Genomic DNA, 57299 nt, shown 5'->3' with positions numbered 1-57299 from the left:
TGGAGATACGGATCAAGAAGAGCGCCAGGGATATCCGGGAGAAATATCTTGATCCGCCCTATACCACCGATTTTGCAATCATGTTTCTCCCCACGGAGGGGTTGTATGCCGAGGTACTCAATCGTCCCGGTCTTTTTGATACGCTCCAGCGGAAGTACCGGATCACGGTGACCGGTCCCACGACTTTGTCGGCTCTGATCAACAGTCTCCAGATGGGATTCCGTACCCTTGCGATCGAAAAAAGATCCAGTGAGGTTTGGGTACTTCTCGGTGCCGTGAAGACGGAGTTCGGCAAGTTCGGTTATATCCTCGAAAAGACGCAGAAGAAATTGCAGGAGGCAAGCAACACGATCGAGGAGGCGGCACGGAAGACCCGGAATATCGGGCGGAAACTCAACCGCGTGCAGGAGCTGCCGGCCGCGGAGACGGTGGAACAGCTCGGCGAACTTGAAGATGAGCCGGAAGAGGCGGGGTAGGGGGAGCGCCCATCTTCTGACGAGGTTTTAAATGGTTTTTATTCGGTTTCCTCACGATTTGTTCTTCGTGTTTTTGCCTATGCGGATCCTTCGGATCCTTCGGACCTCCTGCCGGATCGAGGCGGCCATGGGGTGATTCGGATAAAGAGAGAGAAATTTCTCCCAGACTTTTACGGCACCGGCCGGATCTTTAAGATCGTAGGCCAGGACCACCCCGAGATTGGCCAGTCCGTTGGGGTGGTCCGGCTGATAGCTCAGGGCTTTGCGGTAGGCCTGCACCGCCTTTTCCGGTTTTCCCATCTTTCGGTAGCAAGTTCCCATGTCGATTCGGACATCGACATCTTCCGGGATGATCTCCAGCGTCCGGGTATAGGCATTGACCGCATCCAGGTAGCGGTGGGCATCCATGTCGCTGTTTCCCTGCCGGATCAGGCTTTGAACATCTTTCGTGCCTTGTTCAAGGTCTCCCACTGTCGGTAGGGTGGATGCGTGCCGTTCCGACGCTGCTTTTGGAGTGTCCGAAGCGGATTCCGAGCCCTTTTTGCTACAGCCGTTCCCGACCAGCAAAAGGCAAAGGATCAATGTAAAAAGAGTTCCTCCAATTTTTCCGTTCATCTTTTCCTCCTTCAGCTCTTACGGTTCTCCTTGCCTGCCGTTCCGGCCAAGGCATTCTCCCTTTTTTTGCAGTGTACTGTAACGAATCACGTCTGGAATATCAAGCGATTCTCCATTCTTGCAGCGCCTCCTCTCCCTGTGTTATGATGCGCCTGTTTGCAGGAGGAAAAATGAACGAAGAGATACATCCTGATGGAATTTTCGGCCCCGGCGGGGTTCTGTCACGAAAGTTGCCGGGGTATGAGTTTCGCTCCCAGCAGTTGAAGATGAGTGAAACGGTGATGGAGGGATTCCGACAGGGACGGCATGTCCTCGTCGAAGCGGGGACCGGGACGGGGAAGACCCTTGCCTATCTGGTCCCGGCTGTCCTTTCCGGCCGGAAGGTGGTGATCTCCACCGGCACCAAGGCATTGCAGGAGCAGCTTTTCTACAAGGATCTTCCTCTCCTCCGGGATCTGCTTGGGAAGCCCTTTCTGGCCGCCTATATGAAAGGGCGCAGTAATTATCTTTGCTGGAATCGTTATCATCAATTCAAGGCGTTTCCTCTTTTGATTGATCCCGGAGACCGGGAACGATTTGCAGCGCTGAAGTCCTGGGTGGACAAGACGACGACCGGTGATGTCGCTGAATTGTCCGGGATGCAGGAGACCTCGTCCCTCTGGAAACAGGTCAATTCACAGCGGGAGGCCTGTCAGGGAGGGCAATGTCCCGATCTGGACCGTTGCTTTATCACGGTGATGCGGCGGCAGGCCGCCCGGGCCGATCTTGTGATTGTCAACCATCATCTCTTTTTTGCCGATCTAAAAATCCGGGAAAAGGGGGCCGGGGAGGTGATCCCCGATTATGAGGGCGTCATCTTTGATGAAGCTCACCTGATCGAGGAGGTGGCGACCCATCATTTAGGTCTTCAGGTCAGCAACTACCGTCTGGAAGAACTGATCCGCGACATCCGGCAGGGATTGAAACGGATGGGACGTGCACGGGGAAAGAAAAAGGTGGAGGCGCTCTGCGAAAAGGTGGAAGCTCTGGCAAAAGAATTCTTTTCCACCTTTCTCAGCGGCGGGGATCGATTCCGTATGGTCCCGGAGAAACGGACGGAAAAGCAGTCCGGCCGGGGAGAAGATCTCCTGCACGGTCTGCATGGACTGCAGAAAGAGCTTCGCCCCTTTGTGGAGAAACAGGAAGAGCTTGCCTCCTGCCGCAGGAGAAGTGAAGAGATCCATGAGGAGTTGAAGTTTATTCTCGATGGCCGGGACTATCAGCAGGTTTACTGGTGCGAGATCCGGGGTAAAGGGGTCTTCCTCCATGCCTCACCTATTGATGTTTCAAAGGAGCTGCAGGAGAAAATCTTCTCTCCCGCCGACTGTGCGGTTCTCACATCGGCCACCTTGACGGCGGGCGGGAGTTTCGACTACATAAAAAGGCGGCTTGGTTTGAGTGACGCGGTGGAGCTTGCACTGCCGTCCCCCTTTGATTATGCCTCTCAGGCTCTTCTTTATCTTCCGCAGATGAAATGTGAGCCGCGGGGGAGTGATTTCGACCGGGAGGCGGCCGGGGAGATTGAAAAAATTCTTGAACGGACGCGGGGGCGCGCCTTTGTCCTCTTTACCAGCAACCGGAACCTCGATGCCGTTTATCAACTTTTGCAAGGGAAAATGAAATACCGGCTGCTCAAACAGGGGGAGGCTTCACGTGAAGAACTGCTTCATGATTTTCGGGAGGACACGGCGTCGGTTCTCTTTGCCACCCGTTCTTTCTGGCAGGGAATCGATGTCCGGGGAGAGGCCCTCTCCTGTGTGATTGTCGACAAACTTCCCTTTGCCGCGCCCCAGGATCCTGTCGTGGCGGCCCGGATCGAAGCCGTGCGAAAAGGAGGCGGAAACCCCTTTTACGACTACCAGCTTCCCGAGGCGGCGATTGCCCTGAAACAGGGGTTCGGCCGGTTGATCCGAAGCGGAAATGACCGGGGCGTCCTCTCCATTCTTGACAGAAGAATCCATACCAAGGCCTATGGGAAGTATTTTCTGAAAAGTCTGGCCCGGATGCCCCTCACCCGGAAAGCCGAAGAGATTCTTCGTTTTATCGAACCTCCCGCCTCCCGGCATGATGACGAACGCGTTTCTTGCAAGGGGCAGGCCTGAGCTCCCTTCCCGGTGTTGCTGAATCCGGCCCCTTTTTCGTCCCTTACTGCTTCCGAATGTGAAAAACCGTCACATGTTCCTGTGCAATCAGCTCGCTGCCCTTTCGCTGTACCCAGTTCGGAAGATCATATTCGGTACAGACATCGGTGGTGAATACCTCCACGACCTCCCCCTGCTTCATCTCGGACATCGTGCCTTTCAGCTTTGCCAGTACCTCAGAGCATGCCATCTCCCTGCAGTCGAGGGTATGTTCGGAACAGATTTTTGTTACCATAACCGATACCTCCTTTCCCTCCGGAAAATGTTTCCCTTTCGCGACACGGGTTCATCCGCATCGTCTTGGGGAAGTTTCTGTATTTCTGGGAAAAGTATATCAGAAGATGAGAGATCCGGCCAGTGACGGGAAACTTTCAGAAAACGGGACCGGTCCCGACTGTGGACATTCTTCGAATTTCTTTTTAAGCGTAACAAAGAATCTGTAGAAATACAGGAGGTTACAGGGTGATTGTTTCTCCCGGCTCAAGTTGGAGTCCTTTTCTGCCGAAAAGGGGAAAGGAACTGTTTTAATCTCCTGACGTTGAAACGAAATCATATAGCTTGTAAAAGGGTCCTGTATGTACAGGTCAGGTCTGAAAAACGATCCGGGCCGGGAGGTCCGTTCCCGCGATGGAGAGCGGACCGCGGAAGCGTTCCGTAAGGATGTTTCGGTCTCTCCTGAAGAGGAGATCAGGGAACTTCGGGAACAGGTACGGATCCGGACGGAGTTCTTTGATACCCTCTCCCATGAACTGCGTACGCCCCTGACTGCGATTAAGGCCTATACCGACCTTCTCCTTCTCTATCGGGAAGAGAAGGAGGAGATCCAGGTCGAGTTCCTCCGGGTGATTGCCGACGAATCGGAGCGGATGAATGCCCTGATCAATGATTATCTCGATCTGAGTAAGATGGAGAACCGCCGGTCTGTTCAGCTCCGGAAGGAGGACGTCGATCCTGTCGAAGTCGTCGATTATTTTCTGACCGTTTTCAGTGGTGCAATGGTGCGGAAAAAAATCGAGGTTCTGAAAAGCTATGCTCCCGATCTTCCTTATGTCTCGGCCGATAAACAACGGCTGGGACAGGTGTTGTCGAACCTGATCGGCAATGCCGTAAAGTTTACTCCGGAAGGGGGAAAGATTCGGGCCGAGGTGAAAACGGATCCGTGCAATAGGTTAGGATGCCGGGAAGAAAAACCGTGGGTGATCGTGTCGATCGAGGACAGTGGGCCGGGCATTCCGGAAGAGGCCCGGGATCGTGTTTTTGAGAAGTTTTATCAGTTATCCTCCGTCACGAAGGAGGGGACCGGACTGGGCCTTCCCATCGCCCGGGAGATTGTTGAACTTCACGGTGGGGAGATCAGTGTAGAAACGGGGAGCCTCGGTGGTTGTGCCATGGTCTTTCGTCTTCCCGCCCTCTCCTGCTCCGGCGTTACTTCCAGACCCCGGCAATGCCTGTCCCGCAGGCAGGACAGAGCCCGTTCTTGATGCTGTTCTGAAGGATCCGGTAGCCGGAACGACGGATCACCTGCTTCCGGCAACCGGGGCACAGTGTTTCTTCCCCATCTTCTCCGGGAAGGTTTCCTACGAAGATATATTGTAGTCCCCGGTTCCTGCCGATGGATCGTGCTTTCCGGATGATCTCTGCTGAGGTCGGGGGGCGATCCATTAATCGGTAGGCCGGATGAAAGGCGCTGAGATGCCAGGGGATAGAGGGATCGATCGCGGCAATAACATCGGCGATGTATCTCAACTCGTCTTCGCCGTCGTTCAGGCCGGGGATGACCAGCGTGGTGACCTCCACCCAGATTCCCCGTTCATACATCCGGCGGATTGAGTCAACCACCGGCTGGAAATGGGCGCCGCAGATTTTCCGGTAGAAGGACTCCCGTCCTTTCAGGTCGATGTTGACTGCGTCCAGGTAGGGAGCGATCAAATCGATGGCCTCTTCCGTCATGTAGCCGTTGCTCACGAAGACATTCCGGATTCCCTGTCTTCGTGCCATACGGGCCGTTTCATACGCGGTTTCAAAGAAGATCGTCGGTTCCGTATAGGTGTAGGCGATGGTGGCACAGCCCATCTCTCCGGCTTGGCGAACGATCTCCTGTGGGGGAATCTCCTCCCCGAAGATTCTGTTCCGATCGTGAGGCATCTGGGCGATCTCCGCGTTCTGGCAATGACGGCAATGAAAATTGCATCCCACCGTGGCGATGGAATAGGAAAGGGAACCGGGGAGGAAATGAAAGAGCGGTTTCTTTTCGATCGGATCGACGGAACGCGCAATGAGCTTCCGGTAGACCATGGACGTGAGCATTCCATCCCGGTTCTCCCGCACAGCGCAGATTCCGCGTTTGCCCGGCTTGATCCTGCAACGGTGTCCGCAAAGATCACACAAGACAACGGAATGGTCCAGCTTCCGATAGAGCATCGCTTCTTTCATGATCGGCATTATAGCACAGCAGCATAATGAAGGTACACTCTGTGACGACACGGATATTTCGTTTGTCTTGACGATCTCCGCCTTCTGTGATAGAAAACAAGTATTATCCATTACAGGTGAAAGTCCCAAACACCATGCAGCCTGCCCACGAAACGAAAAAATCGATCCTGCTTGTGGATGATGAAGTGCATGTCCGTGACGGCTTGTCGGAGATCCTTCAGCAGGAGGGGTTCTATGTGGAAACAGCCGGAGACGGGAGGGAAGCACTCTCCCTCTCGGTAAACAAGAAGTTCGATCTCATGATCACCGATATCAAGATGCCCGAGATGGACGGAATGCAGCTTTTAGATGAAATCCAGAAGGTCAATCCCGGGATACGGGTGATCATGGTGACGGCCTTCGGCGATGTCGAAACCTATCTTAAGTCGATGCAGCTGGGCGCCCACGAATATATCAATAAACCGGTCAAGATTCAGGAGCTGAAACGGGTGATCGCAACGATTATGGATCAGCCCTGATTCTCCGGTTTCTCCACCGGCGTCCCCTTCCCGTCAACAAAAAACCTGATTAAAACTTGACATTTAGTTATTTTTCCTTTAAAATTCAGTTTAACTATCATCTGATAAGATGTCGATTATGAACAGATTCTTCAAAAAATCGCGCAGACATCTTTGTTTTTGTATCCTCTTCCTTTTTTTACTCTCTCTCCATCCCGCCGGGGTTCTTGCAAAAAGCGCCGCCGAGAATTCCTTCCGAAAAGCGCGACGCGATTACCGGCATCTGGTTCACTCCCGGAAAAAGATCAGGTATCGGGACCAGTGGGAACGTGTCATCCGGGAATTTGAATCCGTGGCCGACCGGTATCCCGATTCCCGTCGTGCCGATGATGCCCTCTACAACGCCGGGGTGGTGACGTTGAAGCTGCGAAGACGTTCCCGTGCCATCCGGGATTCGGACCGGGCCCTGCGGATCTTCCGGCGTCTTGCGGAGAACTATCCGAAGAGCCGTTATGCCGATGATGCCCAGTATTTTGTAGGGGAGATCTACCGGAAGATCAAGAAAGACCCGACACGGGCCTATCGGGCCTATGCCAAGATTCCGGCCTGGTTCCCGAAGGGAGACATGGTGTCGAAGGCGAAGGCCCGTCTTGCAGAACTGCCCCGGCCGGCCGGATTCCCCCGAAAGGGCTCCGGTCTTTCCGCTCCGGTTTCTCCGGCCGGCAAATCGAAGGTGGCGGTCAAACCGCCTTCCCCGCATAGGGGGCCGGTTCATCTTGTCGGGGTCCGTCACCGGATCGGCAAAGACTATGTTCGGGTGGTCCTCGACCTTGATGGCCCTGCTGATTTTGTGCAACACCATCTTACCGGGCCGGAAAGGGTTTATCTGAGTCTGCGCAATACACGCCTGGCCCCTGGTCTGAACAAGAATCCGATTGCCGTGGAGGACAAAAATCTCAAGGGAATACGCGTGGGCCAATACAATTCGAAAACGGCTCGTGTCGTCCTTGATTTTACAACCCCCCGAAAGGTGTCCGTCTTCTCTCTGACCTCTCCCGATCGTGTTGTTCTCGATATCGCGGCCGAGGGTTCCGTTCTGACACGATTGAGCAAATTCAAGAAGGAAACACACAATCCGGTGGAAGGCTCTCCCTCGCTGTCCGAACAGTTCGGGATGAAGATCGCCAAGGTAATTATCGATCCGGGGCACGGCGGGAAGGATCCCGGCTGTATCAGCAGGGACGGTCTGAAGGAAAAGGATATCACGCTTGATGTCGGGCTGCGTCTGAAGAAACTGCTTGAGAAGAAGCTCGGTCTGCAGGTGGTCATGACCCGGGATCGGGATGTCTATATTCCCTTGAAAGAACGGACGGCCATCGCCAACAGGGCAAAGGCGGACCTCTTTATATCGATTCATGTCAATGCGGCCCGGAATCGATCCATCAGCGGCGTTGAGACCTGGTTTCTCGATCTGGCCGCGTCGAAGCGCGCCAAGAGGATCGCCGCTCGGGAAAATTTCTATGCATCAAACCGAATGAGTGATCTGGAGAAGATCCTGAATGATCTTCTGCTCAACAACAAGACCCAGGAGTCGAGCCGCCTGGCAGAGACCCTGCAGGGGGCTCTCGTGACCGACCTCAGCCGGGATTACCGGGGGGTGAAGAACCTGGGTGTCAAGGGCGCTCCATTCGTGGTCCTCGTCGGGGCGCACATGCCGAGTGTTTTGAGTGAGATTTCCTTCATCAGCAATCCCACCGAAGAGAAACGCCTGCGGAGAGGTTCCTACCGGGAACAGGTAGCGCAGGGGCTTTTCCGCGGGATCAATCGCTATGTCAACTCCTCGGAGTATGCCTATTCCGCTGAACCGGAGTAGAAAGATCCCGGATCTTTTTCAGTGAACGTTGTTTGATTCTTTCCTGTGTGAATCTCCAATATGTTTTGATCTTTATTACCCCTCGATTATGGAAGCTTGTGCCATGCCACGTAACCTGAAATTGACTCTCGAATATGAGGGGACAGCCTACCACGGCTGGCAGGTTCAGCCGAACGGGTTCACGATCCAGGAAGTTGTGGAGTGCGTCCTCGAACGTCTCACAGGCGTTCGTCCGAAGGTGATTGCTTCGGGACGGACCGACGCCGGGGTTCATGCCGAGGGGCAGGTCGCACACTTCCATGCCGACTGCCCCATCTCATGCGGCAAGTTCCGAAAAGGCTTGAATGCCCTCCTCCCCGATGATATCGTGGTTCGTGAGGTCGAAGAGGTCCCGTTGGAGTTTCATGCACGATTCAGCGCCGTCGGCAAGACATACCGATACGTGATCCTGAACCGTTCCTTTCCGTCCGTCTTCGAGCGTAATCGTTGCTGGCTGATTAACCGGCCCCTGGATACGGCGGCGATGGAAACGGCCGGCAGGTGTCTCGTGGGGAGGCACGATTTCTCTTCGTTCCGGGCTTCCGACTGTTGTGCGAAACACCCCGTGCGTGAGATACATCGGCTGGATGTCGTCCGGGAAGATGATTGGATACGGCTCTTCATCTCCGCCGATGCCTTCCTGCAGCACATGGTGAGGAATATCGTAGGGACCCTGGTGGAAGTGGGGCGGGGGAAGATCCCGCCGGAGAAAGTGAAGGAGATCCTCGATGCGCGGGACAGGAGGAAGGCCGGGCCGACGGCGCCTCCCGGAGGTCTTTTCCTGCAATCGGTGGAATACGGCGAAGGCCTGCGGCGCAGGCGCGGAAAGGGAGAGGATGGAGCCGCGCAGGATTCTCGTTGTCGATGATGAAAAAGACATCCGTGATCTGGTCCGCTATCACCTGGAACGGGCGGGCTTCAGGGTCGACTCCCTTGACCGGGGGGATGAGGTGATCGTCAGGGCCGGGGAGGTCCGTCCGGACCTCGTTGTCCTCGACCTCATGCTTCCCGGCCTCGACGGCCGGGAGGTCTGCCGGCTCCTCCGGGCCGATCCTGAGACCGCCTCTATCCCGATCGTAATGTTGACGGCGAAGGGGAATGAAGAGGAGATCATACACGGTCTTGACCTTGGCGCTGATGATTATGTGACCAAGCCGTTCAGCCCGAAGGTGCTCCTGTCCCGAATCGGGGCGGTACTGCGCCGCGTCCCGTCTGAGTCTTCTCCGGAGGGCCGGATCCTTGCGATCCGGGCGTTGACCATTGATCCGGGACGGCACGAGGTTCGTGTCAACGGAGGCAGGGTTGACCTGACCCTGACGGAGTTCCGGATTCTTTATCTCTTGGCGAAGCGGCCCGGCTGGGTTTACAGCCGCTACCAGATTGTTGATGCCGTGCGGGGAGAAGACTATCCGGTCACCGACCGATCCGTTGATGTCCAGATTGTCGGTTTGCGGAAGAAGCTCGGCCCGGTCGGGAAGGAGATCGAAACCGTCCGGGGAGTAGGGTATCGTCTGAAGGCGGTGGAATAATGGAAAAGCGGCTGATCCGACATCTTTATCCGGCCTATCTGCTGATCCTGGTCCTTGCACTGGGGGCCTTCGGGTGGTATGCCATGTTCACCCTGAAGGATTTTCTGTTCGACCGCACGGCCGGGGAACTCGCCGCCCGGGCCGGTTTCACCGAGGTGCTCATGCAGGGGAGGTGGGGGGAGGATCCCGTTGCCGTGGACCGGACCTGTAAAGAACTCGGCAGGAAGACCGATACGCGGATCACGATTATACTTCCGGATGGAACCGTTGCGGGGGATTCCGATGAAAATCCTGCGAAGATGGAAAACCATGCCGGGCGTCCCGAGGTCGTGGCAGCGTTCGACCGCGGTTCGGGGGAATCGGTCCGGTTCAGCCGGACCCTTCGGAAGCGGATGATGTACCGGGCTGAAGCGGTGCGTAAAGGGGGACGGATTGTCGGGATTGTCCGGACGTCCGTTCCCGTCACGACCCTTGAGGATCTCGCCGCCTCCATGAAGTACCGGATATTCGTCGGGATTGTCCTGATCGCCCTCTTTTCCGCGGGGGTGGGCCTCGTGATCCATCGCCGTCTCAGCCGTCCCCTGATGACGATGCGTGAAGGGGCCGAGCAGTTTGCCAGAGGAAAACTCGACTACCGTCTTCCGGTCCCGGATTCCGGGCACATAGGGAGTCTCGCCGTGGCCATGAACAGTATGGCTGCACAGCTTTCGGAACGGATCGATACAATCGTCCGTCAGCGGAACGAACAGGAGGCCCTCCTTTCGGCGATGGTGGAAGGGGTGATTGCCATCGACATGGAACGGCGGGTCCTTTCCATGAACCGTGCCGCGGCCTCTCTCTTCGGCGTACATGCCGAAATCGCGAGGGGGAAGGCGCTGGCCGAGGTCAGCCGGGACCTCGATCTGCAGGAATTCGTCGGCAAGGTCATTGCTTGCGGAGGACCGGTGGAGGAGGAACTGGTGATCTTTGCAGGAGGGGAACAGTTTCTCCAGGCGCACGGCACGATTCTGCGGGACTCCTCCGGTGCAAAGAATGGTGTGCTTCGTCCTGAACGATATCACCCGGATTAAGCGGCTGGAGCAGGTCCGGCGGGACTTTTTCGACAACGTTTCCCACGAGCTTCGCACGCCGCTCACCTCCATCACCGGGTACGTCGAGACTCTGCGGGAGGGGGCACTCGACCGTCCGGAGGATGCGGGACGGTTCCTCGATGTGATTCATCGGCAGAGTCACCGGCTTCTTGCCATGATCGAGGATCTGCTGGCGCTGTCACGTATCGAACAGGGGGCGGAGCGGGGGGGGGTCAAGCTCGGGGAGACGGATATTGCACCCCTTGCGGAGCGGGTGCTTGCATCATGCGGCAAGACCGCACAGGAAAAGGGGGTCATCCTGGAACATGAGGTGCCCCCTGAACTCTCAGCGCGGATCAACGGCCGCCTGCTGGAACAGGCGCTTCGGAATCTTGTGGAGAATGCCGTCAAGTTCAGCCCGGAGGGGAAGAAAGTACGGGTTGAAGCGGGGATGGAAGGGGATCATCTCCGTCTTTGTGTCACCGATGAAGGTCCCGGGATCCCGCGGGAAGATCTCCCACGGATCTTCGAACGGTTCTACCGTGTCGAGCGGGACCGGAGCCGGGAGCCGGGCGGCACCGGGCTGGGGCTTGCCATCGTCAAGCATATCGCCCTGGCCCACGGCGGGGAGGTTACGGTCGAGAGTACCCCCGGCCGTGGGAGTGCCTTCACAATTTCCCTCCCCCTTGCCTGATCCTCTTTCCCCGTTTTTTCTTTTACTCTTAATTTATATCCTTTCTCCTTTTTAACCCTTTTCAAATCCTTTCTTAATCAAATCCTAATATCGGGCGGCTATCTTCCGGCCATGTTTATGGATGGCAAACAATAATGAGATGAAAGGAGAAAAAAATGAGAAAGACCATCCTGTTGATTTCCACAATCTTTCTGCTTGCGGCAGTCCTGCCTGTCCGAGCCGATTCCGATGGAAAGCTGCTCGACCTTCTGAAGAAGAAGGGGGTGATCACCTCCGAAGAAGCAAAAGGACTCAAAAGGGAGTTGAAAGAGGAGGAAAAGGAGGCGGCGGTGAAACTTCCTTCCGGTCTCAAGGGCGTTTCCGTGGGAATGCTTGGCTATTTCGATTACTCTGCGGGGCGGGCGGCTGCGGCCGGTAACAAGTCGGACAGCTTCAACAAGTTCACCCTGACTCGCGGGTACTTTACGGTCAAGAAAAAAATCCTTCCATGGCTCGGTGCACGGATGACGACGGACATTCATCAGGAGAGCAACGGCGACTGGAAAACCAGGCTGAAATATCTCTATGCCGAACTGAAGCCCCGGGGATTCGGGATGCTGACGAACATGAAGGCGGAACTCGGCCTGGGACACATCCCCTGGCTCGATTTCGAGGAGCATGTGAATCCCTACCGGGCACAGGGGACCATGGCCGTCGAGCGGGCGGGGATATTCAATTCCGCCGATCTCGGTGTCGGCATCCGGGGGAATTTCGGCGGGAAACTGGAGGATGCCGGGGCCAAAACCGGCAACCGCCATTATGACGGCCGTTTCGGGAGCTGGCATGTCGGTCTCTATGACGGTGGCGGTTATCATGCCGGTGAGAAGAACAACAACAAGGTCCTGGAAGGGCGGGTCACGCTCCGGCCCCTCCCTTCGGTACTCCCCGGCCTGCAGTTGAGCTGGTTCGGGGTTTATGGTAAAGGGAACGTTGCGCCCACGGGCGGGGACGTTCCCGATTACCGGGTCAGTCTCGGGATGGTCAGCTACGAGCATCCACTGGGGATCGTGACGGCCCAGTATTTTACGACAAGGGGAAACGCCGCCGGGGACCTTGTGGGTAGAAATAACCAAAGCCTCGATGCGGCCGGGTATTCTATTTTCGGGCGGGTAAAACTTCCCGTCTTCGACCGGCGCCTTGCCCTCTTCGGCCGGTACGACCGTTTGGATCCCGACCGCGATGGTGTGATCTCCACGAAGGGTGGATACGACCTGACCGATGCCGGTCTTTCCTTCGATATTTACAGAGGGAATATGGTCCTTCTGACCTATGAAACGACGGAGTACGGAAAGGATGCCGCGGGACGCGGGAAGGTCCCTGTGCCGGGGACCCGCCTTGGGAATGAGAGGCGGGTGCAGGTGGTGTATCAGCTCGAATACTGACGGCTTTACAAAAAGTTCGTCTGCTAACAAAACTCTAACAATTGAGAAATAAAATGCAAACTGTGAGGAGAAAAAAGATGCAAAAGACTCTGATGAGAATGTTGCGGGTGATCGTCCTTGTGCTGATGGTTGTCTTGCTCTGTCAGCCGACAATCGTTACAGCAGGCACAAAGACCATAAACGGCGCCGGGGCGAGTTTTCCCTATCCCATCTATGCGAAATGGGCTTACCTCTATCATAAAGAGACCGGCGTCCGGATTAATTACCAGTCGATCGGTTCCGGCGGCGGGATCCGCCAGATCAAGGCGAATTCCGTAGATTTCGGCGCATCGGATGCCCCCCTGAAGTCGGAGGAACTCGAGTCATCCGGATTGATCCAGTTCCCGATGGTGGTCGGCGGGGTGGTCCCTGTCGTGCATCTCGACGGTGTCGTCCCGGGCGCCCTGAAACTGACCCCCGGACTTCTGGCCGATATCTTCCTCGGAAAGATCACGCAGTGGAACGATGCCGCCCTGAAGAAGATCAACCCGGGTCTTGATCTCCCGGCAAGGGGAATTACCGTGGTTCACCGTTCGGACGGATCGGGCACGACCTGGATCTTTTCCAACTACCTTGATAAGACGGCGCCGGAATGGCATGCGCGGATCGGCTTCGGCAAGGCGCTCCAGTGGCCCGCCGGGATCGGCGGTAAAGGCAATGAAGGGGTGGCCGCGTACGTAAAAAGAATCCCGGGCGCCATCGGTTACGTGGAATATGCTTATGCCCTGCAGAACCGGATGACTCACGTTGCGCTTGAAAACAGGGCCGGTCGTTTCGTGGAGCCGACCGGGAAGAGCTTCCGGGCCGCGGCCGCGAACGCCGACTGGGCGGGTGCGAAAGGGTACTATCTCGTCCTGACCGACCAGCCGGGGATGGATAGCTGGCCGATTACCGGCGCCTCCTTCATCCTGCTTCACAGGGAACAGCGGGACAAAGAGAAAGCGGTTGCGCTCCTGAAATTCTTCGACTGGTGTTACCGGAAGGGGAGGAATGCAGCGCTTGGACTCTACTATGTCCCGATGCCGGACAATGTCGTATCCCTCATGGAGGAGAGCTGGGGCGAACGCCTGCGCGCAGGGGGGGAGAGTGTCTGGCCGTAGTTGCAGCCCCCTTTGCCGTACGGAAATCCCCCCTCCCTTCCGGGGTTTTCCCCTCTTGAAGGGGGAAAGAGGGGATTGTAAGTAGTGCATAATATGAATTTCAACGAGTGGTGCGGGCCATTTCTTAAGATGTCCCCTCTACAACCCGTTGCTGATATTTTTTACTCTTCATCAGATGATCTCACAGGAGAGAGATTTCAGGTGAGGGAGTGAAGGGTCGCTTATGGCCGGTCTGGATCGGAGAGCAGAAAAAGAAGTAGAAGCCTGGGGTGATCGGCTCTCCCGGCGGGAGGTCTTCTCTGCGGAACCTTCTATCGCATCCGTCGATCGTGGATCCATCCCGGCCGTCCGGGCGGGGAGGCTCGATCCCCTCTTCCGTTTTCTCACGGCCTTCTTCGCCGCCCTGATTCTCCTTCTCATGGCCGGGATTCTCTTTGAACTCTGGCAAAACTCCCGTCTTTCCCTGGAGAAGTTCGGCTGGCACTTTCTGGTTTCCGATGCGTGGAATCCGGTGACCCAGGATTTCGGGGCGCTTGTGCCGATCTTCGGGACCGTGGTTTCCACTCTCCTTGCCATGATGATCGCTCTCCCCTTAAGTCTCGGCATCGCCCTCTTTCTCGTAGAGATGGCGCCCCCCTTTCTGCAGAAGGTCATAGGTACTGCCGTGGAACTCCTTGCTGCGATTCCGAGCATTATCTACGGGATGTGGGGGCTCTTCATCTTCGTCCCGATCATGGCCGATCATGTTGAGCCATGGTTGGGGAGACATGCGGGTTTCCTCCCCTTTTTCAAAGGTCCGCCGATGGGGATCGGGATGCTCACCGCCGCCATCATCCTGGCCTTGATGATCCTTCCCTTTCTGACCTCGGTTGCGCGTGACATATTTCTCATGGTCCCCGATCTTTTGAAGGAGTCGGCCTACGGCATGGGGAGTACCACCTGGGAGGTGACCCGGGATATCGTCATCCCCTACGGGATGCGGGGGCTTGTCGGGGCGCTCTTCTTGGGGTTAGGCCGGGCGCTGGGTGAGACCATGGCGGTGACCTTTGTGATCGGAAACAGCCATACCCTTTCGCTGTCACTCTTCTCCGCAGGGAATACCATTGCCTCCACGCTGGCCAACGAGTTCACCGAGGCATCGGGGCCGGTCTATCTCAGTTCCCTCGTGGAATTAGGGCTGATCCTCTTCCTCATAACTTTCCTGGTTCTGGCGGCATCCCAGCTTTGGCTGAAGCGGATCACCGGGAAGGAGGGGAGCCGATGAGTCTGCGACATGCCCTCCGTGTGCGCCGGTGGGTCAATCGAGCGGTATTTCTTTTTTCAGCCTTCGCGGGGCTGACGGGGCTCGTCGCCCTCGTGTGGATCCTGACGGTGATCCTGCTTCGCGGCCTTCCGGCCATCAACGGGTCCTTCTTCACCGAACTCCCCTCGCCGCCGGGGATCCCGGGCGGCGGACTGGCCAACGCCATTGTCGGGACGCTTATGATCACGGCCCTGGCCACGGTGATCGGTGTTACCGTCGGCATTTTCGCCGGGATCTACTTGGCGGAGTTCGGGCGGACGAACCTCTTCGGGGTCTCCGTTCGTTTCTGTTCCGATATCTTGATGAGTGCACCCTCCATTGTGATCGGTATCTTCGTCTACACCCTTGTGGTCGTCCGGACGGGGTCCTTTTCCGGTTATTCCGGGGCCCTTGCGCTCGCGATCATCATGCTTCCCGTGGTGACCCGGACGACCGAAGAGATGCTCAAGCTCGTCCCGGATGATCTGCGGGAGGCGGCCCTGGCCCTGGGCGCTCCCTACTGGAAGATGACCTTCGATGTAGTCCTGCGGGGCGCCGGGTCCGGGATCATCACCGGCGTGATGCTCGCCGTGGCGCGGGTCTCCGGCGAGACGGCGCCGCTGCTCTTCACGGCGCTGAACAGTCCGTACTGGAGCCATTCGTTAAATGAACCGATGGCGAACCTCACGGTGACGATTTTCAACTATGCCATGTCGCCGTACGAGGACTGGCAGACCATGGCATGGGGCGGTGCGCTTCTCATCACTTTCGGCGTGCTTCTTTTTACGGTAAGCGCACGGTTCATCCTTGGCAGGAGGAAGTAATTTGTCCGCGAAGAATGACAGGATCAAGATCTCCGTGAGGGATCTTCATTTCTACTACGGGGATCACCACGTACTCAGGGGGAACACCCTCGACATCGCCGAAAACCGGGTGACCGCCTTCATCGGTCCCTCCGGGTGCGGGAAGTCGACCCACATCCGGACCTACAACCGGATGTTCGAACTCTACCGGGGACACCGGGCCACGGGGGAGGTCCTCATCGACGGGGTCAATGTCCTCGACCCGTCCGTAGATCCCATCGAACTTCGGATGAAGGTGGGGATGGTCTTTCAGCGGCCCACCCCCTTTCCGATGAAGATCTATGACAACGTCGCCTACGGCCTGAAGCTGAAGGGGATCGGAAACCGGGGAGAACTCGATGGCCGGGTGGAACGGGCGCTGAAACAGTCGGCCCTCTGGGAGGAGGTCAAAGACCAGCTCGGGAAATCAGCGACGGCGCTCTCCGGGGGGCAGCAGCAGCGTCTTTGCATCGCCCGGGCGGTGGCCACGGAACCGGAGGTGATTCTGATGGATGAGCCCTGTTCCGCGCTCGATCCGGTGGCGACGATCCGGATCGAAGAGCTGATCGACGAGCTGAAGGTCAACTACACAATCGTGATTGTGACCCATAACATGCAGCAGGCGGCCCGCGTCTCTGATTATACCGGTTTCTTTTACATGGGAGAACTGGTAGAATTCGGTGAAACGGATGTGATCTTCACCCGGCCGGGGGAGAAGAGGACGGAGGACTATATCACGGGCCGTTTCGGGTAGGGAACCGTTCTTGAGAAACTTGAAAATTCAGAGGAGTTTACATGGATATCCAGCACACCTCCCAGCAGTTCAACCAGGATCTGTCGCAGCTCAAGGAAAAGCTGCTCTACATGGGAGGGCTTGCTGAGGAAATGATCCGGGATTCGATCCGGGCGTTGCGGAAAAGGGACTCGGGCCTTGCGGGGGAGGTGATCGACCGGGACCCGGACTGTGATCGTCTGGAGGTGGAGATCGACGAGCTGGCGATCCGGATCCTGGCACTCCGGCAGCCGGCGGCACGGGATCTCCGGTTCCTGACCACGGCTCTGAAGATCAGCACCGATATCGAGCGGATTGCCGATGAGGCGGTTAATATCGCCGAACGGACTCTGGAGCTGAACCGGGAGTCCCGGTTGAAGCCCTATATCGATATTCCCCGGATGGCCGAGATGGCGCAGCGTATGTTGAAAGATGCCCTTGATGCGTTCGTGCATCACGATACCCGCCTCGCTTATGCCGTCTGCGGCGGGGATGACGCAATTGATGAGTTGAACAAGCAGATTCTTCGCGAGCTGCTGACTTATATGATTGAAGATCCGGCGAGTATTACAAGGGCGACGAATACCATATTCGTTGCCAAGTACCTTGAGCGGATCGCCGATCATGCCACCAATATAGCGGAGATGGTCGTCTACATGGTGGAAGGGAAGATCATTCGTCATACCGACGCCACATAGATTCCTGCATTCTCAAGGAGTCCGTATCCTTATCTTAAATTGATGATTTCTTTGTGATTACATGAGGTTAGGCGTGGTTTTCGGGAGAAATTTCCCCTTGACATTCCTCCGGTGACTCAGTATATTAAATAACTTTAGCAGTGGACAGGGTCTTTCGGGATGCGCCACGACATTATTGAGGGCGGCGGTCCGTCTTCCGAAGGCCCTGTTTTCATGAATATTCCCTGATGTCCAAGGGAAAGATCCACATGAAGGTTTGCATTGGAGAGATCTCTTCGGAGGGATTACGGGTTGAGGTGGAAGAGGACGGGAACCGGCTCTTTGCCAATGATCCGGATCTGCATTTTGAAGAGAAGATTCGCGCCCATCTCGTTTTCAGCCGGGTGGAAGAATCGGTGAACGTTTCGGGGAAGATCCGGACGAAGCTGACCCTGCAATGCGGCCGCTGTCTTGCCCCCTTCGGTTTTACGGAAGATGCGGCCTTTGATGTGGAATATCGTCCGGCCTCCGAAGTGCGGCAGCGGGGCGAGGTGGAGCTTGTTGCCGACGAGATGGATGTCCTGTACTACAGCGGCGGAGAGATCGATATCGATGAGTTGCTCATGGGGCAGGTGGCGGAGATTCTTCCTGCTCAGCCCCTGTGCCGGGAGGCTTGTCGCGGGATCTGCCCGCAATGCGGTGAAAACCGGAATCGCCGCGAGTGCGGTTGTGCGCCGGCGGTTACGGACCCCCGTCTGGCAATATTAAAAGAACTGCTCAACAAGGATCAGGAGAGGTAAAGATTATGGCCGTACCGACACGAAGAAAATCGAAGATGCGTCGTGACCAGCGAAGGACTCATATCAAGGCAAAAACGGCATCCCTGTCGCTCTGCCCGAAATGCCGGGAGCCGAAACTGCCCCATTATGTCTGCCCGAATTGCGGACACTACAAGGGACGAGAGGTCATCGCTGTCGAAGAGGTATAACACTTGCGGTTTTGCAAGAAGTCCGTCTGTGCCTTCACGTTTTATAATATTCTGGGGAACCATTGAAAATTGCCGTCGATGCCATGGGCGGAGATTATGCTCCGCAACGGGTGGTAGAGGGCGCTGTTCTTGCCGCCGGGAAGTTCGGACACGAGATCATCCTGGTGGGTGATGAGGCCAAGATCGGAGAGGAGTTGGAACAGTACCGCATCTCCGGTCTGGGCATCACCATCCATCATGCGGAACAAGTTGTCCGGATGGACGAGTCTCCCGTTGAAGCCCTCCGTAAAAAAAAGAATTCATCGATCCGTCTTGCCGTGAATTTGGTCAAGGAAGGTGCCGCCGATGCTCTTTTGAGTGCAGGCAACACCGGCGCCGTTATGGCAACCTCACAGTTCGTCCTGCGCACGGTCCCCGGTGTGGACCGGCCGGCGATCGCTACCGTGCTGCCGAACGTGAAGGGGGTCTCTCTGATTCTTGATGTCGGCGCCAATGTCGATTCCCGGCCTTACCATCTGATTCAGTTTGCGATTATGGGCGAACTCTACGCCCGGCATATCCTCGGCAAGGAGAACCCGTCGGTAGGTCTTTTGAACATAGGTTCCGAGGAAATGAAGGGGACGGAACTGACCCGGGAGGTGCTGAAGACGTTAAAATCGTTACCGATCCACTTCATCGGGAATGTGGAAGGACGGGATGTCTATAACGGGAACGTGGACGTGATTGTCTGTGACGGCTTTGTCGGGAATATCGCTCTGAAGATCAGCGAGGGGGTTGCATCCGCCATGGGGATCGTTCTGCGGGACGAAATTGAAGCGAGCGGTTGGCGGAAGATCGGCTATTCGTTGCTTGCTCCGGCCTTTGCCCGTTTCAGGAAACGTTTCGACTATTCGGAGTACGGGGGGGCGCCTTTGCTCGGGATCAACGGAAATGTCATAATCAGCCACGGCGGATCGTCTGTCAAGGCCCTCATGAATGGCATTCGGGGTGCCGGCGAGTGTGTGAGGCACGGGATCCCGGAGAAGATCGCCGGCGGCATGCAGCAGTTTGACGGCGTCATTCGGGAGATGCGATCCTCCGGCGCTGTGATCTTTCAATAAGCCCCTTGTAAACCACTTAGGAACGTGATGCTGAGAAGCCGTATCATCGGAACCGGGCGTTATCTCCCCGATCGTGTTCTGACAAATGCCGACCTGGAAAAACGGGTGGATACGACTGATGAATGGATCCGAACCCGGACGGGGATCCGGGAGCGACGGATTGCCGCCACAGAGGAGACGACCTCGGATATGGCCGCTCATGCCGCCCGGTCCGTGGTGGAAAAGACCGGGATTGCGCCTTCGTCGATCGACCTGATCATTCTGGCAACGGCCACACCCGATATGTCCTTTCCCTCCTCCGCCTGTATTGTTCAGCACCGTTTAGGGATCAGCGGAGTCGCGGCCTTCGATATCTCCGCCGCCTGTTCCGGTTTTATCTACGGTCTCGGTATTGCCGACCAGTTTATCCGGGCCGGTTCGGTGAAACGGGCACTTGTCATCGGTGCCGAGAAGTTCTCCAAGATTCTTGACTGGCGGGACCGGACAACCTGTGTTCTCTTCGGAGACGGCGCCGGGGCGGTTCTTCTGCAAGGGGAAGAGGGGGAATCAGGGATCCTCTCGACCCATCTCCATGCCGACGGGACTTATGCCGACATGCTCATGGTGGCGAAGAAGGGATCCAGAAACCCGATTACCGAGGAGCTGATCCAGACCGAGGCCGAGTACCTGATGATGCGGGGGAGCGAGCTTTTCAAGGTGGCCGTAAAAACCCTTGAAGAGGCGGTACTGGAGGCAGTGGAGGCGAACGGGCTTACCTGTGGGGATGTCGATCTTCTTGTCCCCCATCAGGCTAATATCAGGATCATCTCCGCCACGGCCAAACGATTAGGGCTCCCGATGGAGAAGGTCGTGGTAAACCTCGACCGTTATGGGAATACGTCCGCGGCATCTATCCCAATCGCTCTTGATGAAGCCGTCGCAGCGGGCCGGATGCATGAGGGGGACCATATTCTCTTCGAGGCCTTCGGCGGGGGGCTGACCTGGGCTTCCGCCATGGTTCGATGGTAGCCGGCTTTGTAGAAAAGTCCGTCTGCTGCGTTTGTCGGGTTCTGAGATTGCTGTGACGTACAAACGAGTATGCCTCACTCCTCGAAACCTTCGCGCCTTGCATTCGGAGCTTTTTCCTTTGCCGGACCTTTGATGGTCTCGTAAAAAGTCCGCCTGCTGCGTAAAAAGTTTGACTGTACACATGAAAATATGTTACTAACAGCCACAAAAAAACGGGTGTTGATCAGGGGAGACAGTGATGGACTATTTTTTGACGGAAGAACAGTTGATGATCCGGGACCTGGCCGCGCAGATCGCCCGAGAGAAGGTGATCCCCGTCCGGGCGAAACTTGATGAAAAAGAGGAATTCCCCTGGGAAATCGTAAATGTCCTGGCTGATTCCGATCTGTTCGGCCTCTACATCCCTGAAGAATACGGCGGTATGGGAGGCGGGATACTGGAAAACTGTATTGCCATCGAACAGCTCTCCCGGGCCTGTATTGCCGTTTCGGTCTCTTTTGCAGCGAGCGGTCTCGGCTGCTATCCGATCCTCCTCTATGGAAACGAAGAACAGAAAGAAGCCTATCTCCCCCGGATTGCGTCGGGTAAGAGCCTGGCGGCTTTCGGGCTGACCGAGCCGAACGCCGGGTCCGATGCCGGCGGGATTCAGACGACGGCCGTGAAAGACGGAGATTCTTATATCCTGAATGGCACCAAGCAGTGGATTACGAACGGCGGGGAGGCGGATATCTATACGGTGATTGCCATGACCGACCGGTCCCGCGGGGCCCGGGGTGCCTCGGCCTTCATCCTTGAAAAGGGGATGGAGGGGTTCAAGTTCGGAAAGAAAGAAAAAAAGATGGGGATTCGGGCCTCCGCTACTCGGGAGCTGATCTTTGAGGATTGCCGGGTCCCGGCGAAGAATCTTCTTTCCCGGGAGGGGATGGGGTTCATTGTCGCCATGAAGACCCTCGACAAGTCCCGTCCCGGCATTGCCGCCCAGGGAGTGGGACTGGCTCAGGGGGCGATCGACGAGGCGGTCGTTTATGCCAAGACCCGGGTCCAGTTCGGCAAGCCGATTGTGGCCCAGCAGGCGATCCAGCATATGCTGGCCGATATGACGACCCAGACCGAAGCGGCCCGGTCGCTTCTTTATTCTACCTGTAAGTTCATGGACAGCAATCCGAAAAACTTTTCCAAGGAAGCGGCGATGGTGAAGCTCTTTGCTACCGATACGGCCATGCGCGTGACCACGGATGCCGTTCAGGTCATGGGGGGGTACGGCTACATGCGGGAGTATCCGGTGGAAAAGATGATGCGGGATGCCAAGATCCTTCAGATCTACGAAGGGACCAACCAGATTCAGCGTAACGTGATCGGCCTGGAACTGGTGAAGGAATATACGGGGAAGAAAGAAGCGGTCCCCGTCGGGTGAGTGACGGCAATGTAAAAAAACCGTCTGCTACGTTTATCAGGTTTTGTGTTCGTTGGAACGTACGAAAAAGTATGCCTCACTCCACAAAACCTTCGCGCCTTGCATCCGGATTTTTTACATTGCCGTCACAGATTTCGGACGAAGTTCCGGTTGATCGAATGAAAATGAAGAGTTCAAGATGAGAATCGTTGTTTGTATTAAACAGGTGCCTGATGTGGCCGATGTCCGGATCGATCCGGAGACGAACACCCTCGTCCGTGAGGGGGTGCCGAGCATTGTGAACCCCTTTGATATGTACGCCCTTGAAGAGGCGCTCCGGCTCAGGGAACGGTTCGGCGGGGAGGTGACACTCCTGACCATGGGGCCGCCCCAGGCGGAGGCCGCTCTGCGGGAAGGGATCTCTCTGGGGGCCGATGAGGCCGTTCTCGTTTCGGACCGTGCCTTCGCCGGTTCCGATACCCTTGCGACCGCCTATACGCTGGCCATGGCGATCCGAAAGATGGGTGAACCCGATCTTGTCCTTTGCGGCAAACAGGCCATTGATGGCGACACCGCCCAGGTTGGGCCGGGGATCGCCGAGAATCTCCACTGGGGATTTGCCGCCTATGTGCGGAAGATCGAAGAAGTCGCAGAGGGGACCATGCGGCTGGAACGGCTCATGGATGATGGGTATGACCTTTTGCAGACCCGACTCCCTGCCGTGATTACCGTGGTCAAGGAGATCAATGAACCCCGCCTTCCTTCACTGAAAGGAAAGATGAAGGCAAAAAAAATAGAGATTCCGGTCTGGAGCGCCGAAGAGATCGGCGCCAATCCGGCTCGTCTCGGCCTTTCGGGGTCTCCCACCAAGGTTTCAAAGATCTTTATGCCGGAGTTTCGCCGTCAGGGAGAGATTCTCGAAGGGGAACCGGAGGCGCAGGTTGCGCGGCTGGTCTCTGAGATTGAGCGGCTGAATATCGTGTAGGAAACAGGGAATGGCGATTATCGTCTGCAAGGAAAAATGTACGGGTTGCGGCATCTGTGCCGATCAGTGTCCGTTCGGCGCCATCGAGATCATTGACGGCACCGCGGTGATCAGCGAGGAGTGTACCCTCTGCGGCGCCTGCGTTGAGGTCTGTGAGTTTGTCGCCCTTACGATGGAAGAGGAACAGTCCGCCGCCTCTTCGATGGATCTTTCGGCCTACCGGGGGATCTGGGTCTTTGCAGAGCAGCGGAAGGGAAAGATCTCTACGGTGGTCCTGGAACTGCTTAATGAAGGGCGAAAACTGGCCGATCGTCTCGATACTCATCTGAGCGCCGTTCTCCTCGGTCACGAGATCTCACAACAGTCGGAATGGTTGATCGCCCACGGCGCCGACCGGGTCTATCTCGCCGATGACCCCATGTTGGCCGACTTCAACGGCGATGCCTATGCGTCGGTTCTGGCGGACCTGATCGAAAAGGAGAAACCGGAAATCGTGCTCACGGGTGCGACGGCCATCGGCCGTTCCTTTATTCCCCGGGTGGCGGCACGGATCGGAACGGGGTTGACCGCCGATTGCACCGGTCTGGATGTCGATCCGGGGAAACGGGAACTTCTTCAGACCCGCCCCGCCTTCGGCGGCAATATCCTGGCGACGATCCTCTGTCCCAATCACCGGCCCCAGATGGCTACGGTCCGGCACAAGGTCTTCAAACAGGCGCCGGAAGAAGCCGGCCGTAAAGGTGAGGTGATTCCCGTGATGATGAACGGGACCGTAGCGGATCTTCATCGGGAGGTGATTCAGACCGTTGAAGAGATCGAAGATACCGTCAACATTACCGAGGCCGACATCATCGTCAGCGGGGGGCGAGGCGTGGGGAGTAAAGAGAATTTTTCCGTCATCGAGGACTTGGCCAGGGTTTTAGGCGGTGCCGTCGGGGCCTCCAGAGCGGTCGTCGATGCGGAGTGGATCGCCTACTCTCACCAGGTCGGCCAGACCGGGAAGACCGTCTGTCCCAAGCTCTATATTGCCTGCGGGATCTCCGGTGCGGTGCAGCATCTGGCGGGGATGCAATCTTCCGATGTGATTGTTGCGATCAACAAGGATCCCGAGGCTCCGATCTTTAAAGCGGCGACCTACGGGATCGTGGGGGACCTTTTCGAGATCGTTCCGATGATGACCAAGGCCTTCCGGAAATAATCGGATTGCAGAAAATAAAAATTTTACCGCAGAAACGCAAAGGACGCAGAGTAAAACCGGACGTTAGTTAAAACACAAGGCAAATTGATTGCACTGCAGAGAGGCAGTGAAGATTGCGAGGTGTGTCCTGCTGGAAAGGCTCTTCTTCGCGCCCTCTGCGCCTCTGCGGTGAAAAGTTGTTTGGCTCCGGCTCTGCCGGGTTGGAGATTTCTCAGTGGAAAATACAGCTTTTGTCTTTCCGGGTCAGGGTTCTCAGTCGGTCGGGATGGGAGCCGATCTGGTCCAAAATTTTATTGCGGCACGCCGTGTCTTTGAAGAGGCCTCCGATACCATTCAACTTGATCTGCTCCGTCTCTGTACGGAGGGTCCGGCGAAGGAATTAAACCGGACGGAGCTGACCCAGGCGGCGCTGCTGACGACGAGCATGGCGGTGTACCGGGTTCTTGATTCCGAAACGGGATGGAAACCGGCCTTCGTGGCCGGGCACAGCCTCGGTGAATACAGCGCTGTCACGGCGGCCGGGGGATTTGACCTGGCTGATGCCGTTTCCCTGGTGCGTAAACGGGGAATTTTCATGCAGGAGGCCGTGCCCGAAGGAGAGGGGGCCATGGCGGCGATCCTCGGGATGGAACTTGCACTGTTGCAGAAGATCTGTGAAGATGTCGATGGCTTGGTTGTCCCGGCCAACCTGAACTGCCCCGGGCAGATCGTGATCTCCGGGGAGCGGGAAGCGGTGCAGGTTGCCTCCGACCGTGCGAAGGAGGCTGGAGCGAAGCGTGCATTGGTCCTGCCTGTGAGTGTTCCTTCGCATTCGCCCCTGATGGAGCCGGTCTCAAAAAAGTTACAGGAGGCCCTGGATGTTACGCCGATGGAGGACCTGGCGGTTCCGCTGATGAACAATGTTGCCGCTGAGGAAGTCCGTATTGCAGAGGCCGTGAGAGAAGGCCTGGTACGACAGTTGACGTCGACACTGCGGTGGGAGGAGAGCATCCGGGCCATGCTCGCTCGCGGGATCGAGATCTTTGTCGAAGTGGGGCCGGGAAAGGTTCTGTCCAACCTGATCCGAAGAATTGATCGCAACGTGCGGGTCTTTAATCCGGCCGATGCCGAGGGGCTGAAAAATCTTCTGAAAGAGATCCCGGCCGGTAGGGAGGTCTGATGTCACTGCAAGGAAAAGTTGCACTGGTTACCGGCTCGGCCCAGGGGATCGGTAAATCGATTGCTCAGGCCTTGAGCCGGGACGGCGCCGACTGTATTATCTCTGATGTGAACCTGGAGATGGCGGAGAAAACGGCGGAGGAGATCCGTGCCGTCGGTCGTAAGGCGATTGCCCTGCAGGCAAACGTCGCCGACGCCGAAGAGGTCTCGGAGATGATCAGAAAGGGGATTGACGAATTCGGAAAGATCGACATTCTTGTCAACAATGCGGGGATCACGAGAGACGGTCTTCTCATGCGGATGAAGGAAGAAGACTGGGACCTGGTGTTGAGCATTAATCTGAAAGGCTCCTTCCTCTGTTCGAAGGCGGTGGCCCGGCCGATGATGAAGCAGAGAAGCGGACGGATCATCAACATTGCCTCGATCGTGGGAGCAATGGGGAATGCGGGACAGGCCAACTACGTGGCCTCCAAGGCGGGGGTGATCGGCCTGACAAAAACCGTGGCCCGCGAACTCGCTTCCCGGGGAATTACCTGTAACGCGGTTGCGCCCGGCTTTATCGATACGGCCATGACGCAGTCTCTGGCGGGGGATGTGAAGGAGAATCTCTACGCACAGATCCCGATGGGCAAGTTAGGGTCCCCCGAGGATGTCGCCTCCGCCGTACGGTTTCTGGCTTCCGATGAGGCGGCCTATATTACGGGGCAGGTGATTCATGTCAATGGCGGCATGTACATGTGACGGCTTCGCCATCTGCTGCGTTTATCAGGTTTTGAGTGCGTTGCGGCGTACGGAACAGTACGCCTCACTTCTCAAAACCTTCGCGCCTTGCATCCGGAACTTTCTGCTGTGCCGTGGAAGCGGATGGGTTGAATGTGACGGCTTTGCAAAAAGGTCCGTGTGCTCATAAAGAATAAAGAGGGAAAAGATAAATGGTACGGACTAGGCATAATCATCCGGTGATTGGTGTATTATCAGAAATGTAGAGGGTTTTATTTTTTATTTAGGAGGCAAGAAAACAATGGAAGAAAAGGTCAAGAAGATTATTGCGGAGCAGTTGGATGTCGATGCAGCAAACGTAAAGCCGGAAGCGTCCTTTGTCGATGACCTGGGCGCCGATTCTCTCGATACGGTCGAACTGGTCATGGCCCTCGAGGAAGAGTTCGGGATCGAGATTCCCGATGAAGAGGCGGAGAAAATTACGACTGTGCAGCACGCAGTGGATTATATCAAGGCACACTCCTGATTCCTTGCGGAGAAATGTATGAGGGGGAACCGATCCTTGGGAGGGCGGCCCCCTTTTTTTGCGGATGGAAACGATGCGTAAAGTTGTGATCACAGGGATGGGGGTTGTGACCCCTCTGGGGAATGATCTTGCCACGACCTGGGACGGGTTGATTCACGGCCGTTCCGGGATCGACCGGATTACCCGGTTTGACCCGGAAGGATATCCTTCTCAGATTGCAGGCGAGGTCAAGGGATTCGAAATCGATCGCTATATTGAGAAAAAAGAACAGAAGAAAATGGATACCTTCATCCATTATGCCCTTGCGGCCGGCCAGATGGCGATGGAAAATTCCGGCCTGGTCATTGATGAGGGCAATGCCGACCGAGTCGGCGTGATCGTCGGCGCCGGGATCGGCGGGCTTCCCGCGATCGAGAAGTATCACAAGGTCCTCCTGGAGCGCGGCCCGCGTCGGGTGACCCCCTTCTTTATCCCCATGGTGATTATCAATCTCGCTTCAGGACAGGTGGCCATCCGTTTTGGTGCCCGGGGCCCCAATTCGGCGCCGGTCACGGCTTGTGCCACCGGGACGCACTCCATTGGGGATGCCTTCCGGTTGATCCAGCGCGGGGCGGCGGATGCCATGATCGCCGGCGGGACGGAATCGACGATCTGTTCTCTCGCCGTGGGAGGGTTCTCCGCGATGAAGGCCCTTTCCACACGGAATGATGAGCCGGAACGGGCAAGCCGGCCCTTTGATGCGGAACGGGACGGCTTCGTGATTGCGGAAGGAGCAGGTGTGGTGGTCCTCGAAGAGATGGAGTCGGCGAAAAAACGGGGGGCCGCGATTTATGCGGAAGTAGCAGGGTACGGTTTGAGCGGTGATGCGTATCATATTACCTCTCCCGCTCCCGACGGGGAAGGGGCGGCCCGTTGCATGACCATGGCCCTCAAGGACGCTGGAATCGCACCGGAAGAGATCGACTATATTAATGCCCATGGGACATCCACGAAGTTTAATGATCAGTTTGAGACCATGGCGATCAAGAAGGTCTTCGGTGATCACGCCCGGAAGGTTGCCGTCAGTTCGACGAAATCGATGACCGGCCATCTCCTTGGTGCCGCCGGTGGGATTGAAGCGGTCTTCTCGGCCATGGCGATCAAAGAGGGGATCCTGCCTCCCACGGTTAACTATGAGGTCCCCGATCCTGAATGCGATCTTGATTACGTACCCAACGAAGCGCGTCGTACCCGGGTGCGAACCGTCCTGAGTAACTCCATGGGGTTTGGGGGAACGAACGGTGCGCTGGTGTTCCGTTCTGTTGACTGAGTGACGGTCCGCCGGAGGACCGTCACAGGTTATTCGAGTCCACTATGAACCCAGAGTTGAATGGATTATCCCGGTTGGAAAAAAACCTTGGGGTTTCTTTCCGCCACCTTCCCTACCTGATTACGGCCCTGACACACAAGTCCCACAGTAATGAAAACCCCGGCCTGCATCCGGAAGATAATGAACGGCAGGAGTTTCTGGGAGACTCCGTCCTGGGGTTGATTATCAGTATTTATCTCTATCGGGCCTACCCGGACCTGGACGAAGGTGCCCTTTCCAAGGCGCGGGCCAATCTGGTCAATGAGACCACGCTGGCCGGGGTCGCCCGGAAGATCGGGATCGGAGATTTTCTCTTCCTGGGCAAAGGGGAAGAGCAGACCGGCGGCCGGGAGAAGGATTCTCTGCTCTCCGATGCCCTGGAAGCGGTCATTGCCGGGATCTATCTGGATCAGGGATTCCGGGCGACCTATGATGTGATCCTGAAACATTTTGAGACCTTGATCCCGAAGGTTGTGGAACAGAAACATCCCTTTGATTACAAGACGACCTTTCAGGAGGCCTGTCAGGAACGGTTCGGTGTATTGCCGGAATATACCCTCTGCCGGGCGACCGGTCCCGACCATGACCGGATCTTTGTCATGGAACTTTCCGTCAAGGGGGAAGTTCTCGGTCAAGGGAGCGGCAAGAGCAAAAAGGAAGCACAGCAGCAGGCGGCTCGTCAGGCGCTGGAGCATTTGAAGGGGAAAAAGGGGAGCGGGACCGGTGATTCTTTGTTGCAAAAAAAGCATCGGCCGGTCAGAAGGTAGGGTCGCGGGATGGATTCTCTCGAGAAGAAAGTTGTTGAGACGGTTGAGTCGCTTTTTCCGGAACTGGTTCGGATCAGCCGTACGATCCACGACCGGCCGGAATTAGGTTATGAAGAATGGGAAGCCGCAGCACTTCTCACGGACTTCCTGCAGCAACAGGGGTTTGAGGTGGAGCCGGGCATCGGCGGGGTCTCAACGGCCTTCCGGGCCTCCCGAAGTTCCGATCCGGGTCCGACGATCGCCTTCCTTGCCGAGTACGATGCCCTGCCGAACCTCGGGCATGCCTGCGGTCATAACCTGATTGCTGCGGCCGGTGTCGGGGCCGGTGCCGCACTGGTATCGGTTTTCCCTGCGTGTGCCGGTGCTGTCCAGGTGGTAGGAACCCCGGCCGAGGAAATGCACGGCGGGAAGATCCGCCTGATAGAGAAGGGGTGTTTCGACGGGATCGATGCGGCGCTTATGTTCCATCCGTCGGTGCGAAATGCTGTGGTAAAACGGACCCTGGCCATGACGGAGCTCCGCATCGCCTTTTACGGGAAGAGCAGTCATGCAGCGGCTGCTCCGGAACTCGGCATCAATGCCCTTGATGCGATGATCCTTGCTTTTTCCGGGATCAATGCGCTTCGGCAGCAGGTTCCCGATGACGGCCGGATTCACGGCATCATTACCCGGGGAGGGGACGCCCCGAATATCATCCCCGCTTTTACCGAGGCACGGATTGCCGTTCGGGCACTGGAAAGGCCGGTCATGGAAAAGCTTGTAGAATGTGTGAAGGGGTGTATCGAAGGGGCGGCGCGGGCGACAGGCTGTACGTTCGAGATTGAAAACACGGGGCCCGTTTACGAGGGAATGATGCCGAACCGGACGATGGCTGCGGTCTTTCAGGAGAAGATAGAAGCGTTCGGGATCCCCATTGACGATCAGGATGAACTGCGTTATATCGGTTCTTCGGATATCGGCAATCTCAGCCGCAGGGTGCCGGCCATTCATCCGGAACTTTTGATCTGTGATTTTGAGTCGATGCCTCATACCGCAGGTTTTGCGGAAGCGGCGAGGAGTGAAGCGGCCGAGACGGTCATGAAAAAGGCGGCCTGTGCCCTGGCGCTCACCGGGCTTATGATTCTGCGGGATCCGGAAGTCCGTGAGAAGATGGTCCGGGAGTTCCGGCATGTTCGGGAAGGAACAACCCTGTCATGAATCTCCTTGATACAATCATTATCGTCATTGTCGGGGCGACCTTCGTTATGAGTCTCTTCCGGGGGGTCGTGAAGGAGGTCTTTTCACTCGGTTCCCTGATCCTCGGTTTCGTGATCGCCAACCAGACCTACGGCTACCTTGCGGAGTTCCTGATGCGCTATATTCATCATGATTCGGCGGCCAGGATCCTCGGGTATGTTGCCGTCTTCCTCGGGTCCTCGATCGTCATACGGCTCATGGGAACCTATGTGGAGCGGTGGACCAGGAAGGCGATGCTCGGATGGATGAATCATCTGATCGGCGGTCTCTTCGGTTTTCTCAAGGGGAGTCTCCTGGTTTCCGTGATCATTATTCTGATGGGGAGTTTCATGCCGGGCAGCCGGGTGTTGCAGGAATCGAGGCTGACTCCGTATATTCTCTCTACCGTTGGGGTGATTGCGGAGGTTTCACCCGGGGAGTTGAAAAAACAATTTTTCAAGACGAAAGACCGTCTGGAGAAGCACTGGAAAGAGGAAGGGATCGCCGCTCTTCTCCGTAAGCAGAAAGAAGGGCTGGAAGGAAAATAAACGAAGAGATTTGAACTTCCGGGAGGTGTTACGATGAAAAAAATACTTCTGTGCCTGGCTATACTCTTGATTCTGCCGGCGATACAGGTAAGCCTCCATGCCGACGCGTCCGGTCTTCAGCAGGTCCTCCGGCAGTATTACCGCGGTGACCGGGCCGGCGCCGTGGCCGCTTTGAAGTCGATGGCGCCGCAGGAACCGGACAATGCCGCCCTCTACTATTATCTCGGCTATTTTGAGCAGGAGATGGGAGATTACCCCGCGGCTCGGGAATCTTTTCGGAAGGTTTATAAGATCAACCCTGATTTTCTCCCGCCTGTGGGAAAATAGTTCTTTTTGCCTGTTTCCCTGGGATTGTCCGCTTTTCCGGGATTCCCGGGAGTTGTCCGGAACACGGCTTCATCCATTCAAAAAGGAAGATTCTATGAAAAACAAGGTTCCCTCAGACAAAGTCATTCAGCCCCTGAAACTGAGCGGTGAAAGCTCATTTCAATTCCTTTGTCACAAAGGGATCTCCTGCTTCAATAAATGCTGTAGCGAGATCCGGATCTATCTCACTCCCTACGACATCGTCCGGATGAAGAACCGGCTTGGAATTTCTTCGGAGGCGTTCCTGGAACGTTACACCTTTCCCCAGGAGCTGGAGAAGACCGACCTGCCGGTTGTGATTCTGAAGATGAACGAAGATGAGATCCATAGCTGTCCCTTCGTCTCTCCGGACGGCTGCACCCTTTACACCGACCGTCCCGCGACCTGCCGTTATTATCCCATCGGTTTTGCCGCCATGAAACGGGCCCCCGTGAAGGATCAGGAAGACTTTTACTTTTTTATCCGGGAGGATCATTGCCGGGGATTTGAAGAAGATACGAAATGGACCGTCAATAGTTGGCGGGAAGATCAGGAGGCGGAGCTCTATGACCGGATGAACCGGGAGTGGATGGAGATCCTTCTCCGCAAAAAAGCGTTGGGTCTCGCCCAGGCGACGGACCGTTCTTTGCAACTCTTCTATATGGTCAGTTACGATATTGACAGCTTCCGGCGTTTTGTCTTTGACAGCTCTTTCCTGGAGAAATTCAAAGTCGATCCGGAAGAGGTGGAAAAGATGCGGGAAGATGATGTCGCTCTCCTGCAGTTCGGTCTTCGCTGGCTCCGGGAAAGGCTTTTCGGAAATGATGCACCTGAGCCGGAGGGATAGGGCCTTCCGTTATGGAGATTTGTGTATGGCGGGGGCTTTGACCGCCGGATCATCCGGGGGGCTGGCTTCTTCATCGGTTTGCAGGGTAACCTGCTGAAAACGTGTAATGATCTTGTGGTGTATCTTTGCCCCGGCCGGGAGAGCCGCTCCATCCCAGAGGATCGATTCCGTGATCTTCGCTCCTTCTCCGATCCGGCAATCCTTTCCGATGACCACATCCGGACCGACGACGGCGTCTTTCCCGATCATGGTTCCCGCGCCGATCAGGCAGGGAGGATTCAGGATCACTCCTTCCTCGGCCTGTACCTCCGACCGGACAATCTCCGATACTCCTGTACGTCGTACCATCGCCAGGTTGGCCCGGAGGTAGTCTTCCATCGTGCCCAGGTCCTCCCAGTATCCCTTGTAGACGTATCCGTAACAGGCTTTGTTGCTTCGGATCCAGTGGGCGTAGACATCCCGATTGATACAAAAACGTTCTTTCTCCGGCATCGTGTCTAAAACAGAAGGATGAAAGAGATGGACCCCCGTGAACATCCAGGGAGTCAGGCCGGTCTCGGAAGTCCTTACCTTGCCCAAGAATTCCCGGATTCGGCCGGTGTTGTCGGTTTCGATGGTTCCATACCGGACGGCATCCGGATTGGGTCGGAGGATCATCGTGGCGAAGGCTTTCCGTGAGCGATGAAAGAGGACCAGGTCCTTCAGGTCGATGTCGATGAGGATATCCGCGTTGATTACCAAGAATGGCTTGGTCCCGAAAAAAGAACGAAGCTTCTTGATGGCTCCTCCGGTCCCGAGAAGATCCGGTTCCTCGGAATAATGGATCTTTAACCCGAAGCGGCTTCCGTCCCCGAGGTGGTCACGGATCATTTTCCCTAAATAGTGGAGGTTGACGGCGACCTCCCGGATGCCGTGCCGTTGCAATAGGGAAAGGTTGTACTCAATGAGGGGACGGTTCAGGACGGGGACCAACGGTTTCGGGATCTCATTCGTCAGCGGTCGGAGACGTTCTCCCATCCCGGCAGCCAGGATCATGGCTTTCATTGCAACACCTCAGCGGGGAAATTTCTTTGTTGGAGAGTAAGACCTTATGATAACCTTTATCTTTTCAGCATAGCACATCCCCTGCACGCAGGGGAAGGGCTTTTCCCTTGAAAAAGTCAGGAGGCTATGTTAAGAAATCTTTACAAAGGCTTGCAACGGGATTATCTGTAAATCAATACGCGGGAAACGAGGAGTTACGGTGAAACTCGATTATCAACCGTCGGAAGTGGAAAAAAAATGGCAGAGGACCTGGGAGAAAGAAGGGTGCTTCCGGGCTGATCCCGACCCGGAAAAAGAGAAATGTTATGTCCTGGAGATGTTTCCTTACCCTTCCGGCAGGGTTCATATGGGACATGTCCGGAACTATTCCATCGGGGATGTTATTGCCCGTTTCCGGAGGCTCCGGGGATACAACGTCCTGCATCCCATGGGGTGGGATGCCTTCGGCATGCCGGCGGAGAATGCGGCGATCAAGCATGGGGTTCATCCCGCCCGTTGGACCTATGAAAATATCGACTATATGCGCAACGAACTGAAACGGATCGGTCTTTCCTATGACTGGGGCCGGGAGGTGGCCACCTGTGATCCCGACTATTACCGGTGGGAACAATGGTTCTTTCTGAAGATGAGGGAAAAGGGACTGGTCTACAGAAAGGAGTCTTCCGTCAATTGGTGTGAATCCTGTCAAACCGTGCTGGCCAACGAACAGGTAGAGAATGATTGCTGCTGGCGTTGTGATTCAGAGGTTGTGCAGAAGAAACTCCCTCAATGGTTTTTCCGGATCACCGACTATGCCGATGAATTGCTTGAAGGGTGCGACAATCTGCCGGGATGGCCGGAACGGGTCCTTACGATGCAGAAGAACTGGATTGGCAAGAGCTACGGCGTAGAGGTGGAATTCGGCGTGGAGGGATCCGATGAACCTCTCCGTATTTTCACGACCCGTCCCGACACCCTCTTTGGTGTGACCTTCATGAGTATGGCCCCGGAACACCCCAGGGTTTCCTCCCTGGTGATGCCGGAACAGAAGGCGGTCGTTGAGGACTTTGTGGAGCGGATGAAAAAGGTCGACCGTATGGAAAGGACTTCGGAGGACCTGGAGAAAGAAGGGGTCTTTACCGGCTCCTACGCGATCCACCCGATGACGGGTGAGAAGATCCCGATCTACCTGGCGAATTTCGTTCTCATGGATTACGGCACGGGCGTGGTTATGGCCGTTCCGACCCATGATCAGCGGGACTTCGAGTTTGCCCGGCAATATCAGATCTCCATGAAGGTGGTCATTCAGCCTCCCGATACGACGCTGACGGTGGAAGAAATGACCGAGGCCTATACGGCGCCCGGGGTGCTGGTTGATTCCGGCAAATTTTCCGGTCTTCCCAGTGAAGAGGCGAAGGAGCGGATTGCCGAAGAAGTGAAACGGCTCGGGATCGGAGACCGAACGGTCAACTACCGTCTCCGGGACTGGGGAATCTCACGGCAGCGCTACTGGGGAGCACCGATTCCCATCCTCTATTGTGACGCCTGCGGCGAGGTCCCGGTTCCGGATGCGGAACTTCCCGTTCTCCTCCCCGAGGATGTGAAATTGACGGGGGAAGGGGGATCCCCTCTTGTTTCCCATGATCGCTTCGTCCGGGCCTCCTGCCCGCGATGCGGACAACCGGCCCGGCGGGAGACCGATACCCTGGATACCTTTGTGGAATCCTCCTGGTATTTTCTCCGTTATGCCTCACGCCGGCGGGAGGGGGCTCCTTTCGATAAAGAGGAAGCCGGTTACTGGATGCCGGTGGATCAGTACATCGGGGGGATCGAGCATGCCGTGATGCACCTCCTCTATTCCCGCTTCTTCGTCAAAGTGTTGCGGGATCTCGGGCTCGTCTCCGCGGATGAGCCTTTTATCAACCTGCTGACGCAGGGGATGGTGATCAAGGACGGCGCCAAGATGAGCAAGTCGAAGGGGAACGTGGTCGATCCGGACTTCCTGATTGGAAAGTACGGCGCCGACACGGCCCGGCTCTTTATCCTTTTTGCCGCACCGCCGGAGAAAGACCTCGAATGGAGCGACCAGGGAGTGGAAGGGGCCAACCGTTTTCTGCATCGCGTCTGGCGGCTGGTGGGACACTTTGCCGATCGACTTTCCAACCTCGGCCGGGAGTGTGCAATTCCGGATTCTCTCCCGGAATCCTGGACGATCCTTCGGCGCAAAACCCATCAGACGATTCGGAAGGTGACTCATGATCTGGACGGTCGCTTCCATTTTAATACGGCGATTGCCTCGATCATGGAATTTGTGAATTTCTTGAACCCCCTGCGGGAAGAAAAGATCGAGGATACGATGCTCCCCGTTTTGCGGGAATCGCTGGAGTCTCTGACGCTGCTTCTCTCTCCTTTTGCGCCCCATATCGCCGAAGAGATGTGGGAGGTCTTAGGGCACGCCGGGGGGATTGGAGTTGCCCGTTGGCCGGACTTCGATGAGACGATTGCAAAAGAAGAGGAGATCACCGTGGTTGTTCAGATCCGGGGGAAGCTGAGAAGCCGGATCCGGGTTCCGGCCGATTCTCCCCGGGAGGTCCTGCAAGAGGCCGCTCTGAGCGATCCCAGAATTCGTGAATTGACGGGGGGGAAGGAGATCCGGAAGGTGATCGTGGTGCCGGGGAAGCTGGTGAATATTGTCATCTGAAAAAACCATTCCTTCCGTGTCTGTGAGATAGCCATGTCTTTACATTCGATGCGAATTGCTTTGATATTGTTGTGCGTTACGGTTTTTTCAAATTGTGGCTATCATCCCGGTGCCGGTCCGCTTTCCCCCACGGCATTCGGTACGGTGGCCGTTCCGATCTTCGTGAATGAATCTTCCGAACCGAACATTCAGACCGTGATCACCCGTGCCGTGATCCGCGAATTCAACCGGGCCGGAGTGTTGGTCGTCGAAAAACCCCGTGCGGACAAGATCCTGGAGGGACGGATCGTCGGATATTCCAACGGGTCCGTTTCCCGAACGGCTGCCAGTACCGTCAGTGAATACCGCCTTTCCGTGATCGTTCAACTCACGCTGAAAAACCGGGAGGGGAAAATTCTCTTCCGGCATCCTTCCGCTCAACTTCGTGAGGAATACTTTGCCTCAAGCATCCTGGAGCAGAACGAACAGGCGGAGGCCAAGGCACTCAAGTCCGGGGCCGTCGACTTTGCCGAAGATGTGGTCCGTCATCTGCTGGATCAGGTGAATGAAGGACTGAGCAATGAAAACTTATGAGCCCGATCCCGACCAGCTGCAGAAACTTCTGTCGATGACGACGGAACAGTTTAGCTGCTCCCGTCTTGCCGTGAAAATTTACAGTGACCTCTTGGAGACGGAGATTTTTTTAATCTCCGATCCCACGCTGGCCTCGAAGGTGGAGGGGGTAGCCTATACAACGAACGAGGTGGATGTCCTGGCAAAGATCCGTTATGATCTGAAACCTCATTACCGGGAACGTCTCCGGAAAATCCATCAAACGAAGAAGACCTTTCACGGGATTCTGCTGGCCCCTGGTCAGGTGTGATTCCGCTTTCCGCCGCTTTTCCGGAATTGCGAAAAAAATGTTTCCCAATCCGGGAACCTGCACTATAATAATTACAGAGAACATTTCCGGCAATGATTTTACTGCATGCAGTTTCTTGTTCATGAGAGGGATTCTTTTATGAAAGAAAAAAAGGATATCTACGACCTCTTTTCCATCTGGTCTCCTCTGAAAAGGGTCTCCTATCCGATTAATGGAGTTCTGATGGGGTTTGGTGCTCCGCTGGGATGGCTGATCATTTCCGCTTTTTTCTTCCGTCCCCCTCATCTTGCCCTGATCCCGTATTTTGTTTCGGAGCTTTCCGGTTCCGTCCATCAGATTGCACTTTTTGTCTATATGACCCTCGGGACCTCCATGGTGATGGGGGTGACGGGGTATCTGGTTGGCGCGGCCTTTGACCGGGACGAGGCGAAGGCGGAGCAATTGAAAAGGGCCCACGACCGGATCGAGGAGCAGAAAGAAAAGTTTGAGAGCCGTTTCCATCATCTCAGTGCCGCCATGACCAATCTCTATCAGATCGGCGCCGATATTCAGCAGTCCCGAGACAGGGATCAGGTTCTGGAACTGATCTCCGAAGGGGCCCATTCCGTCCTGGAATTTGACCGGATCAACCTCTTCCTTCTGGATGACGAACGGAAAAACCTTCTCTGCCGTGCGACACGGGGACAGAAGGGGGAGGGATGGCGTACCCTGAAGATTCCGTTGGACAAAGTCGGAGGAGCTCTGGCCGGAACAATTGTGAAGAATGAAACCATCCGTGTGGAGGATATCACGGTCATGTCGAAAGACTGGCGTCTTCAACCTCCCTATGACCGGATCCCGGAACTTCGCTCCCGTTCTTTTGTCTGTATCCCACTCCGGGAACGGGGGAAGCCGATCGGGTTGATTGCCGTGGACAACAAGGTCGGTCGGAGACCGATCCGGGATGAAAAACTTTCTCCGCTGCAGATTCTGGCGGATCAGGGATCGACGGCCCTGACAAACATCTCTCTCTTTGACGGGATCAACCGGTTGGATCAGGAACTGGAACGGAATTTTGAGGGGCTCCTGAACCAGAAAGAGGCCTTTGCAAAGATTGTCGGTGATCTTTCGGCCCGGGCCGAGGAGATCCGGAACAATATGCTTCAAGTCGCAGCCAATGCCGAGGGGCTCTCCGGTGCCGTGACGGAAACCGCTTCTTCCGTTCACGAAATGTCCAGTGCCTTAAACGAGGTGGCCGGTGGAGTGAGCGGCCTTCGGGAAGCAGCGGAGAAGACCGTTGCTTCCACAACGGAACTGGGGATGTCGATCCGGGAAGTGGAGTCTCATGCGAAGGAGTCGAATGTTCTTTCCGAACAGGCGAAAGGGGAAGCGGAAGAAGGAGTCTCCCTCGTCCGGAAATCGATTTCCGGTATCGGTGAGATCCGGGACATTGTCCTGGAATCGGTCCATATCATGGAACGATTCGGCCGGAAGACGGAAAAAATCAGTGAGGTCCTGGAGGTGATCAACAGCATCAACGAAAAGACAAATGTCTTGGCGCTGAATGCTGCAATTATCTCCAACCAGGCCGGGGAACATGGAAAAGGGTTCGGGGTGGTAAGTAGTGAGATTCGGGCCCTTTCCGACAAGACCAAGGCTTCATCCAGGGAGATTGAGGAGATGATCCTCGACTTGCAGGAGGAGGTCCGGGAAACGACCGCCAAGATTCAATCCATCCCTCAACAGGTGGAAACCGGGGTGAAGCTTTCCCGGAAGTCCGGGGCCGCCCTGAACAAGATCCTGGAGAGTGCCGTGACCTCCCTCGGGATGACCCGGCAGATTGAACATGCCACCCGTGAGCAGGTCAAAAGTACGGAAAACGTTTCGCAGGCGTTGGATCGGGTCAACGAGATGATTCAGATGATGACCCGGAGTATTGAGGAGCAGAACCGGGGCAGCAAGGTGGTGGCCGAGGCCAACGAGAGCATTCGTCAGATTACGGAGGAAGTCGCACAGGCTACGGTCAGCCAGTCCGAAGAATTTAAACGGGTTTCCGATATGGTGCAGCAGGTTTCCGAAATGGTCTCCACGCTTTTTGAGAATGCCGAGAAGCGGAAAGCGGAGAGTGAATATATCATCGAGGGGATTCAACTGCTGGATCGGAAACGGGCGACCGCCTGATCCGTCCGGATGGTCTTCCTTCGTAACCCTGTCCGTGAATACGGCGGCCTGAGTCGTTACAGCTATTCTTTAATTTGCCGGGACCGTTCGTCCCTGTGCCCATTCCCGCAAAGCTTCAATCTTTTCTTTCATGACGACCGAGAGGGGATAGGTGCTTTTTATTTCCTTCAGGATCTCCTGCGTGGTGAGTACCCCTCGGCCGGAAAAGGCGGCATAGAGCGCGGAAATAATCGCCTGCTCGATCTCCGCACCGCTGAACCCCTTCGATGCCTCAACCAGCGCCGGAAGATCAAAATCCGCAGGATCACGGGCTTTCTTTTCTAAATGAACACGGAGAATGGCCTCCCGCTCCTCTGTATTGGGCAGATCGACGAAGAAGATCTCATCGAGCCGGCCTTTGCGAAGGAGTTCGGGCGGAAGCTTCGTAATGTCGTTGGAAGTGGCGACAACGAAAACGGATGCTGTTTTCTCCTGGAGCCAGGAAAGGAGCGTTCCCAGGATCCGGGTCGAGACTCCGCCGTCTCCGTCACTCGTGCCGGAGCCGGACAGGGCTTTTTCGATTTCATCAATCCAGAGTACGGTGGGCGCCATGGATTCGGCAAGCCGGATTGCCTTTTGCAGGTTCTTCTCCGTTTCCCCAATGTATTTGTTGTAAAGTCGTGCCGCATCGAGCTTTAGAAGGGGAAGCTGCCACTCCCGGGCCACCGCCTTGGCCATCAGGCTTTTTCCGCACCCCTGAACACCGAGGAGAAGGATCCCTTTGGGCGGTGTGAGGCCGAATTGTGTCGCCTTTTCGCCGAAGGCCCCCTTGCGGATGGCCAGCCAGTGTTTGAGGTTTTTCATTCCCCCCACGTCACTGAGAGAGGGTTCCTTGGGATAAAATTCCAGAACACCCGACTGTTCCACCTTTTCTTTTTTTGCAGAGAGGAGTGCCGGTAGATCCTCGGCATCGAGTTTTCCGTCCCTCAGAATGACACGGTAAAGGACCCGTTCGGCTTCTGTAAGTGTCAGTCCGGTCAGGTTGTTGATCAGCGTGCTGCCGTCTTTCCCCTCGATGTGGACGGTGATTTTTTCCTGGGCGGTGATCTTCCGGATGACTTCCCGAACCAGTTTTTTGAGTTCCTCTCTTCCCGGCAGGGCAAGATCGTACCGTGCAATTTCACGGGAGAGTTCCGGCGGGAAGGTGAAGGAAGGCGCCGTAAGGATCATGGAGCGTTCCCGTGTACGGAATCCCTCGCAGAGATCCCGGAGTTTGCGGGTAATCAGGGGGTCCGTCAGATTGTGATGGAGATCCTTGAAGAGATAGATCCCGTCGAGGCTGGAAGCCTCGATGAAGTTCAGGGCATCGATGGGATTCCGGGTCTGGTAGGCCGGTTGTTTCTCGCCCGTCCGTTTCAGACCGTGGGTTGCACTCCAGGTGAAAAGGGGGAGATAGAGTTCCTCGGCCACCCGGGCGACCACATTTTCAGCCCGTTCTTCTTCCACTGTTTCGATACAGATGATCGGGTAGTGAGAGCGGATCAGGATTTTCAGATCTTGCAGGTCCTTCATTCTTTTCTACTCTCCTTTCGTTATCTTAATCTACAACTTCGCCCGTTCCTTCTCACGCGCCGCCCAGTCCACTGTTATCCCGAGTTTTTTCCGGATCCAGATCTGCACATCCTCCACAACGGCGAAAAAACAGGGGACGATGACGAGGGTCAGGATCGTAGAAAAAGTTAGGCCCCAGAAGATTGAGAGGGCCATGGGAGCGAGGAATGCCGCCTGGCCCGTCCGTTGAAAGGCGAGGGTGGAAACCCCGGCGATGGTGGTCAGCGATGTGAGGATGATGGGCCGGAACCGTGTCTCCGTTGCGGTGATGATGGAGCGCCATCGGCTCATGCCGGCGGAACGGCTCTTGTTGATGAAGTCGAGCAGGACGAGGGAGTCGTTGACGACGATCCCCACCATGGCGACCATCCCGATCATTGACAGAAGACCGAAGGAGATCCCCATTACGAGGTGTCCGATGATCACGCCGATAAAGGCGAAAGGGACGGCGATCATGACCACGAAGGGCTGGATGAAGGAGCGGAAGAGGGTTCCCAAAATGATGTAGATCGTGATGATCGATATGAGAAAGGCGTCGATGAGTGACTGCACCGATTCCATCTGTTCTTTCTGTTCCCCTGCGAAGGCGAAGCTGTAACCGGGATAGGTTCCGGCAAGGGTGCCGAACTGTTTTTCAATCTTCTTTTTGACGGCCGAAGAGGTGGTGATGCCGGTATCGACATCGGCGGTGACGGTGATGGTCCGGCGCTGGTCCTTTCTGCGAATCACGCCCGAACCCTCCTGAAGGGAGCGTTTCGTAACCATCGAAAGCGGGATCAACTCTCCCGATGCGTTGGCGACCTTCAGGGTTTTGATGAGAGTATAATCGCTCCGGAATTTCGGGGCCATCCGGACAATGACATCGATCTGGTCTTTCTTGCGATGGATCTCGCTCGTCTTGATCCCACCGTAATAGCTTTTCAACGCCAGGGCGACATCTTCCACGTGGATGCCGAAGAGGGCTGCTTTTTTCTCATCGACCCGGACGATTAATTCCTTCTTTCCCCCTTCGAGATCATCCTGGATATCCCGGGTGCCGGGGAGTGTTTTCAGGTATGCCTGGATCTTGCCGGAGAGACGGCGCAGAACGGGAAGTTCTTTTCCCCGGATCCGGACCTCTACCGCCTTTCCCACCGGGGGGCCGGCCTGGATCTTCACGAATTCCATTTTCTTTATGCCGCTGATTCCCCGGAGGGCACGGCGGGCTTTCTCCAGGACTTGATAACCGTTGACCCGGTTCTCGGCATTAAACTGAGGCAGTTCCACCATGACCTGTCCGAGCTGCGTGCCGGTCTGCGTCCGTCCGGAAGAGGGATCGAAGTGACTTCCCACCAGAGAGGAGAGGGTGGTGATCTCGTTCTTCGGAAACCGGAGCAGCCGCTTTTCGATTCTGGCGATGACCGCCTCGGTCCGGATGAGCGGAGAGCCTTCCGGCGTTTCGATCTGTACGATGAAGGAGGGGATATCGTTGGTGTCGAAAAGAACAAAGGGAATCTCATACCGGGCAATCAGACCGGTCACGATGGTGACCAGCAAGAGAGAGAGAAGGACCTTGTATCTTCGGCGCAGCAGCCAGCCCAGAGCCCGAGCAAAGCGCCGTTTGTAACTCCGGAAGCGCTTCCCCGAACCGAAAAGGGGGCGTGTCCGTGAAGTGGAGGGGGCGAAATCGGCCAGATGGGAGGGGAGGGTCAGAAGAGCCTCGACCAGGGAGGCGATGAGAGCAAAGTTCACTACGATCGGGATGACCCGCATGAATTTTCCCAGGATTCCCGTCATCATCAACATCGGAAGAAAGGCGGCAATGGTGGTACTCACAGCGGCAAAGACGGGGGTCACGACTTCGTTGGTTCCCTCAATGGCGGCACGGCTCGGACTCTTGCCCATGGCCAGGTGACGGAAGACATTCTCCGCAATGATGATTGCATCGTCGACGACGATCCCCAATACGACGATGAGGGAGAAGAGGGTCAGCATGTTGATGGTCATGCCGAAGAATTTCATGAAGGTGAAGGCTCCCAGGAAGGAGAAGGGGATTCCCAGTGCCGTAAAGAGTGCGATCCGCCAGTTCAATGTCAGGAAGAGGATGGTGCAGACCAGGATGAATCCGATCGATCCGTTCACGTAGAGGGTATGGAGCCGGTTTCGGATCCACTGGGAATTGTCCTGGGAGAGGGAGAGATGGGCGCCTGCCGGGAGATGGGATTCCAGGTCGCTTTTCAGCTTTTTGACGGCATCGGCAATCTTGATGGTATCGCCCCGGGCCTGTTTTGTGACGATCAGCGTAATGGCTCTGGCGCCGTTGGAACGTCCAAACCGGGAGGCCTCTTCAAAGGTATTCTTCACATCCGCCACGTCCCGGATCCGGACCATGCCGCCGTCGGTTCCTTTCCGGATCACCGTATCAAGGATCTCTTTTGTCGATCGGAATTCCCCCACTGTTCGAATGAGAAACTCTTGCCGGATCCCCTTGAGAATGCCGGCAGGAAGATTTAGATTCCGTCGTTTCAGTGCCAGGACGACTTCGGAAATCGGCAGATGATAGGCGTCGAGACGATGAGGATCGACTTCGACCCAGATTTCCCGGTCGCGGTATCCGGATTTCAGAACTTCACCTACCCCCGGAATCTCCAGTATCCTGTCTTCCAACTCGTCTGATATTTCCCGGCGTACATCCTCTGAAGTGTTCCCGTAGACCGAGATGTTGATCACGGGGTAGCGGGTCTCGATCTCTTGCACCACCGGGCTTTTGGCGTCATCCGGCAGCGGGTCCATCCGGTTCAGGGCGCTTTCCATGTCCTGGGAGACCTTCTTCAGATCCCGGTCCTGATCCACCTTTGCCAGAATGAGGCTCATTCCCTCTCGTGACTGGGAATCGATCTCATTGATTCCATCCACCCCCTGGAGTGCGTTCTCTTCCGGGATGGTGATGATCTTTTCAATCTCTTCGGGCGAGACGCCGGGATAGACGGTTGTGACCGTCACCATGTCGAGGGGAACCGAGGGAAAGACTTCCCTGGGCATGCTTCGAAAAGAGGTGATCCCGAGGACCACAAACAACAGGAGAACGAGATTGACGAAAACAGGGTTCTTGACCGAAAAGGCCCCCACCGTCATCGGTCCGTCTCCTCGTCGATCTTCCGGATGGTAACGGCCGTACCCTCCGTCAATTTGTCCTGCCCGATCACGACGACCTGATCTCCGGGGGCAAGGCCTTTTGTGACGGCCACTTCAAAACCGAAGTCGGCGCCGAGTGTAACAGGGATACCGGCGGCCCTGCCGTTGTGAACCCGCCAGACCCGACTGCGCCCCAGTTCCTTCACAACGGCGTTCCGGGGAATCAGGAAAACCCCCCGGTGCATTCTTCCGGGGAAGAGGACCTGTGCAACCATGCCCGGTTTCAGGAGTCCCTGAGGGTTCGCGAGATCGACCTCCACGGGAAAGGTTCCTCCTTGTTCAGAGGCAGGGACGGAGATTCGTGTCACCCGTCCTGAAAAGATTTTTTTGCCGAAAGGATCGATCCGCACCGTAACGGGTTGTTTCTCTTTGATCTGCAAAACCTGCTCTTCGGAAACGCCGGCGATGATGCGGAGATGTCGGATATCGTCCACCTTGAAAAGAGGAGTTCCCGGCGGAACCTGCTCCCCGACCTCCCGATAACGGGAAACGACGATTCCGGGGAGGGGAGAGCGGACCTCGGTCTTTCTCATTTCTCTTGCCGCCTGCTGCCGGTTTGCCTTTGCCGCGTCCAGGTCGGCCTTTGCGGATTGAAACAGCCGCTCCGCCTGGTCCACCTCCTCCGTGGAGATGAAACCCTCTTTCAGGAGTTGACGTCGCCTGTTGTATTCCTTTCGGCGGTTGGAAAAACGGACCTCGGCCTTTTCCAGGTTTGCATCGGCGGCGTCCAGGTTCAGCGAAAAGGGCTCCGGATCGAATTCAAGGAGAACATCGCCTTTTTCCACCCGGTCCCCCGCCCGGTAAAATTCTTTCCGGATTGCCCCGTTGATTTCCGCAGTGATGATGGAGGTTTCTCCTGCCTTCAGCAGGCCGCCGACCGCAAAGTGTTCTGAAATATCCTGCGGGTGGACCCGAAGGAGTTCCACTTCCACCGGGGAGGGGGCTTCCTCCGCCGTTTTTTGTTTGCACCCGGACAGGGGCCAAGAGAAAGAAAGGTAGAGGATAAGGAGATATATACACCGTGGATATCGCTTCATGGTTCTTCTCTCGGTGTCGATCTGTTGAGAATTGTCCAAATTGTAAATAAATTTAGCATGTTTCCCCGGCATTGACTACCAAAAACATCGAGGGCGAAGGGAATCATTTTCCTTGTTATTTGCCGGTTCATCTGCTATTAATCCGCAGGGTGGGATTTTTTGAAAGCAGTATTCCGTTGAAAGGAGGAAGAATATGAGCAGTGAGAACGAGGTGCTCGTCGTTGTTTCGAAGGTGAAGAATTATATCCGGTCCGCTTCGGGGATGAACACGGCGGGAAATGTTGCGTCGGCCCTTTCCGATCTGATCCGGAAGATGTGCGATCAGGCGATTGAGAAAGCCCGGTCCGACCGCAGAAAGACCGTCATGGACCGCGACTTCCAATCCTGAAAGGGGACGGGATTGGAAACCTGCGACATCATCATTATCGGCGCGGGCATCAGCGGCATGAGCCTGGGATACCGCTGTGCCCGGGCGGGGATGAAGACGGTCATCCTCGAGAGGGAAGACCGTCCGGGCGGGGCTTTTCATTCCCACACCCATGATGGCTCCGGCGAGGGGTTTTGGCTCGAGCTGGGCGCTCATACCTGTTACAATTCCTACGGGAATCTACTCTCCATGATCGAGGGGTGCGGGATTCAGGATCAACTGCAGCCACGGGCGAAGGTCCCCTTTAAAATGATCCGGGAGGATCGCTTGAAATCGATTCCCTCGTGCATCAATTTTTCGGAACTGCTGCTCTCCGTTCCCCGCCTTTTCCGGCTCAGGAAGGAAGGGCAAAGCGTCGCCTCCTACTACGGTCCCATCGTCGGGAGAAAAAATTTCAAAACCCTCTTTTCTCACCTTTTCAACTCCGTTCTTTCCCAGGAAACGGGCGATTTCCCGGCCGACATGCTGTTCAAAAAGCGTTCCCGTCGCAAGGATGTCTTGAAGAGCTTCACCTTTCGCCGGGGTCTTCAGAGTCTTGCCGGTGCCGCCACCTCTCAGAAGGGGTTGGAGGTCCGTTTCGGAGAAGGTGTTTCCGTTCTGCGGAAGGAGGGCCGGGACTTCCGGGTTCTCCTGAGGGAGGGGAGGGAAGTTCGGTCTCCCTCCGTGGCATTGGCCGTTCCCGCTTCGACGGCGGCCTCACTGCTGGATGAAACCTTGCCCGATCTTGCCGGTGAATTGCATTGTATCAAGACGGTACGGATCGAATCGCTTGGGGTTGTTGTCGAGAAGAAGGATCTTTCCCTACCTCCCTTCGCAGGGGCCGTGGCGGCCGAAGACAGTTTCTATTCCATCGTCTCCCGGGATACGGTTCCCCATCATCGATACCGCGGCTTCACCTTCCACTTCAAGCCGGGCCGGCTCGACCGGGAAGGAAAGGTCCGGCGTGCCTGTGAACTGCTCGGGCTTACGGAGAATCAACTGGTCGATGTCGTGGAGAAGGAGAATCTCCTCCCCGCCCTTCGTGTCGGGCACAAAGAGTGGGTCCGGCGGATCGATGAGAAACTCCGGGAGACGTCACTCTATCTGACGGGAAACTATTTCAGCGGTGTGGCCATCGAGGATTGTGTCTCAAGATCCTTCAGTGAGTTTGATCGTCTGAAGCAGGACCGTTCCTGAACAAAATGTCTGTACCTTATCTTTCTCTGATCATTCCTGTCCTGGATGAGGCGGAACATCTGCCTGACCTGCTCACTTCTCTCCGGAATCAACAAGGGCTCTCTCTGGAAATTATCATCGCCGACGGAGGGTCTCATGACGATTCATGCCGGATCGCAGAATCATTTCATGCCGTTGTCGTACGGACGGAGCGGGGGAGGGGACGGCAGATGAACGCCGGAGCCCGGGCCGCACGGGGAGAATTCCTCCTCTTTCTCCACGCAGACTCCGGGCTGGAAGACCCGCGCCTTCTTGCAAACGCACTCGACCGGTTACGGGAGGAGATCTCGCGATTGGGCGGTGACGGCGTGGCGGGCCATTTCCCCCTCCGTTTTCAGCGGTCCGACGGCCGGAACTCCCTGGCCTACCGGTTCCTCGAAGCCAAGAGCCGTCTCAATAGAACCAATACCACCAGCGGCGACCAGGGCTTCCTGCTGTCGAAGGGATATTTTGAACGCCTCGGTGGGTTCGATGAGACCTTCCCGTTCCTCGAAGACCAGGAGATGGCGGAACGGATCCGGGAAGAGGGGGCCTGGATCACCCTGCCCGGAGTGCTTGCAACCTCCGCCCGGCGGTTTGAAGTGGAAGGCTTCCATCGGCGTTACATACTGATGGGGATCATCATGGGGCTTTACAGTACGGGGACTCTCATTTTCTTTGAGCGTGCCCGGAATGTCTATTCCGTGCAAAGCGGGATGGGGCGGCTCTTGTTGACCCCCTATTTCCGGGTCCTGCGGCGGATGTTCAGGGAGGATCTCGGTTTCACGGGGAGCATCCGTGTCTGGTTCCGGCTGGGGCGTTACATACGCCGTAATGCCTGGCAGCTCTTCTTCTTCATAGATCTCCTGCTGGGGCCCGTGTTCGGTGGAGATCGTAACCCCTGCCTTTGTTTTCACGACCGCTTCTTCCGTCCACTGACCGATTTCGCTTTCTTTGATGCGGTCACGGCCCTTCTGAGTTTTGCCTGGTACATGGGGATCCTGGCTGCCTGGTTCCGGTTGACCGAAGATTGAAACCATGGAAATTGCCGTCTCTCTCCGAAGAGGGGATTACTTCAGGAAGGATCGGAGTGCCTCCGCGAAGGGGATCGGTTCGATCCCGAAATCTTTCTCCAGGGAATCGATGGCACAGATATTGTCCCGGCTGAGAAGGGCGAGGAGGTCGGCCGTAACCTCGGGGATCTCCTTCCCGAGGAGGGAGGCGACCGATCTTGCCGGCCCCATGAAAGGAAGCATCAACCGTGTAAGCCCCATCGGCAGATGAACGATCAGTTTGTCCAGATGGAGGACGAGCAGGATCTCCCGGAGGATCTCGTTATAGGTCAACTGCTCGGCTCCCCCCATCTCGTAGGTTCGGTTCCGTTCCACCTTGCCGTCAAGCACCTTTTGGAATGCACGGTACCAGTCGTCTACGGAAAAGGGCTGGAAGCGGGCCGTCCCGTCACCCGGCACGGGGACGACCGGGCCGAGGGAGACGATCTGCTTCATCCGTTCGGTGAAGCCGTCCCCCTCCCCTACGATCAGGGAAGGGCGGAAGATCGTATAATCGATTCCGGAAGAGGTGACGATCTCCTCCGCCTTGGCTTTTGTTTTCAGGTAGCCGAAGGGAGAGGCGGGATCCGCCCCGAGGGCCGACTGGTAGAAGAAGTGTTTCACCCCGGCTGCAACCGCTTCGTTGACGAGGTGTCCCGTTCCCTTCACGTGGACCGACTCAAAGGTGGCGCCGCCTTTTTCCTCGATGATTCCGACGAGGTGGACCACCGTATCGATGCTCTCCAGCGCTCCCTTCAAGGATCCGGGATCGGAGATATCCCCTTCCGCGGCCTCGAAACCGAGACCTGCGACCCACTCCGCCTTTTCCCGGTTCCGGACGAGGCACCGGATGGACCGTCCTTCCTCTTTCAACCCTCTCAGGAGACGGCGCCCGACGAAGCCTGTTCCCCCGGCAACAAAGATCATTGTCTTCTTTCCTTTCATCAGCGTTCCCGGTGACGGGAATTCAGCGGGCGGGGAAATGTTCCCGCAGGAAACCTATGATATCGTCCGATTCGTACATCGCCTTCCCGTCGATGAAGAGGCAGGGGATCTGATAGCGTCCCCCCTCCCGGATAAGGCGCCGGATGTTCGGCGGCCAGAGGATGTTCCTGTACTCCATATCGACCTCAAGTCTGCGGATGGCCCGACGGACCTTCATGCAGTAAGGTCAGGTCGGAAACTGGAAGAGTTCAAGTCTCATTTCGAACTTCTTTCTCAACGGTTTCTACGGATGATTTAAAGTCTACCATCTTCAGGGAGGGTGTCAAGTCGCAGGAACGCCTGACCGCGGAGAAATCAAAAAGCATATCACCACGGAGTACACAGAGAACACGGAGACAAAGGCAAGGGGCAGAGGGGCAAAGGCACAGAGGGACAAAACAATACCAAAGGCAAAAGCGGCAAGCGGCATCTCGCAGAGGACGCAAAGGGCGCAAAGGAAAAGCAAAACCGGAAAAGCAATTTACCATGAAGCACATGAAGGCCATGAAGAAAACCGATGCCGGGTAAAAACCCTGTAGCGTCCCGGTTTACCCGGGGCGGCATCGTCCCAACTCCTCGACCTTTCGTGCTTCCACTCGGGTCATTCAGTGCGGCTGTTCCTTTGTCTCAATCCGGCCAGCCCGATCAGACCGGTTCCGATCAGGAGGAGGGAGGCGGGCTCGGGGACGGCGAGGGGAGTGAAGACGACGTTGTCGGCCGACGAGAGGTTGAGATCGGCCGTGAGGTTTGCCGTTCCCCAACCATCGGTATAGGTGCGCCAAGTGGTACTCGGAGGGATAATCTCACTGTGGATGGAACTGTACAGCAACTCATCGAAGTTGGCACCAATGGTGAAGATGTCGCCGACCTTCAGGGACTCGCTGCCGGTAAACGAAGCGTCGATCGTCGCCGACCCGCCGGCGGGGTCGCCGAAAATCCGGTTTGTTCCGTCATGCGTTTGTCCCACCGCCCAATCCTGGAGGTGGTTAAAGGAATAAAGGTTGGGACTCCCTCCCCCTAATGCCCCGGTCTTGCCGGAGGTGTCGACATGGATTCCCGCGTAGCCGTAGCTCTGTGACACTGAGCCTAGCAGATTCCACAGGAGGTCCACGGTCACCGGTGTGCCGGCGGCGAGCGTTGCCGAGCCGATCTGGTAGGTGCTCGAGAACTGAGCTGTAAGGCTCGTCATGCCTGTGGCCTGGCTGTCGATCACATTATAGGGTTGGTTCCACGCATCGTACCAGGTGTGGCTCGTGTGGCTGGAGGTAGCGCCGGTGCTTATGGCAACGTGGCGGGCAGCGATACCCATCGTGCCGGTTGCCTGAGACTCGGGGAGGGCCTCGTTGACCTGCGCCGTGGTCGCATTGACGCCGCCGACATCGAAGGGGGTTTGCTGCATGCCAGCGGTGCCGTCCTGCCGGACAACGCCATCTAGCCGTGCTTCCGCATAGACGGGTGAAGCCGCCGCCGGTGTGGTGACGGAAAAGAGTAAGAAGACGAGAGCGCCAAGCTGGACGGCCCAACTCCGGACGCGGGTGGGGGTTGAAGAACTGGTTTTCGACATGGTAAAATTCCTTTCCGATTTCCGAGAATTTCAGAGACCATTTTGTGTGAATCATGAAAACGTTATAAAGCGATACTGCATGAAAGTGATAAGCAATATATATGCCGGATGAGCATGTATAGGATATTTTATGGTGAATCGTGTAACATAACAATCGGTTGAAAGATTATGCTAATGATTTGGATGTGGCAGCTTTGCAAAAGAAATAGGAAAACTTTCACCCAATAATGGAAAACTTTTACACAATAAGGGAAATCTTTTCCCCATCTTGACCGGTTGGATGATTTGATCAACTTGACTTTTTCGGCTCTGCTGTTTATTCTCAGGATCAATCATGAGCGAACAATCGGAAAAATCCTGCTGTACTTCGCAAACGATCACTCCTTCCCCCTGTTGCGGTGAAAAGGGCCCCACGACGGACAGGTTTGTCCGGATGGGCGATCTTCGTGTTCCTTCCCCGGCTGTGCAGCATGTCGGGACCGGCTGGTCCCGGGCGGACCGTTGGGGCGCATTCAGATCGAGAATCAGCGCCTTCCGCATGCAGTACCGGGTGGAGCCCGGTCTCTACGCTGTCGGGAGCCCGGACAAGACCTCCGATGTCTTCGTCAGCGCCAATTACAAATTGAGTTTCGATCATCTTCGCCGTGCCTTGAAGGGGCGGGATGCCTGGATCGTGGTTCTCGACACGAAGGGAATCAATGTCTGGTGTGCGGCGGGGAAGGGGACCTTCGGGACGGAGGAACTGATCCGGAGGATCCGTGCCGTCGGGCTCGATCGGGTGGTTGAGCACCGGCGTGTGATCGTCCCCCAGTTGGGTGCCGTCGGTGTCGCTGCCCACGTTGTAAAGAAGGAGACCGGCTTCCGGGTTCTCTTCGGCCCCGTGGCGGCAAAGGATATCCCCACATTCATCGATGCGGGTTACCGGGCGACGCGGGAGATGCGGAAGGTTCGCTTCTCGATGTGGGACCGGCTGGTGCTGACCCCGATGGAGCTGAACCCGGCCATGAAAAAATTTCCATATTTCCTCGTGGGGGTCTTTCTCCTGTTCGGACTGCAACGGGAAGGGATTCTCTTCCGGCCGGCATGGGACGGCGGTCTTTCATTCGTGATCCTGGGGCTGGTCTCGGTCCTCGCCGGGACGGTATTTATGCCGATTTTGCTTCCTTATCTTCCGACCCCCTCCTTCGGGATCAAGGGGTGGATCGCCGGGCTCCTCTCGACCTGCGCGACCTTTCTGGCCGGGGGCGTCCCGTTACGGAGTGTCCTGCTTTCCCTTGTGGCGTTGATTCTCTTTCCTGCAGCGAGTTCCTATCTTGCCCTGAACTTTACCGGATCGACCCCCTACACCGGCATGTCCGGCGTGGAGAAGGAACTGAAGCGGGCCCTTCCGCTCTATTTTACGGCGCTTGTTCTTTCCGCTCTGTTCCTGATCATCTACAAGGTGCGGACATGGGGATGACCATGAAATATCTCAAGGATGTCGCAACGCTCAAATACGATCCGGAAAAGTGCAAAGGGTGCGGCCGGTGCGTCGAGGTCTGTCCCCACTGCGTCTTTGAGATGAAGGAAAAACGGGCCGTGATCACCGACCGGGACCTTTGCATGGAGTGCGGCGCCTGCGTGAAGAACTGTGAATTCGGAGCCATCCTGGTCAACCCCGGCGTCGGCTGCGCCTCGGCCATTATCAACAGCCTCCTCTTCGGGGGGGAGCCGAGCTGCGGGTGTGACGGGGAGGGGAATGGAAACGGCTGTTGTTGATGGAAACCGTTCCCCTAGCCGGAAGAAAGATCGAAGCGCCGCTTGACAGCTCCCCGCGGCGCTGGTACTTTTTTCATCATGGTCGTTGTGTTGCGTAGGATGCAACAGGCGGTCTTGTCCCGTCCTGGATTATTAAAATGTTTTCATAAACAATCAGATACAGTCTGTTGTTGATGTTATGCATTAAATGTGGAGTGTGAGAGCGAAAGGAGGAGTTGGATGAGTTTGAAGGGAACGCAGACGGAAAAGAATCTCCTCACTGCCTTTGCCGGTGAGTCGCAGGCACGGAACCGTTATACCTATTTTGCCGGGCAGGCAAAGAAGGAAGGTTTTGTGCAGATTGCGGATATCTTCGATGAGACGGCAAACCAGGAACGGGAGCATGCCAAGCGGTTTTTCAAGTTCCTCGAAGGGGGAGAGGTCGAGGTGCAGGCGTCTTTCCCGGCCGGGAGGATCGGCACGACGGCGGAGAACCTGAAGGCCGCAGCCGACGGGGAACATGGGGAGTGGACCGAGATGTATCCCTCTTTTGCAAAGGTTGCACGGGAGGAGGGGTTTGAAGCGGCCGCCCTCGCCTTCGAGGCGATCTCTGTTGCGGAGAGACAACATGAGAAACGCTACCGTGATCTTCTTGCCAATATCGAGGCGGGTGAGGTTTTCAGGAAGAAGAAAAAAGTGGTCTGGCGCTGCCGCAACTGCGGCTATCTTCATGAAGGGGAAGAGGCTCCCGGCAAGTGTCCCGCCTGTGATCATCCCCAAGCTCACTTTGAAGTTCTCGGTGAAAACTGGTAGCCGTCAGAGCGTTTTAGACCCTTGATAGAAGCATTTCTTTCCAATCAGACGGATTCGAAGCTGTTTAAAGATAAAGGAGTCGCGAATGAAGACCAAAGAGTTGCAGGAAAAGATCGTGAAGAACATGAAAACCTGGCAGAAGATTGAGGATGCCTCCGTGGCAAATACCGGTGCGATCATGGAGAAAACGGACAATCCCATCATCCGGACGGTAATGGAGATCATCCAGAACGATTCCAAGATGCACTACAGGGTGCAGCAGTTCATCGCAGACAGCTTTGAGAAGGCGTCGTTGTCGTTGAACATCGACGAGCTGAACGCAATCTCCGAGATGGTGGAGAACCACCTTCAGATCGAAAAACGGATGGTCGGCCTGGTCAAGGAGAGTCTTGCGGCCATTCAGGGGAAGAAGATGCTCGTTCAGGAATACCTGCTCGACTATCTCATGGAGGATGAAGAGAAGCATAACCGCCTCCTCGAGAACCTCGGGAAGATTAAGAGCGGGATTTATCCTTATGCGTGATCGCTTTGCAAAAAGCCTGTCAGCGGTGTTTGTCAGGTTTTGAGTTTGCTGCGATGTACAATAAAAGTTCGTCTGTGATTTGAATGGTGCGTTCCGTCTTTTCCGGTTTGCGCGGAGGCGGGACGCTTTTTTCTTTACGGTGGGTCCGGATGGTGGAATCCTGCAACATACTTATCGGGGGTGAGGCGGGCCAGGGATTGGTGACGCTCGGTCAGTTGCTTGCCCGGTCCCTCGTGCGAAGCGGGTACCGGATTGTTGTGACGCAGGCCTACCAGTCGCGGGTTCGGGGTGGGCACAATACCTTTGCCGTCCGGGTTGGTCCGGGCAGAGTCCGGGCGCCTGCGTTGCCCGTCGATCTTCTTATTGCCATGAATGAAGAGGCCGTCCGCCTTCATGGAAAGCGCCTGACCGTGAAGGGGGTGACCATCGTCGACGAATCGGTGGAGCTGATCTGCGACAGTTGCATACGGGTTCCGTTCAGGGAACTGGCGGAGCCCCGTTTTTTCAACATCGCTTTGCTCGGAGTTGCCGGGTGCCTCCTCGGTCTCGACCGGGAATTGATTTGCGGTCTTCTTGGTGAACTCTTCGCAAAAAAGAAACCGGAGGAGATAAAGGAGCGGAACCGGCAGGTCCTCGACCTCGCCTACCGGTGGGCTGAAGGAGAGGGGATGAACCACCTCGAACTTCCGGCAGTGGCGGGAATTCATAACCGGTGGATGCTGAACGGCAACGAGGCGATTGCTTACGGCGCGGTCTCGGCGGGCCTTCGCTTCTGCGCCTACTATCCCATGACCCCCGCCACTTCGATCCCCATGACCCTGATTGCCACGGCAACGGAAACGGGGATTGTCGTCGAACAGGCCGAGGATGAGATCGCCGCCGTCAACATGGCGATCGGCGCCTCCTTCGCAGGGGTGCCGAGTATGACGGCCACTTCCGGCGGGGGATTCGCCCTCATGACGGAGGGGGTGAGCCTTGCCGGGATGACGGAGACACCCGTCGTGATTGTTGTGGCCCAGCGTCCCGGCCCGGCCACGGGACTTCCTACCCGGACGGAGCAGGGAGACCTGGAGATGATTCTCTATGCGGGACATGGTGAATTCCCCCGGGCCGTCTTCGCCCCCGGGGACTTGGAGGAGTGTTTCCACCTGACCCGGCGGGCCTTCGGAACGGCGGAGAAATACCAAGGGCCGGTTTTCATCCTGACCGATCAGTTCCTGGCCGACTCGTACCGGGCCGTTGATCCCATCGATGTCACGGGGCTTGACGGGGTTGAACCGGGTGCCGACCCCGGCGGGTTGGAACTTCCCTATAAACGTTTCGCAATGACTTCCAATGGGATTTCGCCTCGTCTCCTGCCGGGGCGGTCGAGCCACCTTGTTGTGGCCGACAGCGACGAGCATGACGAGGCCGGACATATCACGGAGGACCTCTCGATCCGGAAGCGGATGGTGGGAAAAAGGCTGCGGAAGATGAAGGGACTGCTCCGGGAGGTGATCCCGCCGTACTACGAGGGGAACGATTCACCGGATCTCCTGCTGGTCTGCTGGGGTTCCGCGAAGGGGGCCGTATGCGAGGCGGCGGAGCGTTTGCGGGAGGAAGGAAGGGATGCCGCCGTTCTTCATTTTTCACAACTCCGGCCATTGGATCCGGGACAGTTTCTCGGTAAGTTAGAGGGAGCGCAAGAGGTGGTCTCCGTAGAAGGGAACGCCACCGGTCAGTTCGGACGACTCCTGCATCGTGAGACAGGGTTTGAGATCAAGCGGGAGATCCTGCGGTATGACGGACTGCCGATCACGCCGGAGTATCTCCTGCAGGTACTGAAAAGGGTGTGACGAAGGGAGCGTGAGGTGGAAATCGGCGACTACGGTGAATATGAAACGGCCTGGTGCCCGGGGTGCGGCAACTTCCCGATCCTTGATGCAGTCAAATCCGCCATGGCCGGGGCGGGGATCGCTCCGCATGAAGTCCTCTTCGTTTCCGGGATCGGGCAGGCAGCCAAGGCGCCTCACTACCTCAATGTTAACTTCTTCAACGGCCTCCACGGCCGCGCGATTCCCGTTGCCACCGGAGCGAAGCTCGCCAATCCGGAGTTGAAGGTGATCGTCGAGAGCGGCGACGGTTGTACCTACGGTGAGGGGGGGAACCACTTTCTTGCCGCCCTCCGGCGGAACCTTGACCTCACCCTGATCGTCCATGACAACCAGATCTACGGCCTCACCAAGGGACAGGCAAGTCCCACATCCGACGAGGGCTTCGTCACCAAGGCCCAGCCCGAGGGGGTGTGCCAAGAGCCTTTCCACCCCTTGGCGACGGCGGTGGTTCTCCACGGCGGTTTTGTGGCCCGCAGTTTCTCCGGCATGCCCGATCACATGACGGAGATGATCCGCCTCGGGATCGCCCACAAGGGTTTTTCCCTCATCGACATCCTCCAGCCCTGTGTCTCCTTCAACAAGGTGAACACCTTCGGATGGTACAAGAAACGCTGTTACGAGCTACTGGAAGAGTACGATCCCACCGACTGGGAGTCCGCCATGAAGACCGCCATGGAATGGGGGGAGAAGATCCCCGTCGGTGTTCTCTACAAAAACGACCGTCCCGACTATGCCGCCCGGCTCTCCGTCCTTCAGGACGGCCCCCTCGTGGGCCGGAAGCCGGACCCCGGGATCGTGGGGCAAATCCTTTCCCGATACGCCTGATCTCATTTCTTTGTGAAAGATTGGGGGTCATGTGAAAGATTGGGGGTCAGGTCTTTAATCTTGCGTACCCAGCGAAGGGCAGCATACACTAACGGGTGCAAGTCCCGTCATGGTAAAAGCCGGAGCCATGTAGCTTGGATGGCAGGGGGCAATGGAAACGTTACCTTCTGAAGCCCATCGACATAGCGCAAAGCCAGTGTCAGCAACTATTGTGGGATTGTGGGTCCGGGGTCGGACCATGGTAACTGTTTGAGATCACAGTGGTCCCATGGGGGTCTTTAATCTTGACAAATGCATTATCTCTATTTGCTTTTGTGGTTTCACACTTTCCATGAGGTTACTGAAAGCAGAAAAACAAAAAGAACCATTTTTGAGTAAGGAGGAGTTGACATGGGCGACAAGGGGAAAAAAGATAAAGGCAAACGGGAAGAACAAAAAAAGAGTAAGCTGACCCAAAAAGAAAAACGGAAACAGAAAAAAGAAAAAAAGAAATAAATACGAATAAAAACAAAAAAGAGGGATCCTTCGGGGGCAAATCTTTCATGCTGACAAATGAGATTACATTCTTTTTCACAGGATCAGCGGGGTTTCCGGATCTGCTGATATCGATGGAGATGAGACGAAGTTCTACGTAGGAGCAGCAAAGGGCCTTGACGGGCTGTTGCCCAAACCTCTTTGATTAAGTCAGGAGCCATGGTATATTTGTGCAACCAGGAACACAAGCACAAAGGAAACCTGCGCTTATGATGGGCCACCAACCCCCACCGCAACCCAGCCTGTTTTATACAGCAGGTCCTCAGCAGGTCCTGAGGGCCAGGTCTTTAATTTTGAATTTACTTCATCGTTCCTTCAATATTCTATTCGACCCATCGAATGGGAATATCAAGATTAAAGACCTGGCCCTATTCCGTCTCTTCCGGGTCCTATTCCGTCTCTATTCCGTCTGCTATTCCGTGGGCCCTATTCCGTGCGAAAACGGCTGGAACAGTTTCATGAATTTCCCGTAGCCCTCTTTCTCCAGCTCTTCCACCCGGATGAATCGAAGTGCCGCTGAGTTGATGCAGTAACGAAGGCCAGCCGGTTGTGGACCGTCCTTGAAGAGATGGCCGAGGTGTGAATCGGCATGTCTGCTCCGGACCTCCGTGCGGAGCCGGAACAGCTTGGTGTCGTTGCGCTCGACGATGTTCTCCGGTACGAGGGGCCTTGTGAAACTGGGCCAGCCTGTACCGGAATCATATTTGTTCAGAGAGCTGAAGAGAGGTTCGCCGGATACGATATCCACATAAATCCCCGCCTTTTTGTTATCCCAATAGGCATTGACAAAGGGCGGTTCGGTACGGTCCTGCTGGGTGACCCGGTATTGCATGGGGGTGAGTTTCTTCTTTAAGTCGGTCATGGATCGATTTGTTCCTTTCCTTTTTCGTCCCCAGATCTTTTCCAGGAATGAGTCTCTGCCTGAGTTGTATCGATAATATCTGTACCGGATCGGATTCTTCTTGTAGTAATCCTGATGATACTCTTCAGCTGGATAAAAGGCGCCGGCCGGGAGAATGGGTGTTACAACCGGTTTCTCATAGAGGTTCTTTTTTCCCAGGTTGTTTCTCGATTCTTCCGCCGATTTTCTCTGCTTTTCGTTATGAAAAAAGATGGCCGTGGAATATTGCTTTCCCCTGTCCACGAACTGACCGTCCGGATCGGTCGGGTCGACCTGCCGCCAAAAGACATCCAGAAGTTTCTCGTAGGAAATCTTCGTTTGATCATAGACGATTTGTACAGCTTCCAGGTGGCCTCCGGTATCATAGGTTTCGTACGTTGGATGTTTGCTGAACCCGCCTGTATAACCGGACGTGACGGACAGGATCCCTTCCAATTCCTCAAAAGGTTTTTCCATGCACCAGAAGCAGCCCCCCGCAAAGGTTGCTCTCTGGAAACGATCACTGTCCGGAACGGCGTTGGTACTCTTTGAGAAAGAGATCGAGATGATCCAGAATGCCAGTAGCATGATCCCGAAATGAAGGTATGAATATTTCATGATGTTGCACCTCTTTCCATGATTGTGTCATTTCCGTCTTTC

The 57299-nt window shown here is 56.1% G+C and carries 55 protein-coding genes (1 of these 55 running past the window's edge); 44 read left to right on the top strand and 11 right to left on the bottom strand.

The window, feature by feature from the left end:
• Positions 1–476, top strand: the end of a protein-coding gene (rmuC, locus tag GXP58_01125) for a DNA recombination protein RmuC (GenBank protein ID NOY52205.1). 862 nt of this gene lie to the left of the window's left edge; the window shows 476 of its 1338 coding nt (coding positions 863–1338); its start codon lies off the left edge, out of view; the stop codon is at positions 474–476.
• Positions 477–527: 51 nt separating this feature from the next.
• Here the strand turns inward: rmuC and GXP58_01120 are convergent, their stop codons facing one another.
• Positions 528–1091: a tetratricopeptide repeat protein gene (locus GXP58_01120; protein ID NOY52204.1), complete on the bottom strand. Its 564-nt coding sequence runs from the start codon at positions 1089–1091 to the stop codon at positions 528–530.
• A 170-nt stretch (positions 1092–1261) separates the two neighbouring features.
• On the opposite strand from GXP58_01120, the gene GXP58_01115 reads away from it, so the two are divergent.
• Complete coding sequence (locus GXP58_01115; protein ID NOY52203.1) at positions 1262–3232, top strand: DEAD/DEAH box helicase; 1971 nt, start codon at positions 1262–1264, stop codon at positions 3230–3232.
• Positions 3233–3275: 43 nt separating this feature from the next.
• On the opposite strand, the gene GXP58_01110 is transcribed toward GXP58_01115, so the two are convergent.
• Positions 3276–3506: a sulfurtransferase TusA family protein gene (locus GXP58_01110; GenBank protein ID NOY52202.1), complete on the bottom strand. Its 231-nt coding sequence runs from the start codon at positions 3504–3506 to the stop codon at positions 3276–3278.
• A 340-nt stretch (positions 3507–3846) separates the two neighbouring features.
• Between GXP58_01110 and GXP58_01105 the strand changes: the two genes are divergently transcribed.
• Positions 3847–4752, top strand: coding sequence for a HAMP domain-containing histidine kinase (locus tag GXP58_01105; protein NOY52201.1), 906 nt, complete (start codon positions 3847–3849; stop codon positions 4750–4752).
• Here GXP58_01105 and amrS read toward each other — a convergent pair.
• Positions 4697–5704, bottom strand: a complete 1008-nt coding sequence (gene amrS / locus GXP58_01100) for an AmmeMemoRadiSam system radical SAM enzyme (protein ID NOY52200.1) — start codon at positions 5702–5704, stop codon at positions 4697–4699. The genes GXP58_01105 and amrS overlap by 56 nt on opposite strands.
• Positions 5705–5838: 134 nt before the next feature.
• Here amrS and GXP58_01095 point away from each other — a divergent pair, with 134 nt between their 5' ends.
• From GXP58_01095 to GXP58_00960, 28 genes are all read left to right on the top strand, one after another.
• Entirely contained in the window at positions 5839–6222 is a 384-nt protein-coding gene (locus tag GXP58_01095; protein NOY52199.1) for a response regulator, read from the top strand.
• Between the two features lie 118 nt (positions 6223–6340).
• Positions 6341–8074, top strand: a complete 1734-nt coding sequence (locus GXP58_01090; GenBank protein ID NOY52198.1) for an AMIN domain-containing protein — start codon at positions 6341–6343, stop codon at positions 8072–8074.
• 103 nt (positions 8075–8177) lie between these two features.
• On the top strand, positions 8178–8981 hold the full coding sequence (truA, locus tag GXP58_01085; protein ID NOY52197.1) for a tRNA pseudouridine(38-40) synthase TruA: 804 nt from the start codon (positions 8178–8180) through the stop codon (positions 8979–8981).
• Complete coding sequence (locus tag GXP58_01080; GenBank protein ID NOY52196.1) at positions 8950–9642, top strand: response regulator transcription factor; 693 nt, start codon at positions 8950–8952, stop codon at positions 9640–9642. The genes truA and GXP58_01080 overlap by 32 nt, the downstream gene beginning before the upstream one ends.
• Positions 9642–10712, top strand: coding sequence for a cell wall metabolism sensor histidine kinase WalK (locus GXP58_01075; GenBank protein ID NOY52195.1), 1071 nt, complete (start codon positions 9642–9644; stop codon positions 10710–10712). The genes GXP58_01080 and GXP58_01075 overlap by 1 nt, the downstream gene beginning before the upstream one ends.
• On the top strand, positions 10675–11406 hold the full coding sequence (locus GXP58_01070) for a hypothetical protein (GenBank protein ID NOY52194.1): 732 nt from the start codon (positions 10675–10677) through the stop codon (positions 11404–11406). The genes GXP58_01075 and GXP58_01070 overlap by 38 nt, the downstream gene beginning before the upstream one ends.
• Positions 11407–11561: 155 nt before the next feature.
• On the top strand, positions 11562–12827 hold the full coding sequence (locus GXP58_01065) for a hypothetical protein (protein NOY52193.1): 1266 nt from the start codon (positions 11562–11564) through the stop codon (positions 12825–12827).
• 77 nt (positions 12828–12904) lie between these two features.
• The gene (gene pstS, locus GXP58_01060) at positions 12905–13966 is read left to right on the top strand and encodes a phosphate ABC transporter substrate-binding protein PstS (GenBank protein ID NOY52192.1); all 1062 of its coding nucleotides are present in this window, start codon (positions 12905–12907) and stop codon (positions 13964–13966) included.
• Between the two features lie 223 nt (positions 13967–14189).
• Positions 14190–15230 carry a phosphate ABC transporter permease subunit PstC gene (gene pstC / locus GXP58_01055; GenBank protein NOY52191.1) on the top strand — a complete coding sequence of 347 codons (1041 nt, stop codon included), beginning with the start codon at positions 14190–14192 and terminating at the stop codon, positions 15228–15230.
• Positions 15227–16072 carry a phosphate ABC transporter permease PstA gene (gene pstA / locus GXP58_01050; GenBank protein NOY52190.1) on the top strand — a complete coding sequence of 282 codons (846 nt, stop codon included), beginning with the start codon at positions 15227–15229 and terminating at the stop codon, positions 16070–16072. Before pstC ends, pstA begins: the two co-directional genes overlap by 4 nt.
• On the top strand, positions 16056–16844 hold the full coding sequence (pstB, locus tag GXP58_01045; protein NOY52189.1) for a phosphate ABC transporter ATP-binding protein PstB: 789 nt from the start codon (positions 16056–16058) through the stop codon (positions 16842–16844). The genes pstA and pstB overlap by 17 nt, the downstream gene beginning before the upstream one ends.
• A gap of 41 nt (positions 16845–16885) precedes the next feature.
• A complete protein-coding gene (gene phoU / locus GXP58_01040) occupies positions 16886–17560 on the top strand; it encodes a phosphate signaling complex protein PhoU (GenBank protein ID NOY52188.1) in 675 nt (224 codons plus the stop codon).
• A 248-nt stretch (positions 17561–17808) separates the two neighbouring features.
• Positions 17809–18339 carry a DUF177 domain-containing protein gene (locus GXP58_01035; protein NOY52187.1) on the top strand — a complete coding sequence of 177 codons (531 nt, stop codon included), beginning with the start codon at positions 17809–17811 and terminating at the stop codon, positions 18337–18339.
• A gap of 5 nt (positions 18340–18344) precedes the next feature.
• A complete protein-coding gene (gene rpmF / locus GXP58_01030) occupies positions 18345–18527 on the top strand; it encodes a 50S ribosomal protein L32 (GenBank protein NOY52186.1) in 183 nt (60 codons plus the stop codon).
• Positions 18528–18589: 62 nt separating this feature from the next.
• The gene (gene plsX / locus GXP58_01025) at positions 18590–19627 is read left to right on the top strand and encodes a phosphate acyltransferase PlsX (protein NOY52185.1); all 1038 of its coding nucleotides are present in this window, start codon (positions 18590–18592) and stop codon (positions 19625–19627) included.
• Positions 19628–19654: 27 nt separating this feature from the next.
• Complete coding sequence (locus GXP58_01020) at positions 19655–20635, top strand: ketoacyl-ACP synthase III (GenBank protein NOY52184.1); 981 nt, start codon at positions 19655–19657, stop codon at positions 20633–20635.
• 238 nt (positions 20636–20873) lie between these two features.
• Positions 20874–22049, top strand: coding sequence for an acyl-CoA dehydrogenase (locus GXP58_01015; protein NOY52183.1), 1176 nt, complete (start codon positions 20874–20876; stop codon positions 22047–22049).
• A 178-nt stretch (positions 22050–22227) separates the two neighbouring features.
• The gene (locus tag GXP58_01010) at positions 22228–23013 is read left to right on the top strand and encodes an electron transfer flavoprotein subunit beta/FixA family protein (GenBank protein ID NOY52182.1); all 786 of its coding nucleotides are present in this window, start codon (positions 22228–22230) and stop codon (positions 23011–23013) included.
• 10 nt (positions 23014–23023) lie between these two features.
• Positions 23024–24211 (top strand): electron transfer flavoprotein subunit alpha, encoded by a 1188-nt coding sequence (locus GXP58_01005; GenBank protein ID NOY52181.1) that lies wholly within the window; start codon positions 23024–23026, stop codon positions 24209–24211.
• Between the two features lie 214 nt (positions 24212–24425).
• A complete protein-coding gene (gene fabD / locus GXP58_01000) occupies positions 24426–25370 on the top strand; it encodes an ACP S-malonyltransferase (GenBank protein NOY52180.1) in 945 nt (314 codons plus the stop codon).
• Positions 25370–26110 (top strand): 3-oxoacyl-[acyl-carrier-protein] reductase, encoded by a 741-nt coding sequence (fabG, locus tag GXP58_00995; protein ID NOY52179.1) that lies wholly within the window; start codon positions 25370–25372, stop codon positions 26108–26110. The genes fabD and fabG overlap by 1 nt, the downstream gene beginning before the upstream one ends.
• Positions 26111–26390: 280 nt before the next feature.
• Positions 26391–26615, top strand: a complete 225-nt coding sequence (acpP, locus tag GXP58_00990) for an acyl carrier protein (protein NOY52178.1) — start codon at positions 26391–26393, stop codon at positions 26613–26615.
• A 73-nt stretch (positions 26616–26688) separates the two neighbouring features.
• Positions 26689–27924, top strand: a complete 1236-nt coding sequence (gene fabF, locus GXP58_00985; GenBank protein ID NOY52177.1) for a beta-ketoacyl-ACP synthase II — start codon at positions 26689–26691, stop codon at positions 27922–27924.
• A 44-nt stretch (positions 27925–27968) separates the two neighbouring features.
• On the top strand, positions 27969–28730 hold the full coding sequence (gene rnc / locus GXP58_00980) for a ribonuclease III (GenBank protein ID NOY52176.1): 762 nt from the start codon (positions 27969–27971) through the stop codon (positions 28728–28730).
• Positions 28731–28739: 9 nt separating this feature from the next.
• On the top strand, positions 28740–29927 hold the full coding sequence (locus GXP58_00975; protein ID NOY52175.1) for a M20 family metallopeptidase: 1188 nt from the start codon (positions 28740–28742) through the stop codon (positions 29925–29927).
• The gene (locus GXP58_00970) at positions 29924–30493 is read left to right on the top strand and encodes a CvpA family protein (protein NOY52174.1); all 570 of its coding nucleotides are present in this window, start codon (positions 29924–29926) and stop codon (positions 30491–30493) included. The genes GXP58_00975 and GXP58_00970 overlap by 4 nt, the downstream gene beginning before the upstream one ends.
• Positions 30494–30526: 33 nt before the next feature.
• Positions 30527–30820 (top strand): tetratricopeptide repeat protein, encoded by a 294-nt coding sequence (locus GXP58_00965; GenBank protein NOY52173.1) that lies wholly within the window; start codon positions 30527–30529, stop codon positions 30818–30820.
• Between the two features lie 94 nt (positions 30821–30914).
• A complete protein-coding gene (locus GXP58_00960; GenBank protein NOY52172.1) occupies positions 30915–31685 on the top strand; it encodes a YkgJ family cysteine cluster protein in 771 nt (256 codons plus the stop codon).
• 9 nt (positions 31686–31694) lie between these two features.
• On the opposite strand, the gene GXP58_00955 is transcribed toward GXP58_00960, so the two are convergent.
• Positions 31695–32729: an NDP-sugar synthase gene (locus GXP58_00955; protein NOY52171.1), complete on the bottom strand. Its 1035-nt coding sequence runs from the start codon at positions 32727–32729 to the stop codon at positions 31695–31697.
• Between the two features lie 199 nt (positions 32730–32928).
• On the opposite strand from GXP58_00955, the gene GXP58_00950 reads away from it, so the two are divergent.
• The 4 genes from GXP58_00950 to GXP58_00935 all read left to right on the top strand — a co-directional run bounded on the left by GXP58_00950 (position 32929) and on the right by GXP58_00935 (position 38431).
• A complete protein-coding gene (locus tag GXP58_00950; protein ID NOY52170.1) occupies positions 32929–35409 on the top strand; it encodes a leucine--tRNA ligase in 2481 nt (826 codons plus the stop codon).
• Positions 35410–35442: 33 nt separating this feature from the next.
• Complete coding sequence (locus GXP58_00945) at positions 35443–35982, top strand: LptE family protein (protein ID NOY52169.1); 540 nt, start codon at positions 35443–35445, stop codon at positions 35980–35982.
• Complete coding sequence (locus GXP58_00940; GenBank protein ID NOY52168.1) at positions 35969–36271, top strand: hypothetical protein; 303 nt, start codon at positions 35969–35971, stop codon at positions 36269–36271. The genes GXP58_00945 and GXP58_00940 overlap by 14 nt, the downstream gene beginning before the upstream one ends.
• A gap of 138 nt (positions 36272–36409) precedes the next feature.
• Positions 36410–38431 (top strand): GAF domain-containing protein, encoded by a 2022-nt coding sequence (locus GXP58_00935; GenBank protein NOY52167.1) that lies wholly within the window; start codon positions 36410–36412, stop codon positions 38429–38431.
• A 69-nt stretch (positions 38432–38500) separates the two neighbouring features.
• Here GXP58_00935 and GXP58_00930 read toward each other — a convergent pair whose 3' ends face one another.
• From GXP58_00930 to GXP58_00920, 3 genes are read right to left on the bottom strand one after another with little or no spacing between them, the layout of a single operon-like run.
• Entirely contained in the window at positions 38501–39982 is a 1482-nt protein-coding gene (locus tag GXP58_00930; protein NOY52166.1) for an AAA family ATPase, read from the bottom strand.
• Between the two features lie 30 nt (positions 39983–40012).
• The gene (locus GXP58_00925) at positions 40013–43135 is read right to left on the bottom strand and encodes an efflux RND transporter permease subunit (protein ID NOY52165.1); all 3123 of its coding nucleotides are present in this window, start codon (positions 43133–43135) and stop codon (positions 40013–40015) included.
• A complete protein-coding gene (locus GXP58_00920; protein NOY52164.1) occupies positions 43132–44127 on the bottom strand; it encodes an efflux RND transporter periplasmic adaptor subunit in 996 nt (331 codons plus the stop codon). Before GXP58_00920 ends, GXP58_00925 begins: the two co-directional genes overlap by 4 nt.
• A 298-nt stretch (positions 44128–44425) precedes the next feature.
• Between GXP58_00920 and GXP58_00915 the strand changes: the two genes are divergently transcribed.
• Genes GXP58_00915 through GXP58_00905 form a run of 3 tightly spaced genes read left to right on the top strand, consistent with a single transcriptional unit; the run spans position 44426 to position 46887 of the window.
• A complete protein-coding gene (locus GXP58_00915; protein NOY52163.1) occupies positions 44426–44620 on the top strand; it encodes a hypothetical protein in 195 nt (64 codons plus the stop codon).
• Between the two features lie 57 nt (positions 44621–44677).
• Positions 44678–45835, top strand: coding sequence for an NAD(P)-binding protein (locus tag GXP58_00910; protein ID NOY52162.1), 1158 nt, complete (start codon positions 44678–44680; stop codon positions 45833–45835).
• 5 nt (positions 45836–45840) lie between these two features.
• On the top strand, positions 45841–46887 hold the full coding sequence (locus tag GXP58_00905; protein ID NOY52161.1) for a glycosyltransferase: 1047 nt from the start codon (positions 45841–45843) through the stop codon (positions 46885–46887).
• A 36-nt stretch (positions 46888–46923) separates the two neighbouring features.
• Here GXP58_00905 and GXP58_00900 read toward each other — a convergent pair whose 3' ends face one another.
• From GXP58_00900 to GXP58_00890, 3 genes are all read right to left on the bottom strand, one after another.
• Positions 46924–47850 carry an NAD(P)H-binding protein gene (locus GXP58_00900; protein ID NOY52160.1) on the bottom strand — a complete coding sequence of 309 codons (927 nt, stop codon included), beginning with the start codon at positions 47848–47850 and terminating at the stop codon, positions 46924–46926.
• A gap of 22 nt (positions 47851–47872) precedes the next feature.
• Complete coding sequence (locus GXP58_00895) at positions 47873–48067, bottom strand: glutaredoxin (GenBank protein ID NOY52159.1); 195 nt, start codon at positions 48065–48067, stop codon at positions 47873–47875.
• Between the two features lie 423 nt (positions 48068–48490).
• Entirely contained in the window at positions 48491–49453 is a 963-nt protein-coding gene (locus GXP58_00890; GenBank protein NOY52158.1) for a PEP-CTERM sorting domain-containing protein, read from the bottom strand.
• A 334-nt stretch (positions 49454–49787) separates the two neighbouring features.
• Here GXP58_00890 and GXP58_00885 point away from each other — a divergent pair, with 334 nt between their 5' ends.
• The 6 genes from GXP58_00885 to GXP58_00860 all read left to right on the top strand — a co-directional run bounded on the left by GXP58_00885 (position 49788) and on the right by GXP58_00860 (position 55225).
• Positions 49788–50912 (top strand): acetyl-CoA synthase subunit gamma, encoded by a 1125-nt coding sequence (locus tag GXP58_00885; GenBank protein ID NOY52157.1) that lies wholly within the window; start codon positions 49788–49790, stop codon positions 50910–50912.
• Positions 50909–51211: a 4Fe-4S dicluster domain-containing protein gene (locus GXP58_00880; GenBank protein ID NOY52156.1), complete on the top strand. Its 303-nt coding sequence runs from the start codon at positions 50909–50911 to the stop codon at positions 51209–51211. The genes GXP58_00885 and GXP58_00880 overlap by 4 nt, the downstream gene beginning before the upstream one ends.
• Positions 51212–51430: 219 nt before the next feature.
• Positions 51431–52003 (top strand): rubrerythrin family protein, encoded by a 573-nt coding sequence (locus GXP58_00875; protein NOY52155.1) that lies wholly within the window; start codon positions 51431–51433, stop codon positions 52001–52003.
• Positions 52004–52088: 85 nt separating this feature from the next.
• Entirely contained in the window at positions 52089–52526 is a 438-nt protein-coding gene (locus GXP58_00870; protein NOY52154.1) for a hypothetical protein, read from the top strand.
• 149 nt (positions 52527–52675) lie between these two features.
• Positions 52676–54361 carry a 2-oxoacid:acceptor oxidoreductase subunit alpha gene (locus GXP58_00865; GenBank protein NOY52153.1) on the top strand — a complete coding sequence of 562 codons (1686 nt, stop codon included), beginning with the start codon at positions 52676–52678 and terminating at the stop codon, positions 54359–54361.
• Between the two features lie 15 nt (positions 54362–54376).
• Positions 54377–55225, top strand: coding sequence for a 2-oxoacid:ferredoxin oxidoreductase subunit beta (locus GXP58_00860; protein ID NOY52152.1), 849 nt, complete (start codon positions 54377–54379; stop codon positions 55223–55225).
• Positions 55226–56171: 946 nt separating this feature from the next.
• On the opposite strand, the gene msrB is transcribed toward GXP58_00860, so the two are convergent.
• The gene (gene msrB / locus GXP58_00855; GenBank protein NOY52151.1) at positions 56172–57227 is read right to left on the bottom strand and encodes a peptide-methionine (R)-S-oxide reductase MsrB; all 1056 of its coding nucleotides are present in this window, start codon (positions 57225–57227) and stop codon (positions 56172–56174) included.
• Positions 57228–57299: the final 72 nt, after the last annotated feature.

Source organism: Deltaproteobacteria bacterium, assembly GCA_013151235.1.
Taxonomy (GTDB): domain Bacteria; phylum CG2-30-53-67; class CG2-30-53-67; order CG2-30-53-67; family CG2-30-53-67; genus JAADIO01.
The sequence above is the reverse complement of the archived record's forward strand: the minus strand, read 5'-3'. Positions and strand labels throughout refer to the sequence as shown.

Excerpts from the sequence above, each read along its gene's own strand:
- GXP58_01120 (NOY52204.1), bottom strand. The coding sequence starts at position 1,091 with ATGAACGGAAAAATTGGAGGAACTCTTTTTACATTGATCCTTTGCCTT.
- GXP58_01115 (NOY52203.1), top strand. The coding sequence starts at position 1,262 with ATGAACGAAGAGATACATCCTGATGGAATTTTCGGCCCCGGCGGGGTT.
- GXP58_01110 (NOY52202.1), bottom strand. The coding sequence starts at position 3,506 with ATGGTAACAAAAATCTGTTCCGAACATACCCTCGACTGCAGGGAGATG.
- GXP58_01105 (NOY52201.1), top strand. The coding sequence starts at position 3,847 with ATGTACAGGTCAGGTCTGAAAAACGATCCGGGCCGGGAGGTCCGTTCC.
- amrS (NOY52200.1), bottom strand. The coding sequence starts at position 5,704 with ATGAAAGAAGCGATGCTCTATCGGAAGCTGGACCATTCCGTTGTCTTG.
- GXP58_01095 (NOY52199.1), top strand. The coding sequence starts at position 5,839 with ATGCAGCCTGCCCACGAAACGAAAAAATCGATCCTGCTTGTGGATGAT.
- GXP58_01090 (NOY52198.1), top strand. The coding sequence starts at position 6,341 with ATGAACAGATTCTTCAAAAAATCGCGCAGACATCTTTGTTTTTGTATC.
- truA (NOY52197.1), top strand. The coding sequence starts at position 8,178 with ATGCCACGTAACCTGAAATTGACTCTCGAATATGAGGGGACAGCCTAC.
- GXP58_01080 (NOY52196.1), top strand. The coding sequence starts at position 8,950 with ATGGAGCCGCGCAGGATTCTCGTTGTCGATGATGAAAAAGACATCCGT.
- GXP58_01075 (NOY52195.1), top strand. The coding sequence starts at position 9,642 with ATGGAAAAGCGGCTGATCCGACATCTTTATCCGGCCTATCTGCTGATC.
- GXP58_01070 (NOY52194.1), top strand. The coding sequence starts at position 10,675 with ATGGTGTGCTTCGTCCTGAACGATATCACCCGGATTAAGCGGCTGGAG.
- GXP58_01065 (NOY52193.1), top strand. The coding sequence starts at position 11,562 with ATGAGAAAGACCATCCTGTTGATTTCCACAATCTTTCTGCTTGCGGCA.
- pstS (NOY52192.1), top strand. The coding sequence starts at position 12,905 with ATGCAAAAGACTCTGATGAGAATGTTGCGGGTGATCGTCCTTGTGCTG.
- pstC (NOY52191.1), top strand. The coding sequence starts at position 14,190 with ATGGCCGGTCTGGATCGGAGAGCAGAAAAAGAAGTAGAAGCCTGGGGT.
- pstA (NOY52190.1), top strand. The coding sequence starts at position 15,227 with ATGAGTCTGCGACATGCCCTCCGTGTGCGCCGGTGGGTCAATCGAGCG.
- phoU (NOY52188.1), top strand. The coding sequence starts at position 16,886 with ATGGATATCCAGCACACCTCCCAGCAGTTCAACCAGGATCTGTCGCAG.
- GXP58_01035 (NOY52187.1), top strand. The coding sequence starts at position 17,809 with ATGAAGGTTTGCATTGGAGAGATCTCTTCGGAGGGATTACGGGTTGAG.
- rpmF (NOY52186.1), top strand. The coding sequence starts at position 18,345 with ATGGCCGTACCGACACGAAGAAAATCGAAGATGCGTCGTGACCAGCGA.
- GXP58_01020 (NOY52184.1), top strand. The coding sequence starts at position 19,655 with ATGCTGAGAAGCCGTATCATCGGAACCGGGCGTTATCTCCCCGATCGT.
- GXP58_01015 (NOY52183.1), top strand. The coding sequence starts at position 20,874 with ATGGACTATTTTTTGACGGAAGAACAGTTGATGATCCGGGACCTGGCC.
- GXP58_01010 (NOY52182.1), top strand. The coding sequence starts at position 22,228 with ATGAGAATCGTTGTTTGTATTAAACAGGTGCCTGATGTGGCCGATGTC.
- GXP58_01005 (NOY52181.1), top strand. The coding sequence starts at position 23,024 with ATGGCGATTATCGTCTGCAAGGAAAAATGTACGGGTTGCGGCATCTGT.
- fabG (NOY52179.1), top strand. The coding sequence starts at position 25,370 with ATGTCACTGCAAGGAAAAGTTGCACTGGTTACCGGCTCGGCCCAGGGG.
- acpP (NOY52178.1), top strand. The coding sequence starts at position 26,391 with ATGGAAGAAAAGGTCAAGAAGATTATTGCGGAGCAGTTGGATGTCGAT.
- fabF (NOY52177.1), top strand. The coding sequence starts at position 26,689 with ATGCGTAAAGTTGTGATCACAGGGATGGGGGTTGTGACCCCTCTGGGG.
- rnc (NOY52176.1), top strand. The coding sequence starts at position 27,969 with ATGAACCCAGAGTTGAATGGATTATCCCGGTTGGAAAAAAACCTTGGG.
- GXP58_00975 (NOY52175.1), top strand. The coding sequence starts at position 28,740 with ATGGATTCTCTCGAGAAGAAAGTTGTTGAGACGGTTGAGTCGCTTTTT.
- GXP58_00970 (NOY52174.1), top strand. The coding sequence starts at position 29,924 with ATGAATCTCCTTGATACAATCATTATCGTCATTGTCGGGGCGACCTTC.
- GXP58_00965 (NOY52173.1), top strand. The coding sequence starts at position 30,527 with ATGAAAAAAATACTTCTGTGCCTGGCTATACTCTTGATTCTGCCGGCG.
- GXP58_00960 (NOY52172.1), top strand. The coding sequence starts at position 30,915 with ATGAAAAACAAGGTTCCCTCAGACAAAGTCATTCAGCCCCTGAAACTG.
- GXP58_00955 (NOY52171.1), bottom strand. The coding sequence starts at position 32,729 with ATGAAAGCCATGATCCTGGCTGCCGGGATGGGAGAACGTCTCCGACCG.
- GXP58_00945 (NOY52169.1), top strand. The coding sequence starts at position 35,443 with ATGTCTTTACATTCGATGCGAATTGCTTTGATATTGTTGTGCGTTACG.
- GXP58_00940 (NOY52168.1), top strand. The coding sequence starts at position 35,969 with ATGAAAACTTATGAGCCCGATCCCGACCAGCTGCAGAAACTTCTGTCG.
- GXP58_00935 (NOY52167.1), top strand. The coding sequence starts at position 36,410 with ATGAAAGAAAAAAAGGATATCTACGACCTCTTTTCCATCTGGTCTCCT.
- GXP58_00930 (NOY52166.1), bottom strand. The coding sequence starts at position 39,982 with ATGAAGGACCTGCAAGATCTGAAAATCCTGATCCGCTCTCACTACCCG.
- GXP58_00925 (NOY52165.1), bottom strand. The coding sequence starts at position 43,135 with ATGACGGTGGGGGCCTTTTCGGTCAAGAACCCTGTTTTCGTCAATCTC.
- GXP58_00915 (NOY52163.1), top strand. The coding sequence starts at position 44,426 with ATGAGCAGTGAGAACGAGGTGCTCGTCGTTGTTTCGAAGGTGAAGAAT.
- GXP58_00910 (NOY52162.1), top strand. The coding sequence starts at position 44,678 with ATGAGCCTGGGATACCGCTGTGCCCGGGCGGGGATGAAGACGGTCATC.
- GXP58_00905 (NOY52161.1), top strand. The coding sequence starts at position 45,841 with ATGTCTGTACCTTATCTTTCTCTGATCATTCCTGTCCTGGATGAGGCG.
- GXP58_00900 (NOY52160.1), bottom strand. The coding sequence starts at position 47,850 with ATGAAAGGAAAGAAGACAATGATCTTTGTTGCCGGGGGAACAGGCTTC.
- GXP58_00895 (NOY52159.1), bottom strand. The coding sequence starts at position 48,067 with ATGAAGGTCCGTCGGGCCATCCGCAGACTTGAGGTCGATATGGAGTAC.
- GXP58_00890 (NOY52158.1), bottom strand. The coding sequence starts at position 49,453 with ATGTCGAAAACCAGTTCTTCAACCCCCACCCGCGTCCGGAGTTGGGCC.
- GXP58_00885 (NOY52157.1), top strand. The coding sequence starts at position 49,788 with ATGAGCGAACAATCGGAAAAATCCTGCTGTACTTCGCAAACGATCACT.
- GXP58_00880 (NOY52156.1), top strand. The coding sequence starts at position 50,909 with ATGACCATGAAATATCTCAAGGATGTCGCAACGCTCAAATACGATCCG.
- GXP58_00875 (NOY52155.1), top strand. The coding sequence starts at position 51,431 with ATGAGTTTGAAGGGAACGCAGACGGAAAAGAATCTCCTCACTGCCTTT.
- GXP58_00870 (NOY52154.1), top strand. The coding sequence starts at position 52,089 with ATGAAGACCAAAGAGTTGCAGGAAAAGATCGTGAAGAACATGAAAACC.
- GXP58_00865 (NOY52153.1), top strand. The coding sequence starts at position 52,676 with ATGGTGGAATCCTGCAACATACTTATCGGGGGTGAGGCGGGCCAGGGA.
- msrB (NOY52151.1), bottom strand. The coding sequence starts at position 57,227 with ATGCTACTGGCATTCTGGATCATCTCGATCTCTTTCTCAAAGAGTACC.